The 57,671-nt window shown below is 61.1% G+C and carries 46 protein-coding genes and 1 riboswitch (2 of these 47 running past the window's edge); of the genes, 14 read left to right on the forward strand and 32 right to left on the reverse strand.

The window, feature by feature from the left end; all coding sequences use genetic code 11:
• The 3 genes in view from GT019_RS05375 to GT019_RS05385 are tightly spaced (each overlapping or abutting the next) and all read right to left on the reverse strand, a layout consistent with a single transcriptional unit that may run on beyond the window.
• On the reverse strand, window positions 1-192 hold the 5' end (the start) of the coding sequence (locus tag GT019_RS05375) for a hypothetical protein (RefSeq protein ID WP_161741716.1). Its footprint begins 495 nt before the window's first position; only the first 192 of its 687 coding nucleotides appear in the window; its start codon is at window positions 190-192; the stop codon falls past the left edge of the window.
• Complete coding sequence (locus tag GT019_RS05380) at window positions 189-1,082, reverse strand: ABC transporter ATP-binding protein (protein ID WP_161741717.1); 894 nt, start codon at window positions 1,080-1,082, stop codon at window positions 189-191. Before GT019_RS05380 ends, GT019_RS05375 begins: the two co-directional genes overlap by 4 nt.
• A complete protein-coding gene (locus tag GT019_RS05385) occupies window positions 1,079-1,450 on the reverse strand; it encodes a GntR family transcriptional regulator (RefSeq protein ID WP_161741718.1) in 372 nt (123 codons plus the stop codon). The genes GT019_RS05380 and GT019_RS05385 overlap by 4 nt, the downstream gene beginning before the upstream one ends.
• Before the next feature lie 207 nt (window positions 1,451-1,657).
• Between GT019_RS05385 and xerS the strand changes: the two genes are divergently transcribed.
• Window positions 1,658-2,740 (forward strand): tyrosine recombinase XerS, encoded by a 1,083-nt coding sequence (gene xerS / locus GT019_RS05390; protein ID WP_161741719.1) that lies wholly within the window; start codon window positions 1,658-1,660, stop codon window positions 2,738-2,740.
• A gap of 185 nt (window positions 2,741-2,925) precedes the next feature.
• Here the strand turns inward: xerS and GT019_RS05395 are convergent, their stop codons facing one another.
• The 6 genes from GT019_RS05395 to GT019_RS05420 form a co-directional block, all read right to left on the reverse strand.
• Window positions 2,926-3,753 (reverse strand): inositol monophosphatase family protein, encoded by an 828-nt coding sequence (locus GT019_RS05395; RefSeq protein ID WP_161741720.1) that lies wholly within the window; start codon window positions 3,751-3,753, stop codon window positions 2,926-2,928.
• Between the two features lie 160 nt (window positions 3,754-3,913).
• Window positions 3,914-4,864 carry a ComEC/Rec2 family competence protein gene (locus GT019_RS05400; protein ID WP_161741721.1) on the reverse strand — a complete coding sequence of 317 codons (951 nt, stop codon included), beginning with the start codon at window positions 4,862-4,864 and terminating at the stop codon, window positions 3,914-3,916.
• The gene (locus GT019_RS05405; RefSeq protein WP_161741722.1) at window positions 4,861-5,982 is read right to left on the reverse strand and encodes an ABC transporter ATP-binding protein; all 1,122 of its coding nucleotides are present in this window, start codon (window positions 5,980-5,982) and stop codon (window positions 4,861-4,863) included. The genes GT019_RS05400 and GT019_RS05405 overlap by 4 nt, the downstream gene beginning before the upstream one ends.
• Before the next feature lie 11 nt (window positions 5,983-5,993).
• Window positions 5,994-7,640, reverse strand: a complete 1,647-nt coding sequence (locus GT019_RS05410) for an ABC transporter permease (protein ID WP_161741723.1) — start codon at window positions 7,638-7,640, stop codon at window positions 5,994-5,996.
• A gap of 91 nt (window positions 7,641-7,731) precedes the next feature.
• Complete coding sequence (locus GT019_RS05415) at window positions 7,732-8,901, reverse strand: ABC transporter substrate-binding protein (protein WP_161741724.1); 1,170 nt, start codon at window positions 8,899-8,901, stop codon at window positions 7,732-7,734.
• A 106-nt stretch (window positions 8,902-9,007) separates the two neighbouring features.
• Window positions 9,008-10,348, reverse strand: coding sequence for a hypothetical protein (locus tag GT019_RS05420; RefSeq protein ID WP_161741725.1), 1,341 nt, complete (start codon window positions 10,346-10,348; stop codon window positions 9,008-9,010).
• Window positions 10,349-10,681: 333 nt separating this feature from the next.
• Between GT019_RS05420 and GT019_RS05425 the strand changes: the two genes are divergently transcribed.
• Window positions 10,682-11,389: a GntR family transcriptional regulator gene (locus GT019_RS05425; protein ID WP_161741726.1), complete on the forward strand. Its 708-nt coding sequence runs from the start codon at window positions 10,682-10,684 to the stop codon at window positions 11,387-11,389.
• An 84-nt stretch (window positions 11,390-11,473) separates the two neighbouring features.
• Here the strand turns inward: GT019_RS05425 and GT019_RS05430 are convergent, their stop codons facing one another.
• The 5 genes from GT019_RS05430 to GT019_RS05450 form a co-directional block, all read right to left on the reverse strand.
• On the reverse strand, window positions 11,474-11,929 hold the full coding sequence (locus GT019_RS05430; RefSeq protein ID WP_161741727.1) for a GyrI-like domain-containing protein: 456 nt from the start codon (window positions 11,927-11,929) through the stop codon (window positions 11,474-11,476).
• Between the two features lie 152 nt (window positions 11,930-12,081).
• Window positions 12,082-13,830 carry a proline--tRNA ligase gene (locus tag GT019_RS05435; protein ID WP_161741728.1) on the reverse strand — a complete coding sequence of 583 codons (1,749 nt, stop codon included), beginning with the start codon at window positions 13,828-13,830 and terminating at the stop codon, window positions 12,082-12,084.
• A 420-nt stretch (window positions 13,831-14,250) separates the two neighbouring features.
• Complete coding sequence (locus tag GT019_RS05440; RefSeq protein WP_161741729.1) at window positions 14,251-14,628, reverse strand: MmcQ/YjbR family DNA-binding protein; 378 nt, start codon at window positions 14,626-14,628, stop codon at window positions 14,251-14,253.
• A gap of 10 nt (window positions 14,629-14,638) precedes the next feature.
• Complete coding sequence (locus GT019_RS05445) at window positions 14,639-15,166, reverse strand: AAA family ATPase (protein WP_235947000.1); 528 nt, start codon at window positions 15,164-15,166, stop codon at window positions 14,639-14,641.
• A gap of 180 nt (window positions 15,167-15,346) precedes the next feature.
• A complete protein-coding gene (locus GT019_RS05450; RefSeq protein ID WP_161741731.1) occupies window positions 15,347-16,888 on the reverse strand; it encodes a DUF4153 domain-containing protein in 1,542 nt (513 codons plus the stop codon).
• Between the two features lie 133 nt (window positions 16,889-17,021).
• Here GT019_RS05450 and GT019_RS05455 point away from each other — a divergent pair, with 133 nt between their 5' ends.
• The gene (locus GT019_RS05455) at window positions 17,022-18,935 is read left to right on the forward strand and encodes an ABC transporter substrate-binding protein (RefSeq protein WP_161741732.1); all 1,914 of its coding nucleotides are present in this window, start codon (window positions 17,022-17,024) and stop codon (window positions 18,933-18,935) included.
• A gap of 367 nt (window positions 18,936-19,302) precedes the next feature.
• Here GT019_RS05455 and GT019_RS05460 read toward each other — a convergent pair whose 3' ends face one another.
• From GT019_RS05460 to GT019_RS05490, 7 genes are all read right to left on the reverse strand, one after another.
• Window positions 19,303-21,714: a glycoside hydrolase family 95 protein gene (locus GT019_RS05460; protein ID WP_161741733.1), complete on the reverse strand. Its 2,412-nt coding sequence runs from the start codon at window positions 21,712-21,714 to the stop codon at window positions 19,303-19,305.
• Between the two features lie 220 nt (window positions 21,715-21,934).
• The gene (locus tag GT019_RS05465) at window positions 21,935-23,491 is read right to left on the reverse strand and encodes an ABC-F family ATP-binding cassette domain-containing protein (protein ID WP_161741734.1); all 1,557 of its coding nucleotides are present in this window, start codon (window positions 23,489-23,491) and stop codon (window positions 21,935-21,937) included.
• Between the two features lie 158 nt (window positions 23,492-23,649).
• On the reverse strand, window positions 23,650-24,453 hold the full coding sequence (locus GT019_RS05470) for a DUF2935 domain-containing protein (RefSeq protein WP_328803912.1): 804 nt from the start codon (window positions 24,451-24,453) through the stop codon (window positions 23,650-23,652).
• Between the two features lie 90 nt (window positions 24,454-24,543).
• Window positions 24,544-25,668 (reverse strand): Ger(x)C family spore germination protein, encoded by a 1,125-nt coding sequence (locus GT019_RS05475; protein ID WP_235947024.1) that lies wholly within the window; start codon window positions 25,666-25,668, stop codon window positions 24,544-24,546.
• Window positions 25,665-26,780, reverse strand: coding sequence for a GerAB/ArcD/ProY family transporter (locus tag GT019_RS05480; protein ID WP_161741737.1), 1,116 nt, complete (start codon window positions 26,778-26,780; stop codon window positions 25,665-25,667). Before GT019_RS05480 ends, GT019_RS05475 begins: the two co-directional genes overlap by 4 nt.
• Window positions 26,777-28,333 (reverse strand): spore germination protein, encoded by a 1,557-nt coding sequence (locus GT019_RS05485; RefSeq protein WP_161741738.1) that lies wholly within the window; start codon window positions 28,331-28,333, stop codon window positions 26,777-26,779. The genes GT019_RS05480 and GT019_RS05485 overlap by 4 nt, the downstream gene beginning before the upstream one ends.
• 188 nt (window positions 28,334-28,521) lie before the next feature.
• Window positions 28,522-29,628 (reverse strand): threonine aldolase family protein, encoded by a 1,107-nt coding sequence (locus GT019_RS05490; protein WP_161741739.1) that lies wholly within the window; start codon window positions 29,626-29,628, stop codon window positions 28,522-28,524.
• Window positions 29,629-29,865: 237 nt separating this feature from the next.
• Here GT019_RS05490 and GT019_RS05495 point away from each other — a divergent pair, with 237 nt between their 5' ends.
• From GT019_RS05495 to GT019_RS05505, 3 genes are all read left to right on the forward strand, one after another.
• Entirely contained in the window at window positions 29,866-30,153 is a 288-nt protein-coding gene (locus tag GT019_RS05495) for a hypothetical protein (protein ID WP_161741740.1), read from the forward strand.
• A 118-nt stretch (window positions 30,154-30,271) separates the two neighbouring features.
• On the forward strand, window positions 30,272-30,880 hold the full coding sequence (locus GT019_RS05500) for a thymidine kinase (protein ID WP_161741741.1): 609 nt from the start codon (window positions 30,272-30,274) through the stop codon (window positions 30,878-30,880).
• Window positions 30,881-31,139: 259 nt separating this feature from the next.
• Window positions 31,140-32,606, forward strand: a complete 1,467-nt coding sequence (locus GT019_RS05505; RefSeq protein WP_161741742.1) for a DHA2 family efflux MFS transporter permease subunit — start codon at window positions 31,140-31,142, stop codon at window positions 32,604-32,606.
• A 269-nt stretch (window positions 32,607-32,875) separates the two neighbouring features.
• Here the strand turns inward: GT019_RS05505 and GT019_RS05510 are convergent, their stop codons facing one another.
• Complete coding sequence (locus GT019_RS05510; protein WP_161741743.1) at window positions 32,876-33,580, reverse strand: SDR family oxidoreductase; 705 nt, start codon at window positions 33,578-33,580, stop codon at window positions 32,876-32,878.
• Window positions 33,581-33,924: 344 nt separating this feature from the next.
• Here GT019_RS05510 and GT019_RS31540 point away from each other — a divergent pair, with 344 nt between their 5' ends.
• Window positions 33,925-34,095 carry a hypothetical protein gene (locus GT019_RS31540; protein ID WP_201755248.1) on the forward strand — a complete coding sequence of 57 codons (171 nt, stop codon included), beginning with the start codon at window positions 33,925-33,927 and terminating at the stop codon, window positions 34,093-34,095.
• 179 nt (window positions 34,096-34,274) lie between these two features.
• On the opposite strand, the gene GT019_RS05515 is transcribed toward GT019_RS31540, so the two are convergent.
• The 5 genes from GT019_RS05515 to GT019_RS05535 form a co-directional block, all read right to left on the reverse strand.
• The gene (locus GT019_RS05515) at window positions 34,275-34,820 is read right to left on the reverse strand and encodes a DUF1697 domain-containing protein (protein WP_161741744.1); all 546 of its coding nucleotides are present in this window, start codon (window positions 34,818-34,820) and stop codon (window positions 34,275-34,277) included.
• Window positions 34,821-34,893: 73 nt separating this feature from the next.
• Window positions 34,894-35,889, reverse strand: coding sequence for an EamA family transporter (locus GT019_RS05520; protein ID WP_161741745.1), 996 nt, complete (start codon window positions 35,887-35,889; stop codon window positions 34,894-34,896).
• Between the two features lie 95 nt (window positions 35,890-35,984).
• Window positions 35,985-36,081, reverse strand: a riboswitch (purine riboswitch).
• Window positions 36,082-36,148: 67 nt separating this feature from the next.
• Window positions 36,149-37,261: a glucosaminidase domain-containing protein gene (locus GT019_RS05525; RefSeq protein ID WP_161741746.1), complete on the reverse strand. Its 1,113-nt coding sequence runs from the start codon at window positions 37,259-37,261 to the stop codon at window positions 36,149-36,151.
• 203 nt (window positions 37,262-37,464) lie between these two features.
• Complete coding sequence (locus GT019_RS05530) at window positions 37,465-37,896, reverse strand: DUF2203 domain-containing protein (protein ID WP_161741747.1); 432 nt, start codon at window positions 37,894-37,896, stop codon at window positions 37,465-37,467.
• Between the two features lie 155 nt (window positions 37,897-38,051).
• Window positions 38,052-39,023 (reverse strand): Gfo/Idh/MocA family protein, encoded by a 972-nt coding sequence (locus tag GT019_RS05535; protein WP_161741748.1) that lies wholly within the window; start codon window positions 39,021-39,023, stop codon window positions 38,052-38,054.
• 188 nt (window positions 39,024-39,211) lie between these two features.
• Here GT019_RS05535 and GT019_RS05540 point away from each other — a divergent pair, with 188 nt between their 5' ends.
• From GT019_RS05540 to GT019_RS05565, 6 genes are all read left to right on the forward strand, one after another.
• The gene (locus GT019_RS05540; RefSeq protein WP_161741749.1) at window positions 39,212-39,769 is read left to right on the forward strand and encodes a superoxide dismutase family protein; all 558 of its coding nucleotides are present in this window, start codon (window positions 39,212-39,214) and stop codon (window positions 39,767-39,769) included.
• A 147-nt stretch (window positions 39,770-39,916) separates the two neighbouring features.
• Entirely contained in the window at window positions 39,917-40,384 is a 468-nt protein-coding gene (locus tag GT019_RS05545; protein ID WP_161741750.1) for a cupin domain-containing protein, read from the forward strand.
• A 236-nt stretch (window positions 40,385-40,620) separates the two neighbouring features.
• Window positions 40,621-41,130 carry a C40 family peptidase gene (locus GT019_RS05550; RefSeq protein ID WP_235946921.1) on the forward strand — a complete coding sequence of 170 codons (510 nt, stop codon included), beginning with the start codon at window positions 40,621-40,623 and terminating at the stop codon, window positions 41,128-41,130.
• 136 nt (window positions 41,131-41,266) lie between these two features.
• The gene (locus tag GT019_RS05555) at window positions 41,267-41,896 is read left to right on the forward strand and encodes a class I SAM-dependent methyltransferase (protein ID WP_161741751.1); all 630 of its coding nucleotides are present in this window, start codon (window positions 41,267-41,269) and stop codon (window positions 41,894-41,896) included.
• A gap of 117 nt (window positions 41,897-42,013) precedes the next feature.
• Window positions 42,014-48,694 carry a beta strand repeat-containing protein gene (locus tag GT019_RS05560; RefSeq protein ID WP_328803913.1) on the forward strand — a complete coding sequence of 2,227 codons (6,681 nt, stop codon included), beginning with the start codon at window positions 42,014-42,016 and terminating at the stop codon, window positions 48,692-48,694.
• Window positions 48,691-50,364: a DUF11 domain-containing protein gene (locus tag GT019_RS05565; RefSeq protein WP_161741753.1), complete on the forward strand. Its 1,674-nt coding sequence runs from the start codon at window positions 48,691-48,693 to the stop codon at window positions 50,362-50,364. Before GT019_RS05560 ends, GT019_RS05565 begins: the two co-directional genes overlap by 4 nt.
• Before the next feature lie 59 nt (window positions 50,365-50,423).
• On the opposite strand, the gene GT019_RS05570 is transcribed toward GT019_RS05565, so the two are convergent.
• On the reverse strand, window positions 50,424-51,641 hold the full coding sequence (locus GT019_RS05570) for a TIGR03943 family putative permease subunit (protein WP_201755249.1): 1,218 nt from the start codon (window positions 51,639-51,641) through the stop codon (window positions 50,424-50,426).
• A complete protein-coding gene (locus GT019_RS05575) occupies window positions 51,638-52,552 on the reverse strand; it encodes a permease (protein ID WP_161741754.1) in 915 nt (304 codons plus the stop codon). Before GT019_RS05575 ends, GT019_RS05570 begins: the two co-directional genes overlap by 4 nt.
• A 177-nt stretch (window positions 52,553-52,729) precedes the next feature.
• Here GT019_RS05575 and GT019_RS05580 point away from each other — a divergent pair, with 177 nt between their 5' ends.
• Entirely contained in the window at window positions 52,730-53,563 is an 834-nt protein-coding gene (locus tag GT019_RS05580; RefSeq protein ID WP_161741755.1) for an exonuclease domain-containing protein, read from the forward strand.
• A 155-nt stretch (window positions 53,564-53,718) separates the two neighbouring features.
• Here GT019_RS05580 and GT019_RS05585 read toward each other — a convergent pair whose 3' ends face one another.
• The 3 genes in view from GT019_RS05585 to GT019_RS05595 are tightly spaced (at most 18 nt apart) and all read right to left on the reverse strand, a layout consistent with a single transcriptional unit that may run on beyond the window.
• Window positions 53,719-55,215 carry a helix-turn-helix domain-containing protein gene (locus GT019_RS05585; protein ID WP_161741756.1) on the reverse strand — a complete coding sequence of 499 codons (1,497 nt, stop codon included), beginning with the start codon at window positions 55,213-55,215 and terminating at the stop codon, window positions 53,719-53,721.
• A complete protein-coding gene (locus GT019_RS05590; protein WP_161741757.1) occupies window positions 55,212-56,945 on the reverse strand; it encodes a cache domain-containing sensor histidine kinase in 1,734 nt (577 codons plus the stop codon). Before GT019_RS05590 ends, GT019_RS05585 begins: the two co-directional genes overlap by 4 nt.
• Window positions 56,946-56,963: 18 nt before the next feature.
• Window positions 56,964-57,671, reverse strand: partial view of a carbohydrate ABC transporter permease gene (locus tag GT019_RS05595; RefSeq protein WP_161742147.1) — the 3' portion only. Its footprint extends 111 nt past the window's final position; 708 of the gene's 819 nt are visible here — the last part of the coding sequence; the start codon falls outside the window, past its right edge; it ends in the stop codon at window positions 56,964-56,966.

The following is a 57,671-nucleotide window of genomic DNA, read 5'->3' on the forward strand; positions in this document are numbered from 1 at the left end:
GATAATGCCGCTCACCATCGCATAGACGAAGATCGACGCCAAGCCCCCGGTGACGAGTTGATCCTCCGTCGTGACCAAGCCGGCGATGAACAGATTCACGACAAAGCTTGACAACACGATAATCCATGGCAGATAGAACCAGGAGACACGGTCCTTCATATGCATTTTGACGACGCCTTGGACAGTATTCATCGTAGTACCCCCTTCTGTTCCGGCCCGCGATTCGTCAGATACACGATAAGCTGCTGGATCGTGACCGGCGCGAATTGCAGTCCGAGCGCTTCCGCTTGCTTCTGTTCCGTGACGCCCAGCCGCTCGAAGAGCGTGACCGACTTGAAACCGCCCAGCGACTCTTGATGAATGACCTGCTTGCCGGCCATATACGACTCGATCTTCGCGACTGGACCGGACACCGTGTATGCCCGGCCGCGGAGGGAATCCGCTTCCTCGTCGAGCATGATCTTCCCGCCGTCGATGACGATGACATGCTCCAGCAGCCGGCTGACCTCGTCGATCAGATGCGTCGAGAGAATGACCGTGCGCGGATGCTCGCTGTAATCCTCCATCAGCCGCTCGTAGAAGATGTTCCGCGCGACGGCGTCAAGGCCCAGGTAGGGTTCGTCGAATATCGTCAGCGGCGCCCGGCTGGCGAGTCCGATGATGATGCCGACGGACGACAGCATGCCGCGGGAGAGCTTCTTCACCCGGCGCTTGAGCGGCAGGTTGAAGTCGGCTACGAGCCGTTCGGCAAAACCGGCATCCCAATTCGGGAACAAGATCGCCGCGGTCTCCAGCACGTCTTTGACCCGGAAGGTGTCGGGATATTTCTGACTTTCCTTAATGAAGCAGGTTTGCTTCAGCACCTTGTTGTTCTCGAACGGTTCTTCGCCGAACACGAGCAGCTCCCCGCCGGAAGCGAACAGCTGCGCGGTGATCAAATGCATGATCGTCGTCTTGCCCGCGCCGTTGCGTCCGAGCAAGCCGTAGATCTTGTTCGCTTCGATCGTGAAACTTACGTCGTTAACCGCGGTAAAGCTTCCGTAGCTCTTCGTTAAGCGCTTTGCCTCGACAATCGCGTTCATACGCTGCTCCCCCTCTCGCGAATCATTTCCGTCAACTGCTCCTTCGTGATCCCCAGCTTCTCCGCTTCCCGGATCATCGCGATCACGTATTGCTCGAAAAACTGTTCCTTGCGTTTCTCCATCAGCTTCACCTTTGCCCCGGATGCCACGAACATGCCGATCCCTCGCTTCTTGTACAAGATTTCTTGATCCACCAGAAGATTGACGCCTTTTGCCGCCGTCGCCGGATTGATGCCGTAGAACGAGGCGAATTGATTCGTCGAAGGCACCTGAGAATCTTCGGGGAGCCCGCCTTCCAAAATATCGTCCTCGATGCGTTCGGCGATTTGCACGAAGATGGGACGGCTGTCATCGATTTGGTTCCCCATCGCTACACCACCATGTTGGTTAGTTACTCATGTAACTAACTATATAAGCAATGGAGCTCATTGTCAACGGGAAATCGCGATTTTCCGCTCCCGCCCGTATTGGCGGCAGGCGCGGCACGCCGATGTTTGACGAACGCGCGTTCCTTTCCAGGATTTACATTGCCCGGCGACTGGACTACAATTAACGTACACGGAGGTGGCAACGGCATGAACATCATCAAGGTGAAAGACCGGCAGGAGCTGGACCGGAGGACGCCGTCCATGCCCTGGTATATCGAGAAATTCATCAACTTCAAACTCCCCGATCTCTCTCCTTCTTCCCTGCTGGAATACGTGAGGGACTACGACGCCTTCCTGTCCTGGCTGCTGGCGGAGGGGCTTGCCGCAGGGCCGGCGGTCCGCGACGTCAAGCTGGAGGAGCTGGAGAAGCTGCACATGGACAGCATCGACGCGTTCAAAATGTTTCTCTCCACCCGCACCGAGCAGAGCAACAGCCGGACGACGATCTCCCGCAAGCTTTCCTCCCTGCGCTCGCTCTTTCATTATCTGAGCCAGATCGCCGAGGACGAGCAGTTCTATCCGCTGCTGAAGCGCAACGTCATGGCGAAGGTGTCGATCAAACGGACGTCGAAGCCGAAGGACACCGCCGCCAAGCTGGAGGGCAAGCTGCTGCAGGAGCAGGAGATCGAGGAATTCATCCGCTATATCAACGAGGATTACGGCACGGAGATCGCCGCCAACAAGCAGGCGTTCTATGCCTATGCGAATAACCGGACGCGGGATACCTCCATCGTCAGCTTGATCTTGAATTCCGGACTGCGGGTCTCCGAGCTGTTCAACATGAACGTGGACGACCTTGACCTGAAGAAACGGCTGCTCTACGTCTACCGCAAAGGGAAGAACGACGACACCTTCAAGACGCCCGTTTATTTCCGCCAGGAAGCGATGCGGGACCTGCAGCACTACTTGTCGCTGCGCGAGTCGCAGTACAAGGCCCCCAAGCGCGAAAAGGCGCTCTTCCTCGCCTTGGCCAACGGCAAGCGCGAAGGCTCGCGCATGACGAAGCGCGCGATTCAGGAGATGGTGCTCAAGTACGCGAAGCGGTTCGGCAAGCCGTATTTGTCCGTGCACAAGCTCCGGCATTCGTTCGCGACGGATTATTATTTGCGCAACGACTTGTACAAGACGCAGGAGCAGCTCGGGCACGCCTCGCCGGAGACGACGCAGATCTACGCGCATCTGACCGACAAGACGATGGCCGAAGCGATCGACCGCCCGAAGGAAGGCTGACGCCGGAGACTTCGAGCAAGCCGCTCCGCGCTGGCTGACGCCGGAGACGACAGGACGCCTGGGCTGACGATTAATGGCCCGGACGGATGTACGGCGTTCGCCGCCAAGACAACGACAAAAAGAGCTGACCTCATGCCTGTCCGGCTTAGGTCAGCTCTTTTGCGTTCGCTTTGCCCCTGATGCGTCTACCGGGCGGCCGATTGGAGAACGGCGAGCAACGCTTCGTGAACGGCGCCGTTGGTCGCGACGAGCGAATCGTCGCTCAGCGCGAATTCGCCGCCGTCGCGGTTCGAGACGACGCCTCCCGCTTCCCGGACGATGACGAGGCCCGCCGCGACGTCCCACGGATAGAGGCCGTCGTGCCAGAAGCCCGTCAGCCGGCCGGAGGCGACGTGGCACAGATCGAGGCTGGCCGCGCCGTTGATGCGCACGTTGCGGGCTTTGCCGGTCAAGCTGCAGAGCTGCCGCAGCACGACGGAATCCGGATGCCAATCCTTCGCCTGAAACCCGGTTCCGATCAGCGCTTGCCCGAGCTCCCTTTCCCGTCCGACCGCCAGCGGCTGCCCGTTCCAGAACGCGCCGCCGCCTTTCCTTGCCGTATATAGATCGCCCGTGACGGGATTGAATACCGCTCCGACGACCGGCTCGCCGTCCTTGACGATGCCGATCGAGATGGCGAAATGCGCGATTTTGTGAATGAAATTGATCGTGCCGTCGATCGGATCGATGATCCAGCCGTAGCCCGGGCGCGGATCCGCGCCGCCGCGTTCGCCGTTCGTGCCGCCGTCCGTTTCCTCCGACAGGATCCAGTGTTCCGGATACTCGGACGCGATGCGTGCCCGGACGAGCTCTTCGCTGCGCACGTCGACGGCCGTCACCAGATCGGATAGATTGACTTTCTCGTGGATGCGCAAAGGCCCGTTCATTAGTTCCATGACCAAGCTGCCCGCTTCCTTCGAGTAACGGACGGCGTCCTGCAGCATGGTTTCCTCGCCATTCGCTTGCGCCTTCATTGCATCTGCTCCTTGCGCTGTATGGTGTGTGCATCGGCTGAATATGATTGAGTACGTGTAATTAGGGATCGTGGATTCCCGTTATTTGAAGCGTCGGAAGGTTTCCTGTTTCCGGCTGACCGCGAGCGATTCGTTCTGTCGCCTCTCTGCCTGCCTGCGCCTATGCGTCGGGCTCCGAATCCGATTCGATCGCGGCGGCGGGAGCCGCGCCGCTTCCGAGCCGGTACGTCAAGCCATGCGCGGCGCCGGACGTCAGCCGTATCGTCGTCTGCGCATGCTTCGAAAGCCGTTTCCACTCCGCCGCATAAGGCCCCGAACGCGCAGCCTCGATCGGAATGACGCAATGCTCCGGCCGCGTCAGCGCGAGGATCCGCTCGTTGAATCCGTCCGGTAGCCCGTGATGGGCCGCCTTCAGCACGCCGCAGGCGATATCGTCCCGGGTCGCCATTCGTTCCCAGCCCGGCTCCGGCTGATCGCCGCCGAACACGATGTCGTGCTCCGGCTCGTCGACGAGACTTAACCGGTAGACCGAACTGTCGTGATTGGACGCCTCGAAGAAGGACAACAGCGCGTCGTTAGTCGGCGGCAGTCCCGCTTCGGCCATGTCCCGAATCATTTGATAAGCGGGCAGCGGGTCGCCCAGCCAAGGGTACAAATGCGCGAAGCGCACGCCTTCCTCTTCCCAGACGACGGCTTTCTCCCGCGAACCGTATCCGTCGCGCCAGCGGATGGCCGTTCCCTGCTCGCGCAGCCGCTCGATAAGCGTCAGATAAGCGCCGAGCATGTGCAGCATCTGACCGGCAAGCGGCACGTAGGCGGCCTCGTCCTCCGCTGCCGGCAAGCGAAAAGGCTCGTACGGAAGCACCGCGTTGCGGATCGATTTGGCTTCCGCGACGGCCAGCAGGCCGTTCAAGTGGTCCTCGTGCAGATGCGTCAGGATTAGCCACTCGATCTCCTCGACGCCGTGCCGGTCCAGCCAGCGGAGCGGGTGATCCCGGTTCGGCAGCACGGCTCCGTCGCCGCCGTCGATCAGCGTGACTTTCCCCGACGGGAGACGAATCGCGTGCGAATCGCCCCAGGCGACGTTCAGAAAATGCACCTCCGCGCTCATGCGATCGCCCCCGTTCCGCTCTCGATGGTCACCGTTCCGCCCGCTGCGGGCAGCAGATGGACGGCGCGCTTATCCACCGACATGTGGACGAGCCCCTGCAGGCCGGCGATGCTGCCCGGTCCGGCGTCGTCCACGATCCAGTCCCGGCCGTCCGCCGCCACCCAATACCGGACCGACCGGCCATGGAAGCTGCTTCGCAGCAAGTGGCCGCTCCAGGCGTTATCCCCGCGCGACGCCGACTCGTGCACGGCGATGTTTTCCGGCCGGATCACGAGCGTGACCCGTTCTCCCGGGCCGAAGGCATACCCGTCGCGGTGCACGCGCATGATGCCGTTCCCGCAGGCGATGACCAGGTCGTCGCCCTCGATCGCTTTCACGACGCCCTCCGCGAAGTTGGCGGCGCCGACGAAGTCCGCCGCGAAGCGGGACGCCGGCTTCTTGTAGATCTCCCTCGGCGTGCCGACCTGCACGATTCGGCCTTGGTCGAATACCGCCACCTGGTCGGAGATCGACAGCGCCTCGTCCTGGTCGTGCGTCACGAACACCGCGGTAAATCCGAGCCGCTGCTGCAGCTGGCGGAGCTCGTCGCGGACCTCGACCCGCATCTTGGCATCGAGATTGCTGAGCGGCTCGTCCATGAGGATGACGTTGCTGCCCATCACGAGCGCCCGAGCGAATGCGACGCGCTGCTGCTGTCCCCCGCTCAAGGCGCGCGGCAGACGGTCCCGCAGCCCATGCAGGCCGAACATGTCGACCATCGCCGTGATCTTGTCCTCGGCTGTCTTGCGGGGCAGCTTCTGGAGCTTCAGGCCGTAGGCGATATTTTCCTGCACCGTCATATGCGGGAACAAGGCGTAATCCTGAAAGACGAGCGGCGTATTCCGCTTGAACGCCGGCAGGCCGTTCATTCGTCTGCCTTCGATGAAGATGTCGCCGCGGTCGGGTTCGAAGAAGCCGGCGATGAGCTTCATGAGCGTCGTTTTGCCGCAGCCGCTCGGCCCGAGCAGCGTCGTGAAGCTGCCGGCCGGGACGGACAGCGAGATGTTCTTGATCGCTTCGAAATCGCCGAAGCGTTTGGATACGTTCGTAATTTCGATCATCGGTTCGTTGGCGGCCATAGGTCCCTCCGTTAAAGTTGGATTGATCTTCCTTGCTTCTTGAGCAGCAGGCGCGTCGGCGCCAGCACGGCGAAGGCCATCAGGATGAGCGCGGCGGTCAGCGCGGAGGCGCTGCCCCACTGCCCGTTCTGGACCAGGCCGAGGATGGATACGGTGCCGACGGACGTCTTGGCGGAATAGATGAAGATGACGACGCTCAGGCAGGTGACGGAACGCAGGAACGAGACGGTCACGCCGGCAATGAACGGCCCCCGCAGCAGCGGAAGCAGAATCCGCCGAAACGTGCGCAGCCGATTCGCGCCGAGATTGAGCGAGGCTTCCTCCAGCGTGCCGCTGATCTGCGCGAGCCCGGCCAGGTTGACGCTGTAGCAGGTCGGCAAATTCCAAAACATCAAAGCCAGGATCATGATCAAGGGCGTTCCCGTCAGCAGGAACGGCTTCTCGTTGAAGGCCACGGCGAATCCGAGCCCGAGGAAGATCCCCGGCACGGCCCCCGGCAGGATCGCCAGCACGTCCAGCAGCCGGTAGAGACGCGTTCCCTTGCGCTGGACGATGAACGCGAGCGGCAGCGAGAAGACCGCGGCGGCGATCGAGGACAGCAGCGCGAACTTCAGGCTGTTCGCCATCTCCCGTCCTTTCGCGAAGATGTAATGCACGTTCTTGAGCGTGAACGACCAGTCGAAGCCCCACGTCTTCGTAAAGGCGCCGTAGAACAGCACGCCGTAGACGGACACGACCAGCGCCGTCACGAGCAGGCAAGCCGCGAACACCGTCCATCTGGCGGCGGCCGGCAGCGGGAACGTCCGGGCATTGGATTCTTTGCCCGTCACGGTCACGTAGGAGCGCTTGCCGATCCAGGCGCGGTTCCAGACGAACAAGGCGATCGCCGGCAGCAGCAGCGCGGTCGACAGCACGGAGGCGGAGTTCAGGTCGAACATGCCCGACATCTGCATGTACGCCTCGGTCGGCAGCACATGGAAATTGCCCGCGATGATGATGGGATTGCCGAAATCGGCCAGCACGTTCATCGCGGCGATCAGCGCGCCGCCCGCCAAGCCCGGCCTGCAGAGCGGCAGGAACACATGGCGGAATACCTGCCAATGCGTGGCTCCGAGGTTATAGGCCGCATTCTCGAGCTGCGGGGAGATCGAAGCCATCACCCCGTGAATGACGGCATACGCATACGGGAAAAAAGTCATCGTCTGCACGAGCCACAACCCGTGCCAGCCGTAAATGTCGAAGTGAACGTGAAGCACGTATTTGGAAATAATGCCCTGCCCGCCGAACAGCAGGATGTACGACAGCGCCACGATGAACGGCGGCGAGACGATCGGCAGCAGCGCGACCGAAGCGAACAGCCGTCTGAACGGCACATGCGCCCTGGTCACCGCGTAAGCGAACAGAAAAGCGATCAGCGTGCAGGAAATCGTGGACAACGCCGTGATGAACAAGCTGTTCAGGGCGGCATGGTACCAGCTCGAATAGGTGAATAATTTGCGATAGTCGGCCAAGCGGGAATAGCTGACGACCTTGATGATCGGCCAGACGACGAAAAAGCACGTCAGGAGGATCATGGCCGCGGAGCCGAGCGCCAGGAAGGGATCCTTCCTCAGCCGCTTCAGGTTCCCCGCGCTTTTGTTGGCGGCGGTTGAGATCAATTCGCCCGCTCCTTTCGATTCATGGCGCGCACCTCCTCCCTGCGGGAGGCCCGCAAAGAGGAGGTGTCGCGTTTCGCGTATTGCGTTGACGTTACTTGGCCGTCATGTCGGTGAACTTCTTCACGACGTCTTCTTTCATGGCCGACGCTTTGGCGCGGTCGTAGCTCACCAGATCCACGTCCTCGATCTTCAACATGCCTTCGGGCGGCGCGACGTCGGAGCGGACGGAATAGCGGTTGGACATTTTCGTGTTCATCTCGCCGACTTCCTTGGTCAGCAGCCAGTCGACGAATTTCTTCGCGTTCTCGGTGTTGGCGCCGCCCTTGACGATGCCCACGCCGCCGATTTCGAACGCGGTTTGCTTCGGAATGATGACTTTGATCGGGTAGCCCTGCTTCATCGATTTGACGATGTCATGCGCCCACGACATGCCGGCGACGAACTCTCCGGTCGCGGTCAGCGTGATGCCGTCGCCGGCAGCCTGCGTGTAATGATGGACGTTCCCGTTCAATTGCTTCAGGTAATCCCAGCCCTTCTCGTCGCCCAGACGGAACAGCTGATCCGCCACGAAGATGTAGCCGCCGCCCGCCGTTGCCGGATTGGACGTCACGAATTTCCCTTTGTAATTCGGGTCGAGCAGGTCGTCCCAGGTTTGCGGTTCCTTGACGCCCTTCGGCGCGAGCTCCTTCTCGAAACGGTCCTTGTTCAGCACGATGCCGAGCACGCCCATGTACCAGCCCTGCCAGAAGCCCTTCGGATCGTTGAAGCGCGCGTCGATCTCCTTCGCGTTCGGCGACGTGTACGCTTCGAGCAATCCTTGCGACGACAAGCCGTCGTAAAATTCCACGGACCCGCCGACCATGATGTCCGCCTGCGGCGCGTTCTTCTCGGCTTGGACGCGCGTGCTGGCTTCGCCTGCGCCGCTCAAGCGAATGTACTCGATGTCGATGCCGGTATCTGCCTTGAATTTCTTCTGGATCTGCACGACGTCGTCCTCGTTGAGCGCCGCGTAGACGACCAGCTTGTTCGAGGCCGAAGCCGGCTCCGCCGCCGGCGTCTCGGCCGGTTTGTCCGCTTCGGCGTTGGCGGCGGCGTCCGTCTTGTTGCCGCCGGCGTTCGCCGAAGCCGCGTTCCCCGTCGTATTCGAAGCCGCGTTGCCGTTGCTGCCGTTATCGGATCCGCAGCCGGACAGCAAAGCCGTCAGCGCGAAGACCGATGCCAATAAGAGTCCGCCCATGCGGGCGCGTGGTTTGGTGAGCATGTGTGGAAACCTCCTGAAAGTTTTGCGGGGGCGAAGCCCTCGCAGCCGGTATTCGGCAAGATAAGCAAAACTGCTTCGAAAGCATACGCCGCGTTTTCTTTATTCCTTATTGCGCCGTGACGGTCGCCGTGATGCGGGCTTGTCCGTTGCTCGTCGCCGCGTTCGTCCACGTCATCGTGGCGCCCGGCGCCACGACGGCGGATACATAGCCCATATCGTCGTCGCCGGACGTGCCGTCCGAGTCGTAGGCATGAATTTCGACCGCCGTATTCGCCGGCTTGGCGACGTAGACCGTGTTGTAGGCTTCGGAGAAATTGGCGCCGAATTCCGCGTCGTCCGCGCCGAACGCGATCGGATACGTTTGCGAGGTCGGCACGTCGTTCTTCTTCCAGAAGCGCGCGTCCGTCTGACCTTGGCCGTTGACGTACGCCTTCAGGAAGATATCGCTCTTCCCGCCGAACGGATCGCGGTTCTCGAGGCTCGTCGCGTTGACGAGCGTGATCTTATGCGAGTAGTACGGGTTGGACACGTAAACATGCGAGAAGCTGCCGAGACCGTTCAGGTGCACGTCGACCTGAAGCGCGGGATCGGACCAGTTCATTCCCTGAAGGGCAGGGCCGTCGGAGCTGTCGTCCCAGCCCCAAGGCGCGTTGGCCGAATTGGCCGTGTTATTGTCGCCGCCGAACGTTCCCCAGGACGCGAACACGTTCGGATCGGTTCGCTTGCTCCACAAATCGCCCCATTCGATCAGCGCGTATCCGTAGTGATTCGCATAACTGCCTGTAGTCGATGTCGGGAAGTCCGCCTGACCGGTGTAATCGTAGACGATGCCGTCTCCGCCCGGCGCGACCGATCCGTCGTAGGCCTTCACGCCGTGTCCGCCGCTCGGGCTCTGGCCGTTCGCCTGGCAGAACACTTGCGGATGGCTGCCACTGAAGAGCACGCCGCCGTCCACGTTGTCCGAACCCGTCGTGATGCTCGGATCGTTCGTGTAATCGTACCATTGGTTATGCGCCATCGTCTCCATCAGCTGGAAGCTGCCGTAAGCCGAGCCGTCCTTCCGGATGACGAGGAACAAGCCCTCCAGGTCGTTCTCATGCGCGTCGAGCGGCCGGGTATAGGCGTCGTCCCGGGCATGGAACAGATCGTACTCGATGAAGTAGTGCGTGTTCGTCTCGGACACTTTGTAGTACGCGTAGCCGTTTTCGTTGAAATTCGAGAGGTTGTCCCAATTGTTGAGCGCGCGGTAATCCCCGTCATAGTTGAAGTTCGTGATGAAGTCCGCTCTTACGTCGAGATCGGCATTGACGTCCTGATAGATTTGCGGCGCCCAGTGCGCGGCCAGCTCGGCATTGCTCGCGGCATGCGCGGCAGGCGTGCCTCCGATGCCCGGAACGCCCAGCGCCAGCGCCGCCGCGGCCGTAAGACCCAGTACGGTTTTCTTCATGTAACTCTAACCCTCCGTCGCTTCATATTTTTTCTGTTCCCCGAGAAAAAGCAGACTCCGATACGTCAGGCTTGTGCCGGCATGCCGGCAGCTCGGCGTCTTGGCGCCGTCAAGTCCGCGTCGATCCATCTCCCCCTATCAACCAGGTTAAGGCATGCTGTCTGACACCTTGAATTATAGGGAACACGTTTCAATCGTGTCAATGAAGGGAATGTTAAGTGTTTATTGAGACAATCGGCCGATTTATAAGCTTTTTGTTGTGAGCGGATTTACGTTTATGCTACAATGTCGATGTCAGACAGCATTCGGAATGCAAGGAGGAACAACGGGAAGTTGGAGAAAAAACCGCTTTATCTCAAAGTAAAAGAAGAAATCGAGCACAGCATCGAATCCGGTGAATTGAAGCCCGGCGAACGACTGCCTTCCGAGCCGGAGCTGGCGAAGAAATTCGAAGTCAGCCGTCCGACGCTTCGCGAGGCGCTGAAGATGCTGCAGCGGGAGAAGACGCTGATCAGCAGAAACGGCGTCGGCACCTACGTCAACAGCCGCTCCGACGTCATCTTGAATCCGCTGAGCAAGCTGCAAAGCGTCGGCCAGATGATCAAGAACGGCGGCTTCATGGAAAGCGAGCTCGATATTCGCATCTACACCCGCGAATCCGAGGAGGAATGGGCGGAGAAGCTGCAGACCGGCGAGAACGTCGTCATCTTGGAGCGTTCCCGGACGGCGGACGGCAACAAGGTCGCGTTCTATTACAACATCTTTCCGCAAAGCCTGGTCGCGGGCCATATCGATGGCGAGTTCACGGGCGCGATCTTCGATTTTCTGCGGAATAAGATCGGCATTCAGGTCGCTTACGCCATTACCGAGATTTGCGCGATCAGCATGGACAACGCGATGGACCGGAACGCGGCCGAGCTGCTCGGTCCGGAGATTTTGCTGCTCAAGCAGCTGCATTACGACGAAGAGGACCGCCCCGTATTCTACTCCTTGGATTACTTGAAAAGCAGCGCGTTCAAGCTGATCATCAAACGGGAATAAGCGGGCGAGCGCCTCGCAGGCAACGCAAAACGCCCCGGACCATAATGGCCGGAGCGTTTTGCGTTGCCTGCATGCGGTATTCGGTTAGTCGAGCGCGAAATAGATTTCGGTCTCCAGCAGCGATTCGTCTTCGTTCCAGTGGCCGTATACCTCGAGCAGCGGCTTCCGGCATTCGCGTCCGGAGGCCGAGACGGCCGCGCACAGCTCGTCATACGTGCGGCCAAGCCCGGCGTAAGAACCCCGGTGGACGCAATAGGCGTATTCGTTCAGCGTCAGCGTCCTGCGCGTCAACTGCGATATGACGCGGTCGCCCAATTGCGCCGACTCCAGCTCGACGCCCGCGAAGACCACGTCGTCCGGCCCGTAGAACACATGATTCACGCCGCGATGCGGAAGAGCCTGGTCGCGCACTTCCGTCCATACGCGTCCCAGCAGCTCCATGACGATATCCCCGTAAGGTTCGTCGCCGAGGCGAGGCTTCGCGACCCCGTGCAGCGTGACGGTAAACGGTTCATCGACGATTCTCCATTGCAAACTCATCCGATCGGCTCCTCTCTGCTGCCCGACTATCATCCTTGGCGTAAGCGGCGGTTTCCGTCAGGCCCGCATGCCGAACCTCCGCCTGATCGTTCGCGCCCTTGCACGTCGAACGAAGCGCGCACCGATCGCAAGCGGACGGACGGCGGACCGGCTTAGCTCTTCCGGCGCCGCGCGCGACGGTCTTCCAGCCATCGCCGGACGGCCGCGCCGGCATCCGCGAGCGCCAGACGTTCGGCAGGCTCGCCGTTTCCCCGCTCTTTCCATTCGACCTCGCCCTCGGCAATTCCTTTGCCGACGACGATCCGAATCGGGATGCCGATCAGATCGGCGTCCTTCAGCTTCACGCCGAGACGTTCGCCCCGATCGTCGAGCAGCGTTTCGATGCCGTCCGCCCGCAGCTGCTCGTATAATCGCTCGGCCGCCGCCATCTGAGCTTCGTCCTGATGGGAGACCGGAATGACATGCACCTGAAACGGCGCAAGCTCGACCGGCCAGAGCATGCCGTTCGCGTCGTGGTGCTGCTCGATGACGGCGGACAGCAGCCGCGTGACGCCGATGCCGTAGCAGCCCATGATCATCGGACGATTCTCGCCGGAAGCGTCCACGAACCGGGCGCCCAGCTTCTCGCTGTATTTGGTGCCGAGCTTGAAGACGTGGCCGATCTCGATGCCGCGAATGACGCGCAGCATGCCTTCCAGGCAGTTCGGGCATGCCTCGCCTTCCTCGACGTTGCGGTAATCGCCGATCCGCTCCAGCGGGAAGTCCCTGCCCGGCACGACGTGCTTCAAATGATAATCCGTCGCGTTCGCGCCGGCAACGCCATGCGCCATGGCGGCGACTTCCTCATCCACCAGCAGCGTCGCGTTCAGCCCGACCGGACCGGCAAAGCCCGTGGCCGCCCCCGTGATGCCGGCGACGACCGCGCTATCCGCCAGCTCCAGCTCCATGGCGTCCAGCGCGTTCTTCACCTTCGTCTCGTTCAGCGTGCGGTCGCCTCGAACCAGCACCGCGACCGGTTTGCCGTCCGCCAAGTAGATCAACGTCTTGATCAGCTCGCTCGTCCGAAGGCCGAGTCCCGTCACGAGATCCTCGATGCTTCTAAGGCCAGGCGTGTGGAATTTCTCCGCAGCCGGGATCGTATCCCTACTCACCGCCGTTGTCCCGCCGCCGGCGGCGACTCCGCGACCGGCGGCCTTCTCCATGTTCGCCGCATAATCGCAATGGCTGCACGTGACGACATCGTCCTCGCCGGATGCGGCGATGGCCATGAATTCATGCGTGCCGCCCTCGCCGCCGATCGCGCCCGCATCCGCTTCCACGGCTCTGAATTCAAGGCCGCAGCGTTCGAATATCCGGTGATACGCCCCGTACATTGCCCGATAAACGGCATCGAGGCTCTCCCAATCCGCCGAGAACGAATACGCGTCCTTCATGACGAACTCCCTGCTTCGCAGCAGGCCGAACCGCGGGCGGCGCTCGTCGCGGAACTTGGTCTGGATCTGGTACAGCGTCACGGGAAGCTTGCGGTACGTCGAGATTTCCTGTCCGACGAGCGCGGTGATGACCTCCTCGTGCGTCGGTCCGAGCACGAATTCGCGGTCGCCGCGGTCGCGCAGCCGGATCAGCTCCGGTCCGTACACCTCGTACCGGCCGGATTGGCGCCAGAGATCGGCGGGCTGCATCGCCGGGAGCAGCACCTCCTGCGCGCCGGTCCCCTCCATCTCCTCGCGGACGATCCGCTCCGCGTTCCGCAGCACGCGGCGGCCCAGCGGCAATATCGAATATACGCCAGCGGACAGCTGACGGATGAATCCGCCTTTGACGAGCCATTGATGGCTGATCGCTTCCGCGTCGGCCGGCACCTCCCGCATCGTCGGCATAAACGCAGCTTGTTGTCGCATCCTTCTTCCTCCTCGCGAATGTATTGCCTGCGCTGCCCGCCCCAGACCCCGGCCGGATATCCCCGGCCTCCTTCCGCAAGCGAACGCGCGCACGGCCAAACGAAAACGCGCACCCGTCCCCGGTAAAGGGACGAGTGCGCGCTCGTGGTACCACCCCAATTCAGCCGATCGGCAGGCGTTGCGGATCGGCACTCTGGTTCGGATAACGGGAAGATCCCGGCTGCGAATACTCGCGTTCCTCGCAGCGACTACAAGGCGGGGCGCGATTCGCGACTGCGGGGAGCCTCTCAGCCGGGGGCTCCCTCTCTGTGCGCAGGTTCGAAGAATCGGCATATCCTTGATCACGGTCTTAGTATGATTGGTACTTAAAATACACCACGTTCGGCACGCAAGTCAAGCGCTAGCCGCCCGAAGCGGCATTCAGCGCCGTTCCGCCAGCTGCTTCAAATATTTCTTCGGCGCACGGACCGCGTATGCTTCGCCGATCGCGGCCGCGATCTCGTCCCAGCCGGCCCCGCGGTCCAAGCGAACGCCGACCCAGCCCAGATGCCCGACGTAGGCCGGCACGTAATAGAGCTCCGGGTTGCCCGCGACGAGCAAGCTCTGGACGCCGGGCGGCGCGGCGCACCACAGCCCGACGATGCCGTCGCCGTGATGATCGTGCCGGTAATGCACGAACGCTTTCTTCCCGTCGACGAAAAATCCCGGGGACCCGTGGCTGTCGCGCTCGCTCGCGCCCGGCAGCCCGAGACATAATTCCCGGACCCGACTAAGCAGCGGATGGACTTGTTCGGTCATGAGCAACCCCTCATTTCCTTGTTGGTCGTATTCGCTTTAGAATAAAGTCCGTAACTTCATTCGTCGTTACGTGATCCGTAATTATATGCTCCTGATACATCGCCTTCTTAAAAGCTTCGACGCATTCAGCCGTCCGTTGGAATGACCAGCCTCCTATTGCGTCACCGCGCTCGGCTAATCTGTCCGTAATGGTGTCCTCTGAAGCGATTAAACAAAAATGATAGAGATCTTCGTCCAATTCTTTAAATCCATTATAAATATAAGCGAAATTTTCCTCTTTATACAGGGTCATGGGCACGATCAAGTGTTTTCGATACTTCTTCTTTACCTCTCCCGCGACCTTAACGGTCAAGATTCGCCAAAGCTCGATGTCCTGGAAATCATCCGTGCGTTCATGGATGTGCCTTGCTTCCTCGGGTATTATCTTTCTAATCATGAGTCCGATTTCTTCGGGATCGAATATCAGGCTATTCGCGATCAAGGGTTGCAGCATTCGGGCGGCGGAAGTCTTTCCGGCGCCAAACGCCCCGTTTATCATGATAATCAAGCGATCACTCCTAGAAATAGCATGGGCTATTCATAAGCTTCGACAAACGCGCGGCGCGCGATCGACATTCATGCTTGTGCCGAAATACGCACGCGACATGTGCGATCGTCCCGGCCTTGTTAAGCGGCGGCATCCCCGCGACTTGACGCTCCCGCCGTACCATGCCGCGAATCAATCGTCAAGGCGTGCCGCCCGCGAAGTGGACCAGTTCCACCCCGGCCACCCGCCATCGCCGCCGGACCGATCGACGATGCCGCGAATCGCCTCGTCCAAGCCCGGGAGATCCCGGGGATGCTTGGCCTGCAGCTTGAGCAGGGCGGGCAGCGCGTCCGCGGAAAGCGTCATCAGATACGCCGTATCGATCTGCCCCCTCGCCTCGAACCGCTCGCAGTTCCGCTGCGCGATCAGCGCGTCCAGGTTCGCGTAGTTCATGATGACGTACGCCGCGACGCCAAGCCCGATATACGTCTTCGCCAGCGAGAAATGCTCGCGCCAGATGCGGATCAGCGACGCGGCCAGAATAAAGCACAGGAAGATCATGAACCCGTGCACGAGCAGCCTGGTTTGCGAATAGCCGTACATTTGCTCGTACAGCGATAACCGGCCGAAGGCGGAGACGAGCATGATGACGGTGCAGCCGACGAGCATGCTGAGGGAGATCTTGCGAACCAGCTCGCCTGCCCGTTCGCCTCGCTTCACGAGATGCAGGCCGCACAGCAGCAGGATCAGGTTGATCAGCGCGACGACGACCAGCTGCGCGAAGCCTTGCCTCGCATACTCCGCGTATTCCGCGCCGGCCGGCAGCAGGCCTCTGGCCGCGCCGAACAGATACGAGAACTGAATCGCCGCGAACACGAGGTAGACGAGGTTGAAGCTGACGAGCAGCGTGCAAGCCGTCAACGGATCGAGCGCGACAGGTTCTTTTTTGCCGCCGTAGCGTTCGATCATGAGCCCGTTCCATTCCGCGCCATGCGAGTCGGCGGCCCCTCCCTCGCTGCGATGGAATAACAGCGTCCATAAGTAACAGAAGGCATAGAACGCGAAGACGGCGCCGACGAAGATCCGAATGAAGCCGTCGAAAATATCCCAATGGAACAGCAGCCTCGGGATGCGCCACAGCAGCTCGCTGAAGATGCGGTCGGCGGACGCTAGCAGGCCAATGACGAGCCCCAGCAGCGGTGCCGCGAGGAGCAGGCCGAACAGTATCCGGCGCGCCTTTCCCGCCGCGGGATGCGGGCCGTGCTCGCCCGATTTCGGCAAGAGGCGGCTGCCGAGCAAGCTGAACGGAACGGCCAGATACGCGAACGGCTTGATCAGGCACAAGAAGATGACCTCTCCGTAGAAGGCGAGGCGGAACCAGGGCTTGCCGCTGCTGCGCGTCAGCAGCACCGTTTGCGCCGCGACGAGGGCGGGCAGGATAACCAAATTCAGCCCCCGGAACAGCGCGTTGGCGTAGATCGCGTAAGTCAAGGCCAATAGAGCGACCGGCAAACTGAGCAGCCAGCCGGATTTGGTCTGTCCCCGCCAGCGGTCGAAGCCGCCGATTCTCCCCTGAACCGCGTAGAAGAACAATCCGTAGAACGCGATGACGAATAGCAGGACGGACAAATTAAACCCGTTCCACACGAATAAATACTGGCTGACGATTCCAAACAGCAGCGACAGCAAAGCGATATTTTCGTATCGCCGCTGCCATGGCGCCGGATCTCGCATCGTTTCACTCCTCATGCATGCGCCGCGGACGGCGCGAATGTCTTGCTTCCATTTATTGTAGCCGATAAAATAAGAACAAAAAGTGAAAGATATTTTCCCTCGATTTCATATTTTAACGACGGGAGCTGGAGACATGAAGATCAGGCGGCATTATTTGGCGCTGCGCGCGCTGTATCCGCAGATCGGCGAGCGCGAGCCGCTCGAAGTGACGACGCAGGAGCTGGCGGAAGCGCTGGATTGCACCCACCGGAACATGGTGCTGCTGCTGCAGCGCATGCAGCGGGAGAATTGGATCGGCTGGGAGCCGAAGCGCGGCCGCGGCAACCGTTCCGTCCTGCGGTTCCTTGCGGGCAAGGAAGAGCTGCTGCTCGCGGAGGCGCAGGATATCGCGGAGCGGCAGGATCTGCAGCGCGCCGTCTCGTATCTGCAGGAGATGGACGACGACGCCGGCGGACTGCGGAACCGATTCCAAGCCTGGCTGTCGGGACGGTTCGGCTTCCAGTCGGAGGTCCGAGGCGAACGCCGGCTGGACTTGCTGCGTTTTCCGCTTCCGCAGCATATTCATTCGCTCGATCCCGCGGATATGCATTATGCCGGCGAGTCCCATCTCGTCAATCAGCTGTTCGACGGCCTCGTCCGGATGAGTCCCGGCGGCGAAGCCGCGCTGCCGCATCTCGCGCATGCCTGGGAAATCGACGAATCGCGGCGCCGCTGGACGTTCTTCCTCCGCAAGGGCGTCTTGTTCCATAATGGTAGAGAGATGACCGCCGCTGACGTGAAATTCTCCTTCGAGCGGCTGAAGCGATTGGCGCCGAAGGGGCTGTTCAACTGGGTATACGGCGAGATCGCCGCGATCGATACGCCGAACGAACGGACGGTGACGTTCCGGCTGCGGTCGCCGAACGAGCTCTTCCTGCCGTTCTTGACCACGAACCGAGCTTCGATCGTGCCGGCGGCGGACGAGCCTCGGGAAGACGCGCTGTTCGGCTTGCAACCTGTCGGAACAGGCCCCTTCCGGCTTGCCGGGAGCGAGCACGGGATATTCACGCTCGAAGCGTTCGACGCGTATTTTCACGGGAGGGGGTTCCTGGACGTCGTGGAGGTCTGGACGGAATCCGGAAGCACGCGCGGCAGCGACGAACCGGAGGGGCTGCCCGTCTTCGAAGTGATGCATAACGTGCGGCTGTCCGGCCCGGCTTCGCAGCGGCTGCAGCAGGTCAGGCAATCCGGCATGACCTGCAAGTTCGTGACGGTCAACGAGCTGCGCGACGGGCCGTTGCGCAATCCGGCGCTCCGGCAGGCATTCGATGCGGCATTGAACCGGGCCAGTTTGATCGAGCGGTTGTCGGGCGACGTCATCGAAGCCGCGAACAGCTTCTGGCCGGACTTTCATGGAGGCGTCCCGCTTGGAACGGAAACACGAGCAACGGAACCGGACCAGACGACACGGCATGGAGCCAACCGCTATGAAGCGGTCCGGGACGGAGCGGAGCTGCACGGAGCGCCTGACACCGCTCCCTGCGACCCGCCTTCGGCCTCCGAGCTGCTCGCTTCCGCGGGCTATGCGGGCGAGCGCATCGTGCTGGCCACCATTCCCCAATACAAGGCCGACGCCGAGCTCGTCCGCGACGAATGCGCCGCGTCCGGCATCCGCCTCGACATCGAGCTCATTCCCGCGGAAATCTTCAAAGGGGAATCCCGCCTCGCGGCCGATCTGCTGCTCTTCGCGGTCATGCTCGACGAGCACCGCGAGCTGCGGCTCATCGAATTGTTCAAAAGCATGCTGCATCATCTGCTGCCCGAGACGCAGCGCGACATGGAACGGCGTATCGATGCCCTGCTCATGCTCCACGGCGCGGAACAGCGCACCGCGGCGCTGCTCGCGATCGAACACGAGCTCCGCTCGACGCACCGGCTGCTGTTTCTGTACCGCAAGCATCTCAAAACCGCCTTCCACCCTTCCATTCGGGGCATCTCGCTGGAATCGCTGGGCTGGGTCCGGTTCCGGGACCTGTGGTTCAAGCCGGAGGAGCTTGCGAACGGATAGTTTGCGGACGGACATCGTGCAAACGTACAGCTTGCCAGCAGACAGCTTGCGAACGGACGGCATGCCAACGGACGGCGTGCCAACAGTCAGCGTGCCAACGGTCAGCGTGCCAACGGACGGTGTGCAAACGGACGGTGTGCAAACGGAAGGTGTGCCAACGGAAGGTGTGCCAACGGACGGTGTGCAAACGGACGGCATGCCAACGGACGGCGTGCCAACGGTCAGCGTGCCAACGGTCAGCGTGCCAATGGAAGGTGTGCCAACGGACTGCGTACAAACGGACTACAGCGGAAAGAGCCGGATCCCCAGGATCCGGCTCTTTCCAGCTTGATATGCAATTGCGACGCTCCGATGATCCCTGCGATCGCTAGGCCCGCGTAATCCGATAACTCCGGCCGGCTTCCGTCCGGAATCGCACGCGCCCGTCATCCAGCGCGACGACGTCGAGCGGGGTTTCCCCGCTGGCAGCCGAATCGTCCTCCGGCGCCAGCGATACCGTAACCGGTCCATCGGCGGCAATCACGCAAATTCCGCCCCTCAGCGAACGCACCTCCGCCTCAGCCAAACGGCCTTGCGACCAGCGCAGGCTCGCTTCGAAGCCGCCGCGCGCGCGCAAGCCGGATACCCGGCCCTCCGGCCAAGCGTCGGGCAGCGCGGGCAGCAGCCGCAGCTCGTCCCGGTGCGATTGCAGCAGCATCTCGGCGATGCCGGCCGTCGCCGCGAAATTGCCGTCGATCTGGAACGGCGGATGCGCGTCGAACAGATTCGGGTAAACGCCTCCGGAATGGTAATTGTCCGGCTCGTCCTCGCGAACGAGCTTGAGCAGATTGTCGAGCAGCCCGAGCGCGCGGTTGCCGTCGCCGAAGCGCGCCCAAAGCGAGACCTTCCAACCCAAGCTCCAGCCGGTTCCGCCGTCTCCCCTGCGCTCGAGCGATTGCTTGGCCGCTTCGAACAGCTCCGGCGTCGTCTCCGCCGTCAGCTGCCTGCCCGGATAGACGCCGAACAGATGGGAGACGTGACGGTGATGGACGTCCTCGTCCTCGAAATCCTCGCTCGCCCACTCCTGCAGCTGGCCGTATTTGCCGATTGCGAGTGGGAGCATGCGTTCGCGAGCCTCGGCGAGCTCGGCGGCGAAGGCTTCGTCCTCGCCCAGGATCGTCGAAGCCTCGATCAAGTTCGTGAACAGGTCCCAGATCAGCTCCAGGTCCATGGACGACGCGCTCGTTACCCCCGCAACGCCGTCCGGCGTGCGGAATTTATGCTCCGGCGACGTCGACGGCATCGTGACCAGCTTGCCTCGACCGTCGTCGACGAGCCAATCAAGGCAGAACAACGCGGCTTCCTTCATGACGGGATACGCGCGTTCCCGCAGGAACGCCTCGTCCCGGCCGAACGCGAAGTGCTCCCACAGATGCTGGCACAGCCAGACGCCGCCCATCGGCCAGCTGACCCAGCTCGCGTCGCCTTGGCCGAAATCGCCGACCGGATCGGTCTGCGCCCAGAGGTCTGTATTGTGGTGGACCGTCCAGCCGCGCGTGCCGTAATTGACCGAAGCGGTCCGCTTGCCTTTCGCCGCCAGCTCTTCGATGAAGGCGAGCAGCGGCCCGTGGCACTCGGCCAGGTTGCAGCTTTCGACGGGCCAATAGTTCATTTGCGTATTGATGTTGATCGTATAATTGCTGCTCCACGGCGCCCGGGTTTCCTTGTTCCAGATGCCCTGCAGATTCGTCGCGCGGGTCCCGGGGCGGGAGCTCGCGATCGTCAGGTAACGCCCGTAGTGGAAGATCAGCTCGGCCAAGCCGGGATCCTTCGCGCCGTAAGCGGCCACGCGCTCGTCGGTCGCCATGCCGGCCGGCGCCTGGGACGCGCCGAGCTCCAGCTCCACGCGGCCGTACAGGGACCGGTAATCGTCGACGTGCTTACGGCGCAGCTCTTCGTACGCCGATGCGGAAGCGGCTTCGACCGCGGCCGCCGCGATCGGTCCCGGTTCCCGTCCTTCGCTGCGCGGCATCCGGTCGTAGCCGTTGAAGCTCGTCGCCGCGCTCCAATAGAGCACGGCCGACGTCGCGCCGACGACGTGCAGCCCGTCGCCGTCGATCCAGGAGAAGCCCGTCCCGTCCTCGAGGTTTGCCTTCAGGCAGCCTTCGAACGATATGGCTTCCGACGTATACGGATCGCCGTAGACGAGCGGCTCGTCCACCGGATAATAGCTCGGCGCCGCATGCTCCGGCGCGACGCCGTGCATGACGTAGCGCGCCTCGGCCGCGGAAGTCTTGTACCGCAGCGGGCTGTCGAGCCGCGCGTGGAAGCTCAGCTTGCCCGGCGCGCTCGCCTGCAGGCGGATCGCGATGACGCCGTCCGGATGAGAAGCGAACACCTCTCTCGTATAGACGACGCCGCCGATTTTATAAGTGACGCTTGTAACCGCTCGCTCCAAATCCAGCGTCCGTTCGTAAGCCGAATGCACGTTGCCGTGCTCGAACGTCAGCCGCAAATGCCCGAGCGGCATATAGGCTTGCGTGAACGGGCCCATCATTTCCTTGCACAGCAGGTCCGCCTCGACGAAGCGTTTCTCCGCGATCAGGCGGCGCACCTCCGGAAGCGCTTCCTTGGCGCGCGGATTGCTTCCGTCGGTCGGGTGCCCCGACCACAGCGTGTCCTCGTTCAGTTGAATTTCTTCGCTCTCGACGCCGCCGTATACCATGGCGCCGAGCCTGCCGTTACCGACCGGAAGCGCTTCCGTCCAGACGCGCGCGGGTCTTCCATATCGCAGTTCCAAAAGACAGTTCCTCCCCAACATTCGCATAGTCGCACATTGCAAATGTATCCAATGGGGCAATGTCCGTCAAGGGATTCCCTCACAATTATGGCGGCGACGCGCGGATCGCGGCCTCCTTCGATACTCGCGGCGATAGACCGCATGACGCGAAAAAGCCGCCCGGCGGCACGGTTCGGGACCGTGTCCGCCGAGCGGCATGTCTAACTCGCTGCGCGACGCATCAGAATACTTTCGTCGTCCACGATTCGCAGTTCCACGTCTCCGTCACGACGTCGCGGTAAAACTCCGGTTCGTGGGAGATCAGCAGGATGCTGCCCTTGTACGCCTGCAGCGCGCGCTTCAGCTCTTCCTTCGCGTCGACGTCCAAATGGTTGGTCGGCTCATCGAATACGAGCAGGTTGGTCTCGCGGTTGATCAGCTTGCAGAGACGGACCTTCGCCTTCTCGCCGCCGCTCAGCACGGCGATCTTGCTCTCGATGTGCTTCGTCGTCAGGCCGCAGCGCGCGAGCGCCGCCCGGACTTCGAACTGCGTGAACGAAGGGAATTCCTTCCACACTTCCTCGATGCACGTGTTGTAGTTGGCGTCCTTCACTTCCTGCTCGAAGTAGCCGACCTGCTGGTGCTCGCCGCGCTGGACGGTGCCGGAGAGCGCTTGAATCTCGCCGAGGATGCTGCGCAGCAGGGTCGTCTTCCCGATGCCGTTCGCGCCGACGAGGGCGATCTTCTGCCCGCGTTCCATGCGCAGGTCGAGCGGTCTCGACAGCGGCTCCTCGTAGCCGATCACGAGCTGGTTCGTCTCGAAGATCAGCTTGCCGGAGGTCCGGCCTTCCTTGAAGCCGAACTGCGGCTTCGGCTTCTCCTTCGCCAGCTCGATGACGTCCATCTTGTCGAGCTTCTTCTGGCGGGACATCGCCATGTTGCGGGTCGCGACGCTTGCCTTGTTCCGCGCGACGAAGTCCTTGAGGTCGGCGATCTCCTGCTGCTGGCGCTTGAACGCCGATTCCAGCTGCTGCTTCTTCATCTCGTAGACCTGCTGGAAATGCTCGTAGTCGCCGACGTAGCGGTTCAACTCTTGATTTTCCATGTGATAGATCAGGTTGATGACGTCGTTCAGGAACGGGATATCATGGGAGATCAGAATAAACGCGTTCTCGTATTCCTGCAAGTAGCGTTTCAGCCACGTAATATGCTGTTCGTCGAGATAGTTGGTCGGCTCGTCGAGGAGCAGGATGTCCGGCTTCTCGAGCAGCAGCTTGGCCAGCAATACCTTCGTGCGCTGACCGCCGCTCAAGTCCGTCACGTCCTTGTCGAGGCCGATATCCGTCAGCCCGAGTCCGCGCGCGGTCTCTTCGATCTTGGCGTCGATCATGTAGAAATCCTGGTTCGTCAGCGTATCCTGGATCGTGCCGACGTCCTCCAGCATCTGTTCCAGCTCCTCGGGCGTTACTTCGCCCATGCGGCCGTACATGTCGTTCATTTCCTGTTCCATGTCGAACAAATACTGGAACGCGCCCTTCAGCACGTCGCGGATCGACAGCCCGCGCTGCAGCGCCGCATGCTGGTCCAGGTAGCCGACGCGCATGCGCTTCGACCATTCCACTTTGCCGTCGTCCGGCTGCAGCTTGCCCGTGATAATGTTCATGAAAGTGGACTTGCCCTCGCCGTTCGCGCCGATCAGCCCGATATGCTCGCCCTTCAGCAGGCGGAACGAAACGTCGTTGAAAATCGCCCGGTCGCCGAAGCCGTGGCTGAGCCGTTCTACGTTTAATATACTCATCGATGACACCTTTTCTGTTAGACTTTTTCTCGTTATATTATAGCGTTACGCCCCGTACAACTCAATGAGAAAGTGAAGCTGTCCGCGCGTGCCCGCAAGCCCGGATTCCGGCAGCAAAAAAGGCAGCCGCCGGCTGCCTTGATGAGCTTGCCCTTCCGTCACGCGCCGACTCTCGGCCGGTCCGGGTCGCAGTTGGGGCGCGGAACCTGGCCGAGATCGGCCAGCTTGCCCAAGTAGTAGCATTCTTCCCGCAGCATGTGGTCGGGAACGAGCGGCGTCAGGCTGTCGAGCACTTCGGAGGTCAGCTCCCAGGAATCCAGCTCCGTCAGGAAGCTCCGGAACAGATTCATCTCCAGGTCCACGTCCCTGTGGAACCGCCGGAAGGCCGGGAAATCCTGCAGCTGCGTGCGCATGTAGCCCGCCAGCTCGATGCTCTTGAGATACAGATCGTCGAAATGCTTGGAGAATTCGCGGCTTCGCAGCTGCAGCCGCTTCTCGACCGGATCGAGCCCGCCGGTGATCGTCGCCGCATGGAAGGACGCATCGGACAACCAGAGTATGTCGTGATGCAGCGCGGCGAACCGCGGCACCGGGCGGCCCTCTTCCAGCTCGGCCAGGATGCGCATGTACTCCTCCAGCTCGTTGACCATATGGTTGATGAACGACGGCGTCAGGCCGAACGTAATACGGCCCAGGAGGATCCGTTCGAGCAGATGCAGCTTGAAATTCCGCAGCTCCTCCGTCAGCGGACAGGCCAGCCGCGTGACCGCTTCCGCTTCGGCATCGGTCGTCGCCTGCCGCGCGCGGGCGAGCAAATCGTCGAACGCCTTAATGAACTGCCCGGCGATCTCGATGTCTTTCGTCTCCATCGGCGCCAGCGCATTGAAGATAAAGCGGCTATGATCGCCTAAGATCTGCAGCCAGAACCGATGTTCGAACAACGCCGCGTCTTTCCCATCCACGCAACGACCGCCACCTTTCGTGAGTCTGTTCCATCCTTCTAGCCTATGCGGGCAGGAGGCGGGAAATACGGCCGTTCGGCGCATTGCCGGTCACGTGATTTCGCCCATGTCGACGATTTTGGCGTGCACGCGCAGCTTGAACTCCGCTTGTCCGAACGCTTCGCCCCAGTGATCCTGAACCTTCTTCCACGCCGCATACTGAAACGCGCGGGCATGGAGCCCCAAGCCGACGGGGTCCATCCGGTTCGCTTGAAGCTTGGCGATCAGGGCCGTCATCTGCGCCTGCAGCCGTTTATCGATTTGCGCTTCCAATTGCCCCGCGTCATGCAGGACGTCGAACGCGAAGAAACGTTCCGTCAACCGGATCTCGAGGTCGAAATCGAGATCGAACCGAAACTTGCCGCCGGTATAGGCGGTACGGACCTTGCGGCCGATGTCGAGCACGTAGAAGCTGATCGATCCCGCGTAGAGGAACGACGCCCCGGCCTTCTCCTGCTCCGGAAGCACGAGCGTGAGCGACAAATCCGACTTCTTGTCCTTTTGCAAAATTTGCAGCAGCTCGGTCTCCTCGATGCCGATCGAGGTCACGTACTTCCCGTCGTCGTTCAGCAACGCGGTGCTGTCGGCCACGACTTCCCGCTTATTCTTGCGCAATTCCGTCATTTCCGGCGTTCTTCCCCGCTCATGCAGCTGGCGGTGGAATTCCCAGAGGGACGTCTCCTCGACCAGATTCCGTTCGTAGGCCGTATCCAGCAAATTGGCGATATGGAGCGATAGCCTGCGTTTGTCGGGCGGCGCGAAGTACATGATATCGGCCACGGGCCCGTCGACGGCGACGAGCCGCGCTTTGACGCGGGTCTTGGAATCGCGGTAGAACACGTCGAGCAGCTTCACCCATTCGGGATGCTGCAGGAGCTTCTTGCCGATCAGGATGCACTGGAGCTTGCCCGTGCTGACCAAGGCCGATACGCGGGCTTCGAGTTCCCCCCTGGATTGCCGCAGCGTGATCGCGTTGACCTGCGTCACCTCGTTCTTGTTCTTCGCTTCCTTGTTGAATACGGGGCTGGAGGCGTAGATCACGAGCTTGTTGTCCTTGTCCAAATCCAGCCCGAACATCAGCACGAGCGTGATGTCCTCCAGGTCGAGCCTGTCCTTGCAGCCGGGAAGCACGGCCAGCATCGAGGCGATGAGCAGGATGGCCGCCGCCCGCCTCATGTCTGCCACCTTTTGAACTTCAGCATGACGGACAGGACGCCCCATAGGCACAGCGGGAATACGTAAGCGATCGCGATGCCGAAATTGCTGAACCATTTGAGGGCATCGACGCTCTCGTTCCAATCCGGGTTCCACAGGTACGTGACGACGACCATCCCCGCCAGGAACACCCCGAGGTACAGCTCCGGCTTGCCGCCGAACAAGAGCCGTTTCGTGCAATACACGGCAATGTAGAGCGGCGGGATCCACGTCTTCGAGATGATGAGCAGGTAACAGGTCAGCATGACGATATCGAATCGTTCCAGGAAGCGAAACTCGATGATTTTCACGACGGACAGCACCGCGTCGTTGAACTGGGTGATTTGGTCCGGGCTGTAGACCAGGAAGCAGATCAGCGTCAGGAAGAGATAGACCAGGAGCGTGAGCGTATTGGCGATTGCCACGCCGACGGACGCGTATCGCTTGCGGTCCAGATTCGGATAGATGTAATAGATCGACTCGAACCCGAGAAACGTGATGATCGTCGTATTCACCGTTTTGAATACCGGCATCCATCCTTCCTTCAACACCGGCAGCAAGTGCAGCCAATTGGCTTCCTTCAGGAGCACCAGCATCGCCAAGGGCATCCAGAGCGAGCACAGCACGACGACTTCCGAGTAACGGCCGATGATGCGCACGCCGCCTTTGACGATGACGTAAGCAGGAACGATGAACAGCAGCATCAAGGTGTACGGCGGCGTCTGCTGCATGATCCAGCTCTGAATGATGAGCACCATCCGATCGAGAATCAAGTACGCGAAAATCGCGCTGTAGACGACGAAGACGAGCGCGGTCAGCCGGCCGGCCCACTGGCCGAAATAATGGGCGATCAGCTCGAGTATGGTCCCCTTCGGATAACGCTTCATCACTTGCACGATGATCAGGCTGGCGACGACGGATACCGCCCAGCCCATGATCAGCGCGATCCAGCCGTCGGTGCCGCTGATTCTGGCCAAATCCGCGGGAATCGAGATGGCGCCGACGCCGAGCTGCATGCTGTGGATCGTCAGGACGAATTGGACGATCGTGATACGGTTCTGTTTGCTGTCCGGTTTCAGCCGATCCCTGCTCATTCCTCGTCGCCTCCATGGCTGCCGGAGCCCATTCTTCGTTTCTGCCGCGTGCGGATGCTCCGCGGACGGTTGGCCATCGTCCACAGCGGCAGCCGCATGAATACGTCCCTCCAATCGCGGACGCGGATCGGCGCGATCGGCGTGCTGTACGATTCGCCGAGCGAATGCAAGCCGATGATGCGCGCGATGAGCACCATGACGCAGACGATGATGCCGATCATGCCGAACAACGACGCGAGCAGCATGACCGGGAATCGGATCAAGCGGACGGCCGACGCCATGTCGTAGTTCGGAATGATGAACGACGCGACGGCGGTGGACGCGACGACGACGACCATCAGATTGCTGACGATGCCCGCCTGCACGGCCGCCTGGCCGATGACGATGCCGCCGACGATCCCGACCGTCTGCGCGACCGGGGCGGGAAGCCGAACGCCGGCCTCGCGCAGCATCTCCAGCGTGATCTCCATGATCAGCGCCTCGATGAACGGCGGAAACGGAACCGCCGCGCGGAATTGACCGATCGAGAGGATCAGGTCGAGCGGAATCACCTCGTAATTGAACGAAATGCACGCGATATAAATCCCGGGCAGGAAGGCCGCGACGAAGCAAGCGAAGAAACGCAGCAGCCGCAGAAAGCTTGCGATCGGCCAGCGCATGCTGTAATCGTCGATGCCCTGGAAAAACGCGACGAAATTGGTCGGCGCGATCAATACGCTGGAGGAACGGTCGACGACGACGCAGACCCGTCCTTGAAGCAGCTGGGATGCCGCCGTATCCGGCCGCTCGGTCGTGATGAACTGCGGCAGGAACGCGTACGGATCGTCCTCCAGCAGCTCCGCCAGCTGGCCCGTGTTCAGAATGCAGTCGATCTCCAAGCCGAGCAGCCGTTTTTCCAGCGCCTGGATCAGTTCGGGCTCCGTGATGTCCGCCATGTAGAGCATCGAAACCTTGCATGGCGCGCGATCCCCGACTTGGTATTCTTTGATCTTGAGCTCGCTCGTCGAGAGATACCGCCGGATGAGCGCGATATTGGATTCGCCGGTCTCCACGAACGCTTGATGCGCGCCTTTGAGCGAGGGTTCGACCTGGGAATCGGAGATGGCCCGCTGCGGCCAGCCCTGGGTGTCCAGCGCGTAGCCGTGCCCCATGCCGTCGACGAACAGCAAGCTCATGCCATTCAAGAGGGCTCTCTCGACTTGGGTCCAGCTCGAACAGGTTTGCAGCTTGCCGAGCGTAACGGGCAGCTCTCCGGACGCCGCGTCGTCCGCAATATGGAACATCAATTCCCGGAGTATGTTGTTGTTGACCGCATTCTTGTCCGTGAGACCGGACATATAGACGAGGGCCGCCCGCCTGCCGGCCTGTTTGTAAGGGAACGTGCGAACCACGAGATCCGGCGCGTGGCTGAACACGCGGCGCAGTTCGTTCAGGTTACGCTCCAGTCCGGAAGCCAGCTCGCCGCGCTCATCCGCCGGGCCGCCGTTCGAGCTTCGCGCGGATAAGCGCTTGGCGGCCGCGGCCAGCTTGAATATTCGCCAGATGATCGACATGTAGTTCCTCTTTCCACATCAAGCTTAGATACTTCATTTTGCCAATTGCAGCCAGTTTTTATGCGCCATCGGGTATTGACCGGGTCGGACGCAAAGCGAAAAAGGCAGCCGCTAAGGGCTGCCTTTCCTCGCCGATCGAGTTATTCGCATGATTGGCTGCGTACGACTTCCCAGGCCGATGCCTCCGATTACTGTCGCGCCGCGATCGCTTCTCCGATGCCTTCCTTCAATAGTTGAAACGCTTCGCTAAGCTTCGCTTTCGGAATCTCGCCGTACCGGTCGCCCAGGCTGACCTCGTACCGGCAGCCGCCCTCCGGCCCGGCATTGACGATATGCGCGAAGCCGACGCCCGTCCGCTCGCAGATGCCGACAAAGATGCGTTCCGCGGTCTCCTTCGGCAGGTCGATATGCACATGGAACATGTTGGATACCGGAACGGCCGGCAGCGTCGCGACGGCCGGACAATCGTTGTACATCGCGGCGAGCTCGACGGCGTCTCGATAATAGCCGGCCATCTTCGGCATCCGTTCCCGGAAGTAATGCGCGGCCGGAATAATATAGGGATAGAGGCTGATCAGATCGCCGCCGTGCCGGCGTTTCCAGATTTTCGACTCGGCCGTCATCTCCTCGCTGCCCGCCAGAATCGCCCCTGCGATGCCGCCGATGCCCTTGTAGAACGAGACGTAGACGCTGTCGAACAACGCGCAGATCTCCGCGGCGGTCTTGCGGTAATAAGGCAAGATCTCGAACAACCGCGCCCCGTCCAAATGAAGCTTGATGCCCCGCTCGCGGCAATGCGCCGAGATGGCTTCAAGCTCCGCGTAGTCCAGCAGCTGGCCGCCGATCTCGCGCTGCGGCAGCTCGAGCAGCAGGCAGGCGACATCGTCGGTCAACGCCTCCACGTCGGACAGCGTGATCAAGCGGTCCTTGTCGGCCAGCAGGATCGGCTCCAGGCGATGAAGCTCCCGCAGTCCGTTCTGTTCATGGATTTCCAGGTGGCACAGCGGATGATAGGCAACCTTGGCGCTTCCGCGGCGGTCGCTCCAGATGCGCAGCGCGATCTGCTGGGCCATCGTCCCGCTCGGGAAGAAGACCGCGGACGGCATGCCGAGCACTTCCGCCAGGTCCGTCTGGAATCGTTCGATCACTTCGCCCGAGCCGTACATATCGCTCGCCGTCTCTCCGTCGATGTCCCGGAAAGCTTCCAGCAGCACCTCCGCATTGCGCCTGGAATGCCCGCCGACGGGATAGACCGATTCGTTGAATGCCTGCAGCAGCGTTTTGGTATCGCTCATGTTCATGCTCCTTATCAAGAACGGATGGACCGTTCATCGTCAATAATGTGATGTCGCGCGGATCATCGGACTGCCGCGGATCGCCCGCGAACCGATGCCCTTAACAAGTATAGCAATTCTTTCTCCCGTCCCCAATCCCCTTCCCCGGACAAAATCAGCTTCGCCCCAGTACAACCCGAGCTCATCCGACATATGATGGAGTATGCAATTACTCTTCCCGCGGGGAGGTGATTTCAAATGACATTCGCACTTACGGATTGGATGCTGTATTCGATGTGGATCGTTATGGGAGCCATGGGCTTGAATTTCCTCCTCGGACTGTACAAATCCCTGAAAAGCAGCACGTTCTCCAGCGAGCTGATCACGGCTTACCTGACGGATCTGCTCATGCTCGTTCTCCCGCTGTTCATGCTCTCGAACATGACCGTCTTCGACAATACCGGCTGGATCATGGAAACGGCTTACTACGTCGGCGCGTTCGGCGTCGTCGTCAAATACGTGATGGATTTGAAGAACAAATTGTAATCGGATACAGGACAGCCGCCGGCACGCCGGCGGCTGTTTGTTTTTGCGCGCTTCTCCTTGCCAGCCGCGAACAAATATGTTAAACAAGTAAAGACATCATCGCTTAGGAGAGATTCCATTGGCACAGCTCTATTATAAATACGGAACGATGAACAGCGGCAAATCGTTCGAGATCATCAAAGTCGCCCATAACTACGAGGAACAAGGCAAACGCGTGCTGATCTATTCGCCTTCCTTCAGCGCGCGCGGAACGTCGAAGCTGGTCGGCTCGCGCGTCGGCTTCGAGCGGGAAGCGATCCCGGTCGAGGAAGACACCGACTTGTACGAGAACGTCAAGTCCCATCTGTCCTCCTCGGGCCCGAAGCAGATCTACTGCGTGCTCGTGGACGAAGCCCAGTTTCTGAAGAAGCATCACATCATCGACTTGACGCGGGTCGTGGACGAGCTAAACATTCCGGTCATGGCCTTCGGCCTCAAGAACGATTTTCAGAACCAGCTCTTCGAGGGCAGCTACAATCTGCTGATCCAAGCGGACAAGATCGAGGAAATCAAGACGATCTGCTGGTACTGCGACCGCAAAGCGACGATGGTCATCCGCTTCCGGGACGGAGAGCCGGTCAATTCCGGCGAACAGATTCAAGTCGGGGGCAACGAAGATTACAAGCCGGTCTGCAGGCGCTGCTACAATCAAGCTTTCCGCGTGGTCGACACGTCGCTGGAAGAATAACGCGGGAGTTGGAATCGCACGCAACCAAGAGGCGGAGAACGCCTCTTTTTTGTTTGTTCCCCGGCGCCGTTCTTCGTTGGCTGACAGCGGTTGTCAAGGTTATAACGCTATGCTGGATGGGAACCGCACGCAGAAAGTTCGCAGTCCGATCCACTGCCGGCGGCCGGTCTGCATATGTCAAAAATATCACATAATTTTCTTTTGACTTCCGTCCGGCGCAGACTTAAAGTGGAAGGAAATAGTAATCTAGGAGGCGCTTATGTCCGCTCAACGTTCCACCCCGCCCGTCGTCCCTTTCACGTCGATGCGTCAGCTGGTCGGCCCGCTTCTCGCCATCATCGTCGGCATTTTCATGGTTATCCTCGACAGCACGGCCGTGAACGTCGCGGTTCCCAAGCTCGTCGACGATTTCCACAGCAAGCTGGAAACCGTCCAATGGACCATCACCGGCTACGCGCTTGCCCAAGCCGCGGTCATCCCGCTCGCGGGCTGGATCACGGACAAGTTCGGTTCCAAGCAGATTTTCATCGTCTCGCTCGTGCTGTTCACGCTCGGCTCCGTCTTGTGCGCGACCGCGCAAAGCGTCGACCAGCTCATCCTGTACCGCGTGCTGCAAGGACTCGGCGGCGGGATGGTGTCCCCGATCGCCTTCGCGATGACGTACCGGTTCAGCCCGCCCGAGAAAGCCGGATCCATCATGGGATTGATGGGCATTCCGATTCTGCTCGCTCCGGCGCTCGGCCCGATCATCTCCGGCTACCTCGTCGATTACGTCCAATGGGAATGGATCTTCCTCATCAACATTCCGGTCGGGATCCTCGGCGTCATCCTGTGCGTCCTGCTGCTTCCGAGCCTGCCCAAGAAATCGTCCACTTCCTTGGACATGCTCGGCATCATTCTCGGCCCGCTCGCGTTCTCCGGCCTGTCCTACGGCCTCAGCGAGGGCTCCACGAGCTGGACCTCCGACAAGACGATCATCGGGCTGATCGTCGGCGCCGTCGCGCTCGCCGCCTTCATCGTCGTCGAGCTGACCCGCCGGGAAGAACCGCTGCTCGAGCTGCGCGTATTCCGCTCGTCGCTGTTCACCCGGGGGATTCTCATCCAGTGGGTGCTGCAGTTCGTGATGTTCGGCATCATCTTCTCCGTGCCGTACTTCATGCAGAAGCTGATGGGCATGTCCGCGTTCAATGCGGGCATGTGGACGTTGCCGCAGGCACTCGCGGCCGGCATCTTCATGCCGATCGGCGGGCGGCTGTACGACCGGATCGGGGCGAGGCCGCTCGTGCTGGTCGGGCTGACGATCGTCGGCGTCGGCGCGTTCCTCATCTCCCGCATCGATCCGACGGACACGCCTTGGCAGTTCCTGATCCCGCGCGCGATGCTCGGCATGGGGATGGGGTTGTCCTTCCTGGCGCTGAACACGCACTTGATCCAGTCGGCGCCGAGCAATCTCGTCAGCCGCGTCACGTCGCTGACGAGCGCGGCGCAGCAGATCATGACGTCGTTCTCGGTCGCGGGCCTCACGACCATCATCGCCAACCGCACGGCGCACTACGTGGCGGACGGCGAACAGCCGATGCCGGAGGCGATGACGAACGCGTTCCACGATGCCTACCTCGTGCTGGTCGGACTCGCCGTCTTCGGCCTGCTGTGCGCCCTGACGCTGAAGCGTCCGAAGACCAACGCCGAGAATGCGCCCGTCGCGCATGCGGTGGATATGGGCTAATAGCCAAACGACGACGTCGAATGGCTCATTAAACGACGGGCGTCGATTGGCGCACTAAACGACAAAGCGTTCCGGGCCTCCTGCCCGGAACGCTTTTTCTGTGCTCGCTCCCGCCCGTGGCCTGTAGCAGAGCTTGCGGCGGCATGCGAGATGCCGCCAATATGCCCATTCGCGATAATCGCTTGCATCGGCATACAAAAAAGCCATGGTCCCCCGGATCGAGCCGGGCAACCATGGCCGCTATCAGCCATTCGAAACAAACGTCGCGCTTAAATCTCCATCTCTCGGCCCGCGGAATCCACGAAGCCGTGCTGCTTGACCTTCAGCGGACGTACCCGCTCCAGTATGCCGACCAGCTGTTCGGCCGTCTGCGCCGGATCGCCGGGCGCCTGCTCCCCGCCCATGTCCGTCTTCATCCAGCCTGGATGGATCGCCAGCACTTGAAATCCTTGCGGCTCAAGCTCCTTGCGCAGCTTCTCAGACAGATACGTCAGCGCCGACTTGGACAAGCCGTACGGGTAATCGCCTGCGTAAACGCCTGCGTACGCGCCGGCTTCGGAGGATATGTTCATAATGGAAGGCATGCTCGCCGTGCGGAGCATCGGCAGCAGCGCCTGGATCATTTTGATCGGGCCGAACAGATTCGTCTCGAACGATTCCGCCAAATCGTTGAAGGACATCGATTCGATATCGTGATCGCGGCCGAGCAGGATGGCGGCATTGTTCACGAGCGCGTCGACGGGCGATCCGCTTTCCGACAATCCGGCAGCCAGCCGCTCGATCGATTCGTCGCTCGTCACGTCGAGCTCGACGAACGCGATCTGCGCGCGCAGCGAATCGTCCAATTTCCCGTAACGGGCTTCGGCTGCCGCCTTGTCGCGGACGCCCGCGATCACGTGATGACCGCGCTTCGCGGCAACGACCGCCAGCTCGTAACCCAATCCGCGGCTTGCGCCTGTAATGACAATTCTCATGCTTCCATACCCCTCTCCGAAAGTAGTCCGGTCTTTATTATAACGCTTTCAAGAAGGGGAAAGCCAATCGCGGCCGAGCCGCAGGAATCCCTGCGGGGCGTTGTCGGCCGAATTTCGATCGTCTTGCGCGCGAAAAGGCGGTATTTGACCGCCGCACGGCGATTCCGCTGCCCGAATCCAAACGTGCCGCGCGGCGCTTCGTTTCCATGCCGAACCGAGTCCGAAGCGAACTCCCGCCACGTTAGATGAAGGATTCGTAAACGCGTATAAAACGCGTCCGCTTAAGGGCATTCTAGTCTCTGTTGCCAGCAACATCCAGCACACCCATAAGAGGAGGTATACATATGAACAATGAAAGCAATCAAACATCGAAAGCCGACGTGCAGTCTTCCGAGCTGAACAAATTGCCGGTTCCGGGCCAAGACGACACCGAATTCTCCGCTGAAGAAGCAGCGGAAGCGTTCGAGCAGAACGACTCCGCGAAGCGTTTGCCGCAAAACCACGAGCAAGACTGACCGGCCGCTGACGGCGGCAGGCGATGGCATGAACGCCGCCGCCGCTCCAAACGTCGGCTGCCACGGCATGGCCGCGAACATGCGCGTCGCCTTGCGCAGTCGCGCGACCGGCAACGAAGAAGCCTCCCGGAATCCGAGAGGCTTCTTCGCGCGGTTCAGGCCGTTTCCGGCGGGCACGCTTACGCTGATCTCATCGCATGCAGCATGGCTTGCAGCTTCAGGACCGTGTTCCAATTGCGCGTCGTCACGCCGTCGCCGAGCTTGCCGAGATTCGCCGCCAGCTTGGAGTCGCGCATGCCCTCCGGGTAATGGCAATACACGGCGGTGCCGTCGATATGATAGCGATCCAGCTCCGAGATGCCGACATCCAGCTTCCCGATCTGCTGCGGCGTCAACGGCTCCCGGAGCACCGACAGGTGGACGCTCTTTCCTTCTTCCTTCGCCTCGTCGGCATACGGGCAGCCCGCCACGATCGCGTCCAGCTCGGCGTCCGTCCGAACCATCACCTTGGCGGCAATGCCGGATATCCGCAGGATCGCCTGCTCGATCTCGCTCTCGGCCGTCGCTTGGTCCAGCGCCGATTGAAAAACGATGTTGCCGCTCTGGATATACGTCTGCACCCGGCCGAGGCCGATGGTTTCCAGCTCGCGCCTCAGCTCCGCCATGGGCAGCTTGTTGTTGCCGCCGACATTAATGCCTCTGATAAGCGCCGCGTAATTCGTCATGCCCGATCCACTCCATCCATCCGATTGCTTCCACTATACCCAATGCGCCGTCGGATGACAACGGCAGCCCGCATTACGCCCGGTGCGCGTAGCCTTTCGTCCGCGCTTGGGGATGCCGCTTCAGGCGCCTCAGCCGCTTAGCGAGCTCGGGCAGCGCCACGCCGAACAGCACCAGCGCGACGCCGGCCCACTGCAGGAGGCTGACGTTCTCGTGCAGCACGACCGCCGACAGCATGACGGCCACGGGAAGCTCGGACGCGCCGAGAATCGTGGCCATCCCCTCGCCGATATGCGGCACGCCGGCCGCGAACAGCACGGGCGGGATAAAGGCGCCGAACAAGCCGAGCAGGAAACCGAACAGCAGCAGATGGCCTAGCAGCAGGCCGTTGATCAGAAACGCCGGCGGGAACAGCGCGAATACCAGCACGAGGCCGCCGGTAATCATCCAGGCGCTGCGGTAGGCCGGCTCCGCGGAAGGCACGGCTTTGCCGCTGAACAGGACGAACAAGGAATAGCTGACGGCCGCCAGCAGTCCCAACGCGACGCCGAGCAGATCGAAATTCGACAAGCCCTGGTCCAGTATCCCGGCCGCCAGCAGCGTTCCGCCGAACAACACGCCGAGCGTGGCCAGCATCATGCCGCTCGGCCGTTTGCGCATGCGAATCGCATGGATCAGCACGCCCATCCACGTGAATTGAAAGAGCAGAATGATCGCGAGCGAATTCGGAATGTAGCGCAGCGATTGATAGTAGAGCAGACCGGTCAAAGCCGTCGGCATCCCGGCCGCCATGAGCATCAGCCGCTGCTTCCAGCTCAAGCCCGTGCGCGCCGGCACCGCAGCCGAGGCTGCATTTGCGCCTCGGGAATCGGTTTCTCCGCGTTGCGGCGGCTTGCGCATTGCCCGGATTTTCGTGTACAGCGCCAGCAGCCAGGAGAGCACGAAGCCCACCAGCAATTGCGAGCCGACCACCTCGCCCAATTGATAGCCCTCGCCGTAGGCTTTGACGACGATCGTCGATAGGATGCCGTAGCTGACGGCACCCATCAGAACAGCGACTGCGTATTTCATCTCTATGTTGTCCCCTTCCCGAGCTGAGCAGTCCGATGGTTGCGGAGGGCATGCGAACACGCAAAAAACTTCCTAACCGCAAATATGGAATCATCCGGGGATCATTCCATATTCGTAGTTAGGAAGTTACGGCTTCCTGTAGAAACCCCCGCCCTGTTGCGAGGCTATACGAATCGTTGTTCATACCGCTATAATGCTCTCTTACGAATGTTACATGACAAGTGAGTTCTTGTCAATCGCCGTTTACGCCCAATCTTGGTTAATCCAGCTTGCCGTAGTCGCTTCGCATGATCGTTCGGACATGCCCGGCCCATAACCCGTTCGCCGGACAATACTTGCGCGCGACCTTTTCGATCGTCGTCAGGCCCCGCTCCACGTAATTGTCGTTGATGAGTTGTCCGAATTTCCGGATGCTGTCCCCTTTGGTTTTGAAGCTGAAGGCCATTTTATGGGCATTTCCGGTCGTCGCGTTGAGACCGAACAGGTTGTTCTTGGTCCGGGATAGCGTGCTCTTGCCGTTGCCGCTTTCGAGCTTCATGACCGCGATCGTGAAGAAAGCGTTGATGCCGTATTTTTCTTCGACGCCCAGAATGACGTCCTCGAGTCCCAATCCCGAGAGCTTGGTGCCCTTCAGCAGCATGGCGACATGCTCCTTCGTCATGCCCGAAGCGGACATCACCTTGGAAGTCGGCTTGACGGGGTTGCCGGCTTTCGACGGCTTCGCCGGCAAGGCGATCGCTTCGCCCGAAGCGGCGGTTTTGGCCTGCAGTTTCGGTTGGGGCGCTTGATTGGCTTGCATCGGAAAAGCGGCGGAGGCGGAGGCGGAAGCGGACAATATCGAGACCGGAGAGTCGGGCCGGGTCGTCTTCGCGGTCGGCGCCGGATCCGCCGCTTCGGCATAACGGCCGTTCACGTAGCCGCCGTCCTTCATCGACAGCCAGCCGGACGGGGTGACTTGCTGCACCTGCAGGAGCGTGCCCTGTTCCACGACGCGGAGAATATCGGCGTCGGCGCTCGGCAAAGCGCGAACGTTGAGATAAAAGGAGGTTACTTTATATGTATGTAAAGGCGTTTCGATCGGAGGGGAGACGGTCTTGGTCTTCGCGGGAACGGCTGCGGCCGTGACGGGAGGCGCTTTGGGGATGACGGTGGCGGGCTGAAATTCGGATTTCGGCTGCGCCTGCGCTATCGGCGCCGGCTGGGGAAGCGCAGAGGCGACCGGCAGTTGGCCGTGCCACCGGGGAAGCGCGAAATCGGACGAACTTTTATTCCAAACGCTTGCCGGAAGATTGAACGAAACGAACAAGGACGCGAGCAGCGCCGCGCAAATCGTCATATAAGCCACTACATTCCACTGGATACTCCGAGACATGGATACACCTCTTCCTTGGATTTTTAGGGCCTTTCCGATATGAGTTAGATTGTAAAGGCTGTCTAATGAAAAGCATGTCAAAGCGTCTGTGAAAAACTTATGAACTTTTGTCGATGGACATTCCTCTTCTGGCGAAACAAAAAGAAGCCTGATCGCTCAGGCTTCCCGAATGAGAATTTTCCAATCTTTTATCGGAACCGCGATTATTCCGCCAAACCCGCGTCAGGGTAGCGTTTGCGGCCTTTGTACCCGTCGTCGTAACCGTGATAATACGCCGCTTGCTCCTCGCCTTGCTTCCAGCAGATTAGAATTTCCTCACCATTCAATACGGAAGGAAAATCGATCAGGCCGGGATTGATCATTTTGAGCAAAACGCCCTTGCGTTCGAAGTTGCCGACCGCGAGCTCCACTTCCATCCGCATGAACTCCAGCTGGCTTTCCAGCTCGAAGAACGGATCGTCCGTCCCGTTGTCCGCGGGAAGGGTTCCTTCCCTATGCTTCTTCGTCAATTGATGCAGCAGCTCGAATTTCATTTCGAATTGCTGCGTCAGCAGCTGCAGCTTGAACAGGTCCTCCTGCAGCTCGGGAAGCATCGCGTTGGCTTCCTCCAATGTAAACGTAACGACTGGCTTCATGCGACAATCCACTCCTTAGAGCCAGTTTACTGCATCTCGCGAAAAAATGCCATTTGCCATGGCCGCTCGACTCCGCGGGGCCTCCGCCGCCGACAAAAAGAAAAAGCCGGCGCTCCCCATCGAGCTCCGGCTCCGTTCGTTCGCGCAGCGTGTGGTCAGACCGTCGCCAATGGCGCGTAGCCCGCCGCTTCGTAGATCATTTCCGACAGCTTGACCACTTTCAGGGCAAACTCGCCCGGCACCAGCACTTCATGACGCCCCAGGATGGCATCGACGAAGCTCTTGTCCTGGTTCGTGGTCGCCTGCGGCAGCTCCGGAACCGTCGGCTCCTGCTTCCAGCGGCGCAGCGTGATTTTGCCGTTATCATAGAAGATGCCGCCCGTCTCGCCGCAGAAGACGAACGTCTCGTGCCAGCAAGGCGCATTGCCGACCAGGTTAAGTCCCGCTACCGCGCCTTCCGCGAACCGGATCGACGTGAACGTGTCGATCTCGACCGGCGTGCCGTGCATATGCAGCTGCGGCTTCACTTCGACCGGCGTCAAGCCCGTCGTCCAGAGGAGCACGTCGATGATGTGGCTGCCGGAATCCATCAGGAACCCGCCTCCGGACAAGGCCGGATCCTGGCGCCACGAACCGCTCGTGCCGGGCTTCCATTCTTGATAGAGCGATGCCGTGACCGACGTCAGCTTGCCGATTTCGCCGCTCGCGATCGCGTCCCGGATATACAGGAATTCCGGCTGGAAATGGCGCTGGTACGATACCTGCAGCAATTTGCCCGCTTGTTCCGCGATCTGGATCAGCTGGCCCGCTTCGACGGACGAACAGGTCATCGGCTTCTCCAGCATGACATGCAGCCCTTTGCGCAGGGCGGCGCTCGCTTGTTCGAAGTGCAGCGTGTGCGGCGAGCAGATGATCACGGCGTCCGCTTCGCCGCTATCCAGCAAGTCCCGGTAATCCGTGAAGGTCTTGACGCCGTCCAGCCCGTGCTCGGCGATGAATTTGTCCCGATTGTCCGTGCTCGTGTCCGCCAGGGCCGTGATCGCCGCTTCCGGGAGCTCCCGGAGCTGGCGCGCGTGCCAGCCTGCGATTCCGCCCGTACCGATAATGCCAATGCGAATTGCGTCCAACTGCTTCGCCTCCCGATGATAAATGGCTCTTTCTTCATTAAAATTAGCATACCTTGCAAGCGCGACCAATCCAAAATTACGCCAATCTGCGGAATCCGGGATGAAATGTTTGCTCGGCGGCAATGTAGGCAATGATAAACGGGAACCACGAATTCACGAAAGCTGCATACAGGAGGATGATAACGACCATGAAACACGCACGTTTGTTGAAAGGAACGGCCGCCGCCGCATTGCTTATCGGACTCGCGGCCGTCAATCCGCTCCAGGCGCTGGCCCGCGACCATCACGAGCAGCAGGCGCCGGCGGTGACGGTAAAGCTCGTCAACGCCAGAGGCGAAGCGATCGGTTCCGCGACGCTCACCCAGAAGCACGATGCGGTAATGGTCCGCGTCGAAGCGAGCAAGCTGACGCCGGGCGAACACGGGCTGCATTTCCACGAGACGGGCAAATGCGAAATTCCGGGCTTTACGACCGCAGGCGCGCATTTCAACCCGGCCGCGAGAATGCACGGCTTCAATAATCCGAAGGGCTTCCATAACGGCGACCTGCCCAATCTCAAGGCGGATGCCGGCGGCAACGCCAAAGCCGAATTCGAAACCAAGGTCGTGACGCTGAAGCAGGGCGAGCCGAACTCGCTGCTCAAAACCGGCGGAACCGCGCTCGTCATTCACGATAAAGCCGACGACTACGTCACCGATCCGTCCGGCAATTCCGGCGACCGGATCGCCTGCGGGGTCATTCAATAAAGAAACGCTTCGATTCGAAGCCACGGCCGGGACACCGCTGCCGCGGCTTCTTTCGTTTACATGCGGCCGGAAATCCGCTACATTGATAGAGTTGCAGAATCGGAGAGTCCGAGAGAAACCAGACCAGCATGAAGGAGCAGGAAACAGATGAACGCAGGCACGACGAAAGCATTATCCCCTTGGGTGGAGGCGCTTGACCTGAAACCCCATCCGGAGGGCGGCTGGTATAAGGAACTATGGAAGGCCTCCTTCGCGATACCGCAGGAGGTGCTCGGAGGCGCGTATTCCGGGGCGCGATTCGCGGCCACGTCGATTTATTTCGTGCTGCACCCGGACGAATTTTCCGACTGGCATACCGTCCTGTCCGACGAACTGTGGCTCTGGCATGCCGGAAGCCCGCTGCTGCTGACGCTGGGCGGAACGGATGCCGAGCCGCGGAAGACCGAGGACATCGTGATCGGACCGGATATCGCGAACGGCCAGCATCCGCAGGCGCTCGTGCCGGCGAACGCCTGGCAGATGGCGAAGCCGCTCGGCGACGAGCCGGTGCTCGTCTCCTGCGTCGTCGCCCCCGGCTTCCACTATGACGATTTCAAGCTGATCGCGCGCGATTAAGCCGGGCACGGAACAAGCGAAAGCCAACCAGTAAATTCTGGTTGGCTTTCTAATTGTCAACCCCCGGTTTATGAAGCATTTCTCATTATTTTCTAACAAACCGCTTTTTTGCCTTGGTGCGAAAGGGTTTTCGTTTACATTGGTAAGTTGTGGAAGGTTTAGGCGTGCTATAGTAATTCTCGAGCATATCCCGTCCACGGTCTACACCAAACCCTTTCCACCAGGAGGAAGACACCATGAAAACCACGATGAAAGCAACCTTCTCCAAAAAACTGCTCGCCCTCGCGCTTGGCGTGTCGCTCGCTTTCACGGGCGCGCTGACGTTGACGCCGCATACGACGCATGCCGCGTCGTCCTCGTCCACGACGGCCCTCGCGAACAAGATCGAAGCGACCGGCAAGAAATACTTGGGCGTTCCTTATAAATTCGGCGCGAAATCCGGCATCACGAGCGCGTTCGACTGCTCTTCCTTCATTCAATACATCTTCAAGAAGAACGGCATCAGCCTGCCGCGCTCGTCCCAGCAGCAATCGAAGGTCGGCGTCAGAGTGTCCAAGAGCGCCCTCAAGCCGGGCGACCTCGTCTTCTCCGACACGAACGGCGACGGCGTCATCAACCACGTCAGCCTCTACATCGGCGACGGCAAGCTGCTGCACACGTACCGGGTCGGCATCGGCGTGACCGTCTCCACGTTCAAGGGAAGCACGTGGGACAATCGCTTCGTCACGGCGCGCCGCGTCCTCTAGCATCCTCCGCCGTCCGCGTGCGGGAGCCTCGTGCTCCCGCACGTTTTTTGCGTGGATGGGCAAGCGTATAGTCCCGTCCCGCCGGCGCCCCATACACTGGAGAAGAAAGGGATATCCGCTCAGGGAGGCGTTGGCGATGAAATTGGATATAGGCTGCGGCGCTCATAAACGGCCGGATTACTACGGGATCGACCGCGTCGCGCTGCCCGGCGTCAATTGGGTCAGCGACTTGAACGGCGACCTCCCGTTCCCGGACCATTCCGTGGAATCCGTCGCGGTATGCCGGATGCTCCCTTACGTGGACGATCTCGCGCACACGCTGTCGGAGCTCTACCGCATCAGCATGGACAGGGCCGTCCTTACCGTCTTATGTCCGTACGCGCATCATTTCCGCCACAGCTCCAACCCTTACTTGAAGCACCGCTTCGACGAACATACCCCCCGCTACTTGACCGCGCGCTTCATGCAGCCCGACGACGGACCGGCCTGTCCCCCCCTTGCCCCGTACGATTACTTACCCCCGCTCCCCTATGATTTCCGGCTGCTTCATATGGAACTGTTCTACGAGCCGGCTTATTCCCCTCCGCTGTACGAACCCGACGAGCTGGAGATGCTGAAGGAACTGCAGGCGAACGTCGTGGATGAGATCCTGTACCGCTTCGTCGCGGTCAAAAGCGAGCTCGGCTTGGAGGAGTGGCGCCAACTGTGCGTGCAAGAGCATTCCGAGCCGCACGGCGTCCTGCAGCTGCGGCGCCGCGGACAGTAGTCCCTGCATCGCCGGGTCATAACATACGCCCGTTTCTCCGCGCATATGCTCCTATAGTGTATTCAGTCACTCACACGATAGGGGGTGAGGAACATTGCTCTCGTAGTTCGGGCTACCGTGAATTTGACCGGCGCCATCACTTTTACCGGCAATACGCTCGGTCTCAGCCGTTCGACGACGGAGGGCGTTCCCGGTACCCAAGACAGCATCGGCGCGTTCGTCACGACCAACACCGCCGTTCGGTTCGGCACGTATCCGTTCGGAACGACGAATAACTATCTGCTCAACAATTCGTCCGCGATACTCGTATTGCCGTCAGGCAGCTCCGTCGTCTACGCGGAGCTGATTTGGGGCGGCTCTTATCTCGTTCCGGGCGTGAATTTGAGCGCGGCGATCAACAATCCCGTCACGCTCGTTCTGCCGAACGGCACGTCGGCCAGCGTCACGCCGGATCCCGCAACCGCCAACACGTTCGACCTGGGCTCGGGGCAGCTCGGTTATACCCGTTCCGCCAACGTCACGTCGCTCATCCAGCAAAGCGGCGCGGGGACGTATACCGCCGGCGCCATCGTCGGAACCATCACCGTCACCGACGCGACCATCAATCATGCCGGTTGGACGCTTGGCGTCATTTACGCCAACCCGACCCTTCCGTTTCGCAACATGTCGCTGCGCGCCGGCGCCGTGCTTATCCAAGCGGATTCCGGTCCCGTCACGACGACGCTGACGGGCTTCGCAACGCCGGTAACCGGGACGCTCGGGGGCAGGGCGTTATTCAGCGCGCAGGAAGGCGATGCCAACCGTTCGGGCGATCAAGCCCTGTTCGGACCGACCGCGGCGGCGCTCGTCGCGTTGTCGGGACCGAACAATTTCGCGAACAACTTCTTCGCCTCGCAGATCAACAACGATGCGGGCAACCTGGACCAAACCGGCACCTTCGGCACCCGGAATCAAGTCAACGGCGCTCCGGGCTCCAATATCGTCGGCGGCCGGCAAGGCTGGGACATCACCAACATTAACGTTTCCGCGCAGCTGGCCAACAATCAATCGTCGGCGGTGCTCCGGCTCACGACCTCCGGCGATGCCTACGTCGTCAACGGCGTCGCCATCCAAGTCAACATCAATTCGCCTACGATCACCGTCTCCAAGAGCGCGAACGTCGCGGGCACCGTCATCGGCGATCAGATCACGTATACCGTCACCGTCAACAACACCGGCAACGCGAGCGCGGCAAGCGTCGTCGTCAGCGATACGCTGCCGGCAGGCTCCGCCTTCGTCGCCGGAAGCGTCGTCGTCTCCGGCGTATCGAGGCCGACGGCCGACATCACGGCCGGCGTTCCCATCGGCTCCTTGGCCTTCGGCACCTCCGTCACGCTTACATATCGGGCCGTCGTGACCTCGCTGCCGAACTCGCAGCAGCTGTCGAACACCGCCAACGCCGCCTTTACGTTCCAGAGCGTCGCGGGCGGGGACGTGATCAGCGGGGTCATCCCGTCGAACACGGTCAATACGCCCGTCTACGCGCCGGTCATCGCGATGACCAAGAGCGCGAATACCGCGAACGCGTCCGTCGGTTCTACCGTCACGTACTCGGTGCTCGTCTCGAATACCGGCAGCATCGGCGCGACCACGACCTTTACCGACAACATCCCGGCGGGCAGCACGTTCGTGCCGAACAGCTTTGCCGTAAACGGCGTCACCCAGCCGGGCGCCAATCCGGCAACCGGCGTCAACATCGGCGTCGTGCCGGCCGGCGGTTCGCGGACCGTTACTTTCCAGGTGCTCGTCAACAGCCTTCCGTCGCCGCCGCAGCTGACGGACCAAGCAACCGCGACGTATATCTACAGTCCGCCTGACGGCCGAACGCTGAACGGTTCGGCGGCATCGAACACGCTCACGATTCCCGTCAGCCTGCCGAACGTCAATTCAACGAAAAGCGCGAACCGGACGGCGACGACCGTCGGGGATACGGTCACGTTCACGACGGTCGTCGCCAACAGCGGCGTGGCCCCGGTGACGAACGTGATCTTCAATGATCCGGTTCCCGCGGGAACCGCCTTCGTATCGGGTTCCGTCACCGTGAACGGCGTCGCCCAGCCAAACGCCGTGCCGGCCGGCGGCATCTCGCTCGGCACGATCGCGGCGGGAAGCTCCTCGACGGTCGTGTTTCAAGTGCTCGTCACGTCGCTGCCGAGCCCTGCGCAGATCAGCAACCGGTCTTCGACCTCCTACAGCTCGGGAACGTTCACCGGCGTTTCCCTTTCCAACTCGGTCAGCGTGCCGGCTTTCCTGCCGGTGATCGGCGCGCAGAAATCGGCCAGCGAGACGCAGGCCACCGTCGGCGATACCATCACGTACACGTTCGCGATCCAGAATGCGGGCAATTACGTTGCGCTGCTGACGCTGACGGATGCGCTGCCGGCCGGCACGGTCTACGTCCCGAACAGCATCTCCGTCAACGGCTCGCCTCGACCGGCCGCCACCCCGCAAACCGGCATCCCGATAGGCGTAGTCGCCGCGGGCGGTTCCGCGACGGTGGTCTTCTCGGTCGTGCTGCAATCGCTGCCGAATCCCCCGAATCTCATCAACCAGGGATCGATCGCGTATGCGTATACGCTGCCGGACAACCGGACGTTCAACGGCGCCGTCAATTCCAATGCGGTCAACATTCCCGCCTCCTCGCCGAACGTAACCGTCGCCAAAAGCGCAAGCGAATCGGTCGCCGCGGTCGGAGACGAAGTCACGTACACGCTCGTCGTGACCAACAACGGCATCGTGCCCGTTACGCAGGTCATCGTCTCGGATCCGATTCCGGACGGCTCCCAGTTCATCGCCGGCAGCGTGCTCGTCGGCGGTGTTCCCGCGCCTTCGGCCAATCCGGCATCCGGCGTGGCCGTCGGTTCGATCGCGCCGTCCGCCTCGGTGACCGTCTCGTTCCGGGTCGCGGTCGTCGCGGTACCGGCAGGCGGTTCCCTGAGCAACCGGGGCGCGGTCAGCTTTACCTCCGGCGCCTTCACCGGATCGTCGTTCTCGAACACGATCGCCATTCCCGTGTTTCAACCGATCATCTCGATGCTGAAGAGCGCGAACCGGACGGCGGCGACGCTCGGCGACACGGTGGTCTACACGCTGCAGGTGCAAAATACCGGCAATATCGGCGCGAACGTCAACGTAACGGACAATATCCCGGCGGGCACGACGTTCATCACCAACTCCGTTCTGCTGAACGGCGCGCCGCAGCCGGGCACCAACCCGGCCACCGGCATTCCGATCTTCACGATCGCTCCCGCGGGCTCGGCCGTCGTCACCTTCGAGGTCGTCGTCGATTCCCTGCCTAATCCGCAGCAGCTCGTCAACCAAGGAAACGCCGCCTATTCCTATACGCTGCCCGACAGCAGGACGCTCTCCGGCAATACGCCGTCCAACGTCGTGACCATCCCCGTCTCCGCGCCGAACGTTTCCGTCGTCCTCAGCACGACGGCCGTCGACGCGGTGACGGGCGACACGATCGTCTATACCGGCGTCGTGACGAACAACGGCATCGCGACCGTCAACAACGTCACCTTCGTCGGGCCCGCGATACCCGGCACTTCCTTCGTGCCGGGCAGCGTGACGGTGAACGGAGCGGCAAGACCACAGGCGGATCCTTCCGCCGGTATTCTGATCGGTTCCTTGGCGCCAGGCGCCTCTGCGACCGTGACCTATGGGGTGAATATTAATATGCCTGTTTCCGATCAGATTCTCAATCAGTCGACCGTCAGCTTCACGTCCGGCGCATTCTCCGCCACGTCCTCGTCCAACGTGACGACGACGCCGGTGACGCAGCCGATCATCGGGATGGTCAAAACGGCCAATACGGCGAACGCGTCCGTCGGCGATACCGTCACGTTCACGATCGCGGTCAGCAACACCGGCAATTTGCCCGCCAACGTGACCGTGACGGATACCGTGCCGACGACGACGACGTTCCAGGCGAACAGCGTCATCGTCAACGGCACGCCGCAGCCGGGCGCCACGCCGACGGGCGGCATCAATGCCGGCACGATCAATCCCGGGGCGACCACATTCGTCATGTTCTCCGTCGTCATCGACTCGCTGCCCAATCCGCAATTCCTGGTCAACCAAGCGTCGTCGACCTATACGTTCACGCCGCCCGACGGCCGGCTCCTGACGCGGACCCAGCAGTCCAACACGCTGTCCATTCCCGTCTCTTCGCCCAATGTGACCGCCGTGAAATCGTCCACGTCGACCGCCGTTTCCGTCGGGGACGTCATCCCCTATTCGGTGCTGGTATCGAACGCGGGCATCGCGCCGATCTCCAATGTCGTGTTCATCGACGGCATTCCGGCCGGCACGGCGCTCGTTCCGGGCAGCGTGACGGTGAACGGCATCGTCGTGCCGGGCGGCAATCCGGCTTCCGGCGTCACGCTGGGCACGATTGCGAGCGGCGCCAACGCGACGGTCGCGTACGCGCTGACCGTTACGTCCGTGCCGACGCCGGCGACGATCACGAACCAATCCACCGTCTCTTACACGTCCGGCGCGTTCTCCGGCATCAGCTTCTCAAACACCGTCAACATCCCGGTCTTCCAGCCGGTCATCGGAGTGGTGAAATCGGCAAGCACGACGAACGCCACCGTCGGCGATACGGTCAATTATTCGTTCGCCGTCTCCAATACCGGCAACTACGTGGCGCTCACCACCCTGACGGATACGATCGCGCCGGAGGTCTCGTTCGTGCCGAACAGCGTCATCGTCAACGGCACGCCGCAGCCGGGCGCGGATCCGGTCACGGGCATCCCGCTCAACGTCATCGCGCCGGGAACGACGACGACCGTGACGTTCTCCGTCGTCATCAACTCGCTGCCGGCGGGACAGCAATTATCCAATCAAGCGACGGCCTCTTACGCTTATACGCTTCCGGACGGCCGGACGCTAACCGGCTCGTCGCTCTCCAATACGCTCTCGTTCCCGGTATCTCCTCCGGACGTCAGCGTCGTCAAAAGCACGGCCAGCACGGCGCTCACGACCGGCGACACCTTGTCGTACAGCATCGTCGTCGGAAACGGCGGGATCGCGCCGGTCGATAATGTCGTCTTCTCCGACCCGATTCCGGCGGGCACTTCGTTCCAGACGGGAAGCGTCACGATCGGCGGCGTCGCGCAGCCGAACGCCAATCCGGCCGCCGGGTTCTCGCTCGGGTCCATCCCGGCGGGAGGCTCGGTGACGGTGACGTTCAGCGTTACCGTCAACGCGGTTCCGGCAGGCGGATTGGTCAGCAACCGCTCCTCGGTCAGCTTCACGTCGGGCGTCTTCTCGGCGGTCACGTTCTCGAACACGGTCACGACGCCGGTCTATGAACCGGTTATCTCCCTCGCGAAAAGTTCGCCGACGATTCTCGCCAGCGTGGGCAGCAACGTCAGCTATACGGTCGTCGCGACGAACAGCGGCAATTATCCGGCGCAGGTCACGCTCTTCGACAACGTGCCGGACGGCACGACGTTCGTGCCGAACAGCGTCGTGGTCGGCGGCGCGCCGCAAGCAGGGGCAGACCCGTCGGTCGGCTTCAGCATCGGCATCGTGCCGCCCGGCGGCAGCGTGACGACGACGTTCGAATACCTGATCGTCTCGCTTCCGGCGACGCAGCAGCTCATCAACCAAGCGACGAGCAATTACCTCTATACCCTGCCGGATACGCGTTCCTTCTCGCGCAGCGCCCAATCGAACATCCTGCAAATTCCTGTCAGCTCGCCGAACTTGACGGTCGTCAAGAGCACGCCGTCGACGGATGCCGTCATCGGCGATATCGTGACGTACTCGAGTCTCGTGACGAACGTGTCCATCGCGACCGTAACCAGCGTCGTGCTGAGCGACATCGTCCCGGCGGGAACGACGTTCGTGCCGGGAACCGTCGTCGTCGGGGGCATTCCGCAGCCGAGCGCCGACCCGGCAACGGGCATTCCGGTCGGCACGATCGCGCCGAGCGCCTCGGTCACGGTATCCTTCAACGTCACGGTCAATTCGCTGCCCGGGTCCGGTCTCATCAGCAACCAATCGAAGGTCAGCTTCACCTCCGGCGTGTTCTCCGGCACGAGCACGTCCAACACGGTCACGACGCCCGTGTACAATCCGATCATCGGCGTGCTCAAGACCGCCAGCACGGCCAGCGCCACCGTCGGCGACACGATCACCTATTCGCTCGACGTCACCAATACGGGCAATCTGGCGGCGACCGTCACGGTCTTCGATACGATCCCGGTCGGCGCCGAATTCGTGCCGAACAGCGTGACCGTCGGCGGCGTTCCGCAGCCGGGCGCCGACCCTACGACCGGTATCCCGATCGGCGTCGTCCCCCCGGGCGCTTCGGTGCACGTGCTCGTCTCGCTGCAGGTTACGGTCGACGCGTTGCCGTCGCCGCAGCAGCTGGTCAACCAGGCGACCGCATCTTATTCGTTCTCCCCGCCGGACGGCAGAACCCTATTCGGCTCCGTACTTTCCAACGTCGTCGTCATTCCGGTGTCTTCGCCGAACGTCACGGTCGTCAAGACCACGAATGCCATCGACGCGGTCAGCGGCGACACGATCACGTATACGATTACCGTCACGAACAACGGCATTTCGCCGGTCAATAGCGTCACCGTGGTCGATCCCGTGCCTGCCGGCGTCACCTTCATCGCGGGCAGCGTGACCGTCAACGGAGTGCCGGTTCCCGCGGCCAATCCGAACAGCGGGATTCCGGTCGGCACCATTGCCGCCGGAGCCGTATCGACCGTCACGTTCCAGGTGCTCGTGCTATGACCGAAAGCCTGCCGCAGACGGTCAGCAACCAATCGGTCGTGACCTTCGATAACGGCACGACCACCGAATTCGCTTATTCCAATACCGTGAATACCCAGATCAACGGGGCGAGCATCGCGATCGCCAAGTTCGCCGATGCGGCGCAGGCCGGCTTGTCGCTTCCCGTCACGTACCGGATCACGGTCGGCAACAGCGGCAACCGCGCCGCGAACGTCATCGTGTACGACAGCCTGCCTCCCGGAACGATCTACGTGCCCAACAGCATTCTGGTCAATGGAACGCCCGTTCCCGGCATTGCGCCGGGAGCGGGCATTCCGCTAGGCGAGGTAAACCCCGGCAGTGTCTACACGATCGTATACCAGCTCATCTTGACCGTCGTGCCGCCGTCCGGCGTGCTCGAGAATCAGGCGCTGGCGGATTATACCTTCGTCACCCTGGACCATCGCGTCATCAGCGGCTCTTCCTTGTCCAACGTCGTCACGTTACCCGTCACGGCGCTGGCCGTCAGCCTGCAGAAAAGCGTTTCCACCGCGGTGACCTTCGTCGGGGACATGATTACGTACAGCGTGATCGCCGCGAACGAAGGGTCGGAACCCCTCCGGCAAAGCGTGCTGTTCGATCCGCTTCCCTCCGGGACCGGCTTCGTGCCGGGGAGCGTGACGATAAACGGCGTCCGCAATCCTTCGGCATCGCCGGCCGGCGGCATTCCGCTCGGAATCATCGAGCCGGGCACTTCCAGGCAGATCCTGTTCAACGCCGTCGTGCTCGAAGTGCCGGTCCAGACACGGCTTACCAATCAGGCAAGGCTCGTCTTCAATTACGGCCAGTTCGAGCAAAGCGCGGATTCGAATCCCGTGACGGCGATCGTCTATGGGCCGGCGTTAAGCGCGGTGATCGACGTCGCCCCGGAATTGGCCACGATCGACGATATACTCACCTATACGGTCTTCATCACCAATGCGGGAACGCTCGATACAAGCGTCGTTGCCAAAGACCTCATTCCTTCGGGTACCGCTTTCGTGCAGGGCAGCGTCGTGCTGAACGGCGTGACGATTCCCGGCGCCGATCCGGTCAACGGCGTAGCGCTCGGTTTTCTGCCGCCAGGCCTCTCGTTTACGTTGACGTACAACGTTACCGTAACTCGAGCGGTCATCCAACCGCTGCAACCCGTGCTCGTAAACCGCGCCATTCTGGAATACGCCTTCCGGCTGCCGAACGGTCTGCCCGTTACGGATGCGTTGGTAACCAATACGGTCGTAGTACCGCTCGTTCTCCCTGTCGTCACCGCGCATCTCGAAGCCAAACCCGAACTCATCGAAGCCGGCGAAACGTTTCAAGCCGATGTCCGGCTTACTAATAATGGCAATTATTCCGCATATATCGCTCTCCATGATATCGTGCCAAGCGAGACGACGCTGGTGCCGGACAGCGTCTTCGTTGACGGGAATGCGGTGTCCGCCGCAACCGGCGAAGCGATTCCGGTCGGCACGCTGCCGCCGGACGGCGCCGCGACGGTGACCTATCTGCTGCGCGTCTTCCGCCATCCGCTGCAGCATCGGATTCGGTTCCGCGTTCGCGCCGCGTACAGCTATGTCGTAAACAAGCAACAGGCCGCCTCCTCGGTCTTCTCGAACGAAGCGACCGTCCGCATCGAATCGGACGATGAATAAGCGCGAAAAAGCGCGGCGCTCCTTCAACGGGAGCGCCGCGCTTTGATATGCGTCCTGCGTTACGCACGATACACGTACGGGTCCTTGGGCTTGGCGATGCCCGTCCATTCCTTCACGGTCAGCACCGGCAGCGTCTGCTTGAACGGCTGGTAAAACTCAGAGCCCAGTTTGCCGGTTACGTGCACCCATTGATCGTTCCGGAACGTCGAGCCTGCCGGGAAATTCACCAGCATCCCGAACACGCCGGAATCGGCCACGCAGTGAATGAAGCCGAACCGGAAGACGAAATATTGGTTGCCTCTCGCCTGGTCGCCCTTGTATATGAAGCCGTCGAAGCTGACCGTCCGGCCGATGAACGCGTCGGGATAATTGTACAGCGCCTCGAGCCCCTTCAAGAAGTTCGCGTCCGTGAACTGCACGTCCTTCGCCGTCAAGAACTCGTCCAGCTCCTTCTTGGACACCTTGGCATAGCCTTGCTTCCCGTAGAAGACGCTCGTGTCGGGCTTCAGAAACTGGTGGAAGCCGGGGTTGTCGGCGGATACGTTGAAATCCGGGAACGAGAAGCCCTTCGCTTTCACGAAGCTGGAGTCCAGCGTCTGCACGGGCAGGAAGAACCCGGTCAACAGCGGGAAGACGAGAATGCCGTAGCCGAGGTACCGTTTCCATCGGATCGGCTGCTCGTGCGAATGCCCGTGGTGGTCACGGTGATGATGGTGATGATGGTCATGTCCATGGTGATCATCTTCATAGTGATGATGGTCATGTCCATGGTGATCATCTTCATGGCGATGATGGTCATGTCCGTTGTGGTCATGACCATCAAGTTCATGGCTGGCATGAACGAGATCATGATCGCGGTAATCGCGGTCGCGAGCCCCGTCAATATTGTCCGCATGTTCCGCATGTTCCATATGCTCGGAGAGCCGGTCCGGAACTCGAGATTGCCCGGGATGCTCGCCGCGCTCTCGCGCAGCATGCGCTAGGCGTTCATGAACCTCTCCCTCGCCCGCGTTCTCCGCTGCCCTGACGCTTCCCCCGTCAGCCGCCTTCGCTGCCATGACGCCTTCCTCGGCCGCCAGCTTGGCCTTGCGCTTGCCCGCTTCGCGCTCTTTCGCGTACAGGCGGATAAATTCGAACACGAACAGGACGCCCAGCAGCACGATCGCGCTCTCCGACAGATAAGCGTATTTGGTATTGATGTATTTGTTCAAATTGCCGTTCATGTTCATCATCAGGAACAAGCAGGCGAATCCCGCCAACACATACAATCGAATCATCCCAGCAGCCTCCCCACGAGCAGCGATACGCCCAGCGTGCTGGCGACGATGAGTCCGATCAGGACAAGCACGAACTTGCCGCGGAACACGCCGAGCAGCATCAAGGTGTTCTTGATATCGATCATCGGGCCGAAGACGAGGAACGCCGAGAGCGCCCCGATCGAGAACGTGCCGCGGAACGAAGACGCGATGAAGGCGTCGGCTTCCGAGCACAGCGACATGACGAACGCCAGGCAAATCATGACGAGCGAAGCGGTAACCGGGTTGCCGCCCAGCTTCATGAGCGAAGCCGTCGGAATGAACGTCTGCATGGAAGCCGCGATGAAGGCGCCGAGCACCAAATACTTGCCCACGGAGAAAAATTCGTCGATCGCGTGCAGCATGACATGGTACAAGCGGCGCGCGAGCGGTTCTCGGTCGACCGGAGCGGCTGCCGTCTCCGAAGCTGCCGCCGTCTCCATCATCGCATCCTCGCGCAAGCGCATCGGAAGCTTCGGATAGAGGAAAGATATCACGATCGCCGTCACGTAAGCGACGACGACGGCAGCCCCTCCGCGCACCAGCACCATATGCCAATCATTGCCGAACGCAATGTACGTCGCCGCCAGGACGATCGGGTTGATGATCGGCCCCGTCAGCATGAACGCGATGCCGGCATGCAGCGGCACGCCCTTGCGGAGCAGCCTTCGCGTGATTGGCACGATGCCGCATTCGCATGCGGGGAACAGCAGCCCGACGCCGCATCCGAGCAGCGAAGCCGCGAAGCGGTTGCGCGGCATGACCCGCGCGATCCAGCGCTCCGATAGGAACGTCTGGATGAGACCGGAGACGATGACGCCGAGCAGGATGAACGGAATCGCTTCCATGATCATGCTGAGAAAAATCGTATTAAGCTGAAGAAACGTAACCACATTATACCTCCGAAGCAAAGTCCCCTACTCTATCTACTTCCCCCATTATCTATCATTCCGCGGCCGAAATCCAATGACGCTTCCGCGTCCGGGAGCGCGGATTTTTTGCACCGCGACAGCGGCGGCGGTAATCTGTTAGAATGGAGAGCGACATCAATGCAGCGGAGGTTAACGGACGTGGACTACATCGTACTCGATATTGAATTCAACGGAAGAAAATTCGCCAGCGACCTGCCTATGGAGGTCATCGAGATCGGCGCGGTCAGACTGGACGCGGAGCTTCGGCAGACGAGCCAATTCACGGCGCTCGTCAAGCCGGTTTATTTCGCCAAGCTGAACGACTTCATCCAGAAGAAGACCGGCATCCCGCAGGAGGGCATCGACGCCGCGGACGGTTTCCCGGCCGTCATCCGGGATTTCCTCGCATGGCTCGGCCCGAGCGAACGGTATCTGATCATCACGTGGGGCGGCGAGGACATGAAGCGCATCGTCTTCGACACGCGGATGCACGGCCTGGACGACGCGTACTGGCTCGGGGTCAACTATTACGATTTGCTGAAAGGGTATATCCGGTACAAAGGCGTCACGAACGACGTGAGCGTGGAGAACGCCCTGGCCGATCTCGGGCTTAGCGGCGACGACATCCAGGCCCACCGCGCGCTGGACGATGCCCGCATGACGGCGGAGATCCTGAGGGCGGTATTCCCGCACCTGAACTTCGAGCGCGTCCAGCAGTACGTGGACGTTTACTCCAACGCCAAGGAACGCAAGCTCGTCAAGAACGCCATCCGGATCATTGCCGCGCAGAAGGTTACGCCGACGTGGCCGCTCATCGTGGAGCATGTGTTGACGGGCAAGCTCGCGACGGACGACGTGCGCAAGATGGCGGAGCTCGAGGCGGTGTTCGACGCCGAGATGGCCAAACCGCAGCGCAAGCCGAAGCCGTCCGCGGAGCCTGCGGCGGCCAAGACGGAACCGCGGTCCGCGGACGAATCGTCCTCCGTGCAATGACCGGCCGGTCTCGAGCCCGCGCCGGTTTAGGATATCGCATCGGATCGGCTTCCGGAATTCCGGATTGAACGAATGCCTTCCGCCGGAAGCATCGGATCCGCCTCGTGGATCTATCGGATTTGCTACTCCACCCGTCTGCTTATCGGACTGCCGTCTCAGACCGGCTTCCGGTAATCGGACGGGTATTTCCCGTACGCCTCCGTGAACAGCTTCGTAAAATGCCGCGTGCTGAAGTAGCCGACCTCTTCGGCGATCTGTTTGATTTGCAGGCGGGTGCCGATCAGCAGCTCCTCCGCCTTGCCCATGCGAAGCTGAGTCAGGTACTTCATGAACGTCATGCCGGTCTTCTTATGAAATTGCGTGCTGAGATAGCTCGGCGACACGTTCAGCAGATCGGCCAGCTGGCCGATGCCGACCTCCTCGGCATAATGCCGCTCGATATGCCGCAGCACCTGCGCGACGACGTCGTGCCTCGCGTCTTCCTTCGACTTGCCTTCGCGCAAAACCTTTTCCCCATACGACCGCAGCTCGACGATCATGCCCTCGGCCAGGCCGTCTTCGGGCAGCCGAATACCCGCCGCCGCATGCCTCAAGTACCGGAGCAGCGAGCGCTTCTCGGACTCGCGTCCGCCGATCTCCCACTTCGACCATAGCGGCTCCAGCTCCGACAGCGCGTTTTGAAAGTTCAAATATTGCCTATCCTGCAAATATTCAAGTCCCGCGGACAGCAGCCTTCCGATTGCCAGCAGTTCCTCCCTGCCTGCCGTGCCTTGCCATGCCTCGTATTCGATCGCTTCCCCGAAACCGCAAAAAAAACGCAGATCCCGCACCCGCTGCAGCAGCGACAGTCTGCCGCCGAGCTCCTTGAAACCCCGGCATTCACCCGTCATCAGCACGGTGATCGCCTCATCCGGCCCGCTCGCGCTCGCGGCGATGCGTTTGACCGCTTCGAAGAAGTCCGCGGCCTGGCGCTTTCCCCCGCATCGATTTCCACTCTCACGCGCCGAGACCGCCGCCAGCTCGCCGCCCGGCAGCGTCACGACCGCAAGCAAGACGCCGGAATGCAGATGCGCCTCGAGACAATCCGTCAAGCTCCGGTAGAACGCTTCATGCGCTTCGGCGCGCCCCAAGCCGCCGGCGGGCCGGTCCAGCTCGAAGACGGCCCCCATGAAGCTTCCTTGATGGAAGATGCCCTCCCGGTCCTCGAGCCGGACGGAGATCAAGCCGTTGACGAGCGCGGATAGGTTGCAGCCGAACCGCTCGTTATGCAGCAGCAGGAGATCCCTGCCATCCTTGTACGTCGCATATAGCGCCCGCTCCAGCTCCTCCGGGCCGACCGGCTTCAGCATGTATTCCGAGGCGCCGAGCTTGAGGGCTTCCTGCGCGAAGCGAAAATCGGAATAGCCGCTCAAAATGATCCACTTGGTCATCGGCGACAGCAGCTTGCCCCGCCGGATCGCCTCGAGTCCGTCCATCCCGGGCATGCGGATGTCGACGATGGCGACGTTGGGCCGATGCTCGGACAACAGACCGAGCAGTCCTTCGCCGTTCGATGTCTCGCCGGCGATCGTCCAGGACGCATCCATCTCGCCGATCATGCTTCGGAGGGCGTAACGAACGGGATTCTCGTCGTCGGCAATGACGATCTTCATGCGCGCACCACATCCTTTAACGGAATTCGTAGCTTTACCGTCGTGCCTAGTCCCGGCTTGGATTGGACGAGCATGGACGCCTGACCGTACGCCAGCATCAGCCGTTCGCGCACGTTCGTCAAACCGACGCCGCTCCGTCCTTCCCCGGGCTCGAAGCCGACGCCGTCGTCCGACACTTGTATGCAGAGACATGCCGCATCCGGTTCTCCTGGCGCTTCGACGTCCGCGCGAATGGTCAGCAGGCATGGCGCCGCGGACGGCTCGACGCCGTGAATGACGGCGTTCTCGACGAGCGGCTGGAGCAGCAGCTTCGGAAGTAGCATATCCTGGACGCCGGGAGCGAGATCGATGTCCAGCTCCAGCTTATCGGCGAAGCGCATCTGCTGCAGCTCGCAGTATTGTTCCACGAACGCCATCTCCTCCCTCAGGCTCGCGCGATCGTTCTTCTCGAGCGTATAGCGGAGCATGCCGCTCAGCGAGAGAATCGCGCGTTCCAGCAGCGCGCGCTGTCCCGCCCGGTTCAAGCCGATGAAGCCGTTCAGCGTATTATAGAGAAAATGGGGCTGGATCTGAGACTGCAGCGCATGGAACTCCGCATTCCGCCGGCCGAGCACGGCGCGGTATTCGCGGTCGATCAGCTCGCCGAGGCGGCTGATCATCGTGTTCAAATTCGCGCCGAGCTGCGCGACTTCGTCGCTGCCCTTCACGGGATAGAACGCCGTCATGTCGCCGCGCTGCACGCGCTTCATCGTTTGCACCATCCGCTTGAACGGCGTCACCATCCAATGGGACACGGCCGCATAGAGAATGACGGCCACGACGATGCCGCCGCCTGCAAACCCAAAGCCGACCTCGTACACGCGGTCGAGCTTCCGCTTGACCGCGGACTCCGGAAACAGCACGTACAAGCCCCATTTGGAGCGCGTTACCGTTTTGCTCACGACGTTGTAATCGTCGTTCGCCGCGCGGACGATGCCGTGCCCCTTCGCCAACTGGGCCCGCACCTCGTCGGGGATCGGCCCGCTGGCGTAGATCAGCTTCCCTTTATCGTCGAGGATCGCGGCCAGCGCGCCGCGTTTCAAGCCGATCCCCATGATCATCCGCTCGATGGCGACCGTATCCGCGTCCGCCATGATCACGCCGAGCGGGCGCCTGGAATCCGGATCCTTGATCAGCCGCGCGACGGAGAAGACGTTCGCCCGCGCCCCGTTCAGGTAATCCTGCTCGTGGACGCTGATGAAGGCTACGTCCCCGTCCGCCCGAAGCGCTTGAATGTACCAATCCTGCTTCTCGAACGGATACCCCTCCACGGCGCCGGTCAGATTGCTGGTCGAGGAGACGTACACGGAACCGTCCATCGGCAGCAGGATCGTGCCGAGAATGTCTTTGCGGGTATTCTTGAGCGCGTTCGGAAGCGTGGTCGAGAGCGTCTGTCCCGCCTCGTACCGTTCGTAATCCGTCAGCAAATTCCAGCCGTAGGTCGACTTGAGCTTCAGCGCGCGCATGACGTCGTCGTAGAAGTACGGCGTGACCGTCATCCGGTCGAGGTCGTCGAGATACGTCTCGATATGCGACGTAAGAGCAGCTAAAGTCCCCGCCATAAGCGAGGACTGCTGCTCTTTAATAGAGGTGACGTAATAGGCCGGAAGCTCCACGACGATGACGACAATCGGCAGGATGATCGTAAGCAGGAACAAGAGCGTCAATTTGAGCCGGATGGATTGTCTCATTTGCCGCATGACCGCCTCCTACCCTTTGATGGCGCCGGAGGCCAGTCCGGAGATAAAATACCGCTGCAGGAACAGATACAGCACGATCATCGGCAGGGCGCCCATCAGCGAGCCCGCGGCCACCCAGCCGATGTTGCTGTTGTACTGGCCGAAGAAGGAAGCGAGCGCGACCGTGATCGTCCGGGTATGGGGATGCTGGAGGAAGAAGACCGAGAACTGGTAATCGTTCCACACCGCGACGCCGGTCAGGATGACGACGGTCGCCGTAATCGGCTTCAGCAGCGGCAGCAGGATCCGGAAAAACAATTCGAAGCGCCCGGCGCCGTCGATCATCGCGGCCTCGTCCAGCTCGCGGGGAATCGTGCCGATAAAGCCCGTGTACAGGAAGATCGTCATCGGCAGGTTGAACGTCACGAACAGCAGAATAATGCCCCAGTAGTGATTCATGCCGCCGATGTCGACCATGAATTTGTACAACGGCACGAGAATCGTCAGCGGCGGCACGATGAGCGCCGAGACGAACAGCGCGTAGATGAACTTGTTCCAGCGCGTCTGATAGCGGGCCAGCGGGTATGCGGCGACGGAACCGACGACGATGATGAGCGCCACGGAAATCGCCGTCACGACGACGTTGCTTCGGAAGGCCGTCAACATATTCGCTTCCTGCCACGCATTGGAGAAATTGTCGAGGTACAGGTAGCCCGGAAACACCCACTTGGAGCTCAG

This window comes from Paenibacillus glycinis (genome assembly GCF_009909185.1).
Lineage (GTDB): Bacteria > Bacillota > Bacilli > Paenibacillales > Paenibacillaceae > Paenibacillus_Z > Paenibacillus_Z glycinis.

Excerpts from the sequence above, each read along its gene's own strand:
- GT019_RS05380 (WP_161741717.1), bottom strand. The coding sequence starts at position 1,082 with ATGAACGCGATTGTCGAGGCAAAGCGCTTAACGAAGAGCTACGGAAGC.
- GT019_RS05385 (WP_161741718.1), bottom strand. The coding sequence starts at position 1,450 with ATGGGGAACCAAATCGATGACAGCCGTCCCATCTTCGTGCAAATCGCC.
- xerS (WP_161741719.1), top strand. The coding sequence starts at position 1,658 with ATGAACATCATCAAGGTGAAAGACCGGCAGGAGCTGGACCGGAGGACG.
- GT019_RS05395 (WP_161741720.1), bottom strand. The coding sequence starts at position 3,753 with ATGAAGGCGCAAGCGAATGGCGAGGAAACCATGCTGCAGGACGCCGTC.
- GT019_RS05400 (WP_161741721.1), bottom strand. The coding sequence starts at position 4,864 with ATGAGCGCGGAGGTGCATTTTCTGAACGTCGCCTGGGGCGATTCGCAC.
- GT019_RS05405 (WP_161741722.1), bottom strand. The coding sequence starts at position 5,982 with ATGGCCGCCAACGAACCGATGATCGAAATTACGAACGTATCCAAACGC.
- GT019_RS05415 (WP_161741724.1), bottom strand. The coding sequence starts at position 8,901 with ATGCTCACCAAACCACGCGCCCGCATGGGCGGACTCTTATTGGCATCG.
- GT019_RS05420 (WP_161741725.1), bottom strand. The coding sequence starts at position 10,348 with ATGAAGAAAACCGTACTGGGTCTTACGGCCGCGGCGGCGCTGGCGCTG.
- GT019_RS05430 (WP_161741727.1), bottom strand. The coding sequence starts at position 11,929 with ATGAGTTTGCAATGGAGAATCGTCGATGAACCGTTTACCGTCACGCTG.
- GT019_RS05435 (WP_161741728.1), bottom strand. The coding sequence starts at position 13,830 with ATGCGACAACAAGCTGCGTTTATGCCGACGATGCGGGAGGTGCCGGCC.
- GT019_RS05440 (WP_161741729.1), bottom strand. The coding sequence starts at position 14,628 with ATGACCGAACAAGTCCATCCGCTGCTTAGTCGGGTCCGGGAATTATGT.
- GT019_RS05445 (WP_235947000.1), bottom strand. The coding sequence starts at position 15,166 with ATGATAAACGGGGCGTTTGGCGCCGGAAAGACTTCCGCCGCCCGAATG.
- GT019_RS05450 (WP_161741731.1), bottom strand. The coding sequence starts at position 16,888 with ATGCGAGATCCGGCGCCATGGCAGCGGCGATACGAAAATATCGCTTTG.
- GT019_RS05455 (WP_161741732.1), top strand. The coding sequence starts at position 17,022 with ATGAAGATCAGGCGGCATTATTTGGCGCTGCGCGCGCTGTATCCGCAG.
- GT019_RS05465 (WP_161741734.1), bottom strand. The coding sequence starts at position 23,491 with ATGAGTATATTAAACGTAGAACGGCTCAGCCACGGCTTCGGCGACCGG.
- GT019_RS05475 (WP_235947024.1), bottom strand. The coding sequence starts at position 25,668 with ATGAGGCGGGCGGCGGCCATCCTGCTCATCGCCTCGATGCTGGCCGTG.
- GT019_RS05480 (WP_161741737.1), bottom strand. The coding sequence starts at position 26,780 with ATGAGCAGGGATCGGCTGAAACCGGACAGCAAACAGAACCGTATCACG.
- GT019_RS05485 (WP_161741738.1), bottom strand. The coding sequence starts at position 28,333 with ATGTCGATCATCTGGCGAATATTCAAGCTGGCCGCGGCCGCCAAGCGC.
- GT019_RS05490 (WP_161741739.1), bottom strand. The coding sequence starts at position 29,628 with ATGAGCGATACCAAAACGCTGCTGCAGGCATTCAACGAATCGGTCTAT.
- GT019_RS05495 (WP_161741740.1), top strand. The coding sequence starts at position 29,866 with ATGACATTCGCACTTACGGATTGGATGCTGTATTCGATGTGGATCGTT.
- GT019_RS05505 (WP_161741742.1), top strand. The coding sequence starts at position 31,140 with ATGTCCGCTCAACGTTCCACCCCGCCCGTCGTCCCTTTCACGTCGATG.
- GT019_RS05510 (WP_161741743.1), bottom strand. The coding sequence starts at position 33,580 with ATGAGAATTGTCATTACAGGCGCAAGCCGCGGATTGGGTTACGAGCTG.
- GT019_RS31540 (WP_201755248.1), top strand. The coding sequence starts at position 33,925 with ATGAACAATGAAAGCAATCAAACATCGAAAGCCGACGTGCAGTCTTCC.
- GT019_RS05515 (WP_161741744.1), bottom strand. The coding sequence starts at position 34,820 with ATGACGAATTACGCGGCGCTTATCAGAGGCATTAATGTCGGCGGCAAC.
- GT019_RS05520 (WP_161741745.1), bottom strand. The coding sequence starts at position 35,889 with ATGAAATACGCAGTCGCTGTTCTGATGGGTGCCGTCAGCTACGGCATC.
- GT019_RS05525 (WP_161741746.1), bottom strand. The coding sequence starts at position 37,261 with ATGTCTCGGAGTATCCAGTGGAATGTAGTGGCTTATATGACGATTTGC.
- GT019_RS05530 (WP_161741747.1), bottom strand. The coding sequence starts at position 37,896 with ATGAAGCCAGTCGTTACGTTTACATTGGAGGAAGCCAACGCGATGCTT.
- GT019_RS05540 (WP_161741749.1), top strand. The coding sequence starts at position 39,212 with ATGAAACACGCACGTTTGTTGAAAGGAACGGCCGCCGCCGCATTGCTT.
- GT019_RS05545 (WP_161741750.1), top strand. The coding sequence starts at position 39,917 with ATGAACGCAGGCACGACGAAAGCATTATCCCCTTGGGTGGAGGCGCTT.
- GT019_RS05550 (WP_235946921.1), top strand. The coding sequence starts at position 40,621 with ATGAAAACCACGATGAAAGCAACCTTCTCCAAAAAACTGCTCGCCCTC.
- GT019_RS05555 (WP_161741751.1), top strand. The coding sequence starts at position 41,267 with ATGAAATTGGATATAGGCTGCGGCGCTCATAAACGGCCGGATTACTAC.
- GT019_RS05565 (WP_161741753.1), top strand. The coding sequence starts at position 48,691 with ATGACCGAAAGCCTGCCGCAGACGGTCAGCAACCAATCGGTCGTGACC.
- GT019_RS05570 (WP_201755249.1), bottom strand. The coding sequence starts at position 51,641 with ATGATTCGATTGTATGTGTTGGCGGGATTCGCCTGCTTGTTCCTGATG.
- GT019_RS05585 (WP_161741756.1), bottom strand. The coding sequence starts at position 55,215 with ATGAAGATCGTCATTGCCGACGACGAGAATCCCGTTCGTTACGCCCTC.
- GT019_RS05590 (WP_161741757.1), bottom strand. The coding sequence starts at position 56,945 with ATGAGACAATCCATCCGGCTCAAATTGACGCTCTTGTTCCTGCTTACG.